Origin of the sequence: Enterobacter cloacae complex sp. P43RS (assembly GCF_014930585.1) — a bacterium.
GTDB classification, from domain to species: Bacteria; Pseudomonadota; Gammaproteobacteria; order Enterobacterales; family Enterobacteriaceae; genus Enterobacter; species Enterobacter bugandensis.
Map to the genome: position 1 here is coordinate 1 of NZ_JADBRJ010000016.1, position 53723 is coordinate 53723.

Consider the following 53723-nt stretch of genomic DNA (forward strand, 5'->3'; position numbering starts at 1 on the left):
GGTAGTGTGGGGTCTCCCCATGTGAGAGTAGGGAACTGCCAGGCATCAATTAAGAAGAACCCCGTACCGTAAGGTGCGGGGTTTTTTGCTTTTGTTTTTCTCCCTCTCCCTGAAACTTTCTCACCTTCGACTTGCAGGCTCGACATTCATACCATTTCTGGGTATCGTTAGCTGTCTGGATGTCTAAACGTTTATACGTATATTGTGAGGAAGTAAGGTTATGCCGATTCGGGTGCAGGACGAGCTACCAGCCGTCAATTTCTTACGTGAAGAGAACGTCTTCGTGATGACGGCTTCACGCGCGACAGGTCAGGAAATTCGCCCGCTGAAGGTTCTCATCCTCAACCTGATGCCGAAAAAGATTGAGACGGAGAATCAGTTTCTGCGTCTGCTGTCGAACTCCCCGCTGCAGGTCGATATTCAACTGCTACGTATTGATGCCCGCGAGTCACGTAACACGCCCTCTGAGCATCTAAATAACTTCTACTGTAACTTCGAAGATATTCGGGGGGAAAACTTCGACGGACTGATTGTGACAGGCGCGCCGCTCGGTCTGGTTGAATTTAACGATGTTGCTTACTGGCCGCAGATCAAACAGGTGCTGGAGTGGGCAAAAGATCACGTCACGTCAACGCTGTTTGTCTGCTGGGCGGTACAGGCTGCACTCAACATTCTCTACGGTATTCCCAAGCAAACCCGCACTCAAAAGCTCTCCGGCGTATACGAACACCACATTCTTCATCCACACGCGCTGCTGACGCGTGGTTTTGATGACACCTTCCTGGCCCCGCATTCTCGCTACGCCGATTTTCCGGCCCAGCTGATTCGTGATTACACCGATCTGGAGATCCTGGCCGAAACGGAAGACGGGGATGCCTACCTGTTTGCCAGTAAAGACAAACGTATCGCGTTCGTTACCGGCCATCCTGAGTATGATCCCGATACTCTCGCATCAGAGTATTTCCGTGATGTCGAAGCGGGTCTTAATCCGGATATCCCGTACAACTATTTCCCGAAAAACGATCCGCAGAACAAGCCGAGGGCAACCTGGCGCAGCCACGGAAACCTGTTGTTCACTAACTGGCTCAACTATTACGTCTACCAGATTACGCCGTACGATCTTCGCCACATGAATCCGACGCTGGAGTAATCGTCTGCATTAAACGATCCTAAAGCGTTTCAGCTATTCAGATCAGGCACCTTCGGGTGCCTTTTTTATTTCCGAAATCCTGTTCAACATACCAGGAAACTTTAACTCCATATTAATCATTATGTTGCGTTGTAATTAAAATTAAAATGGAAATTGTTTTTGATTTTGGAAAAATTATAGATAGTCTTAATTCTGCTGAGCGAAAACTACACAACGATCTTTCGTTCGCATTGGGGGCGTGATTTTGGATCTTTGATGAGGAGCAGAACGATGACTCAACAGGCAACCACGGTCGATGAATTGACCTTTACCCAGCCGAATGGTGAGCAAGAACAGCAGGTTTTGACGGCCGAAGCGGTAGAGTTTCTGACTGAGCTGGTGACCCGCTTTACGCCGCAGCGCAATAAGCTGCTGGCGGCACGCATTCACCAACAGCAGGAAATCGATAACGGCAAGTTGCCAGGATTTATTTCGGAAACTGCTTCCATTCGTCGTGGTGAGTGGAAAATCCGCGGCATTCCTGAAGATTTACAGGATCGTCGCGTTGAGATCACTGGTCCGGTAGAGCGCAAAATGGTGATCAACGCCATGAACGCCAACGTTAAAGTCTTTATGGCCGATTTTGAAGATTCGCTGGCCCCGGACTGGAACAAAGTTATCGACGGGCAGATCAACCTGCGCGATGCCGTCAACGGCACCATCAGCTACACCAACGAAGCCGGGAAAATCTACCAGCTCAAACCGAATCCGGCGGTGCTGATCTGTCGCGTACGAGGTCTGCACCTCCCTGAAAAACATGTCACATGGCGTGGAGAAGCCATTCCGGGCAGCCTGTTTGATTTCGCACTTTATTTCTTCCATAACTACAAAAACCTGCTGGCAAAAGGTAGCGGTCCCTATTTCTATCTGCCAAAAACGCAGGCCTGGCAGGAAGCCGCCTGGTGGAGCGAAGTATTTAGCTACGCGGAAGATCGATTCAACCTGCCGCGCGGCACGATCAAGGCCACGCTGCTGATTGAAACGCTGCCCGCCGTGTTCCAGATGAATGAAATTCTGCATGCCCTGCGCGACCACATTGTCGGCCTGAACTGCGGACGCTGGGACTATATTTTCAGCTACATCAAGACGCTGAAAAACTATCCCGATCGCGTACTGCCGGACCGCCAGGTCGTGACCATGGATAAACCCTTCCTGAGCGCCTATTCGCGTCTGCTGATTAAAACCTGCCACAAGCGCGGTGCCTTTGCGATGGGCGGCATGGCGGCCTTTATTCCGAGCAAAGACGCGGAGCGCAATAATCAGGTGCTCAACAAGGTGAAAGCCGATAAAGAGCTGGAAGCCCGTAACGGTCACGACGGCACGTGGATTGCCCATCCGGGCCTGGCCGATACGGCGATGGAGGTCTTCAATCGCGTACTCGGCGATAACAAAAATCAGCTGTTTGTCACGCGCGAAGAAGATGCCCCAACGGCTGAAGAACAGCTGCTGGCACCGTGCGCGGGCGAGCGAACGGAAGAGGGGATGCGTGCCAATATTCGCGTCGCGGTCCAGTACATCGAAGCGTGGATCTCCGGCAACGGCTGCGTGCCTATCTACGGCCTGATGGAAGATGCTGCCACGGCGGAAATTTCGCGCACCTCTATCTGGCAGTGGATCCACCATCAAAAAACGCTCAGCAACGGCAAGCCGGTCACCAAAGCCCTGTTCCGTCAGATGCTGGCCGAAGAGATGCGGGTCATCCAGGACGAGCTGGGCGAACACCGCTTCAGCAGCGGACGCTTTGACGACGCAGCGCGGCTGATGGAGCAAATCACCACATCAGATGACTTAATCGACTTCCTGACCCTGCCAGGCTACCGCTTCCTGGCGTAACTCACCACATAACAATATGGAGCATCTGCACATGAAAACCCGTACCCAACAAATCGAAGAATTAAAGAAAGAGTGGACTCAACCGCGCTGGGAAGGCATCCGCCGTCCTTACAGCGCGGAGGACGTGGTGAAATTACGCGGCTCGGTCAACCCGGAATGCACGCTGGCACAGAACGGTGCGGCGAAAATGTGGAAGCTGCTGCACGGTGGCTCCAAAAAGGGTTATATCAACAGCCTCGGTGCGCTGACCGGCGGTCAGGCTTTGCAGCAGGCGAAGGCCGGCATAGAAGCCATTTACCTTTCCGGCTGGCAGGTCGCGGCGGACGCTAACCTGGCCTCCAGCATGTATCCGGATCAATCTCTTTATCCAGCCAACTCGGTACCGTCGGTGGTGGATCGGATCAACAATACCTTCCGCCGCGCGGATCAGATCCAGTGGGCCGCAGGCATTGAGCCCAACGATCCGCGTTTTATTGATTACTTCCTGCCGATCGTGGCGGATGCGGAAGCGGGCTTCGGCGGCGTGCTGAACGCCTTCGAACTGATGAAATCGATGATTGAGGCCGGTGCAGCGGCCGTTCACTTCGAAGACCAGCTGGCGTCGGTGAAGAAGTGCGGGCATATGGGCGGAAAAGTTCTCGTCCCGACCCAGGAAGCGATTCAGAAGCTGGTTGCCGCGCGTCTCGCTGCTGACGTGCTCGGCGTGCCGACGCTGGTGATTGCCCGTACCGATGCGGATGCTGCGGACCTGATTACCTCTGACTGCGATCCGTACGATAGCGAATTTATTACCGGCGAGCGCACCAGCGAGGGGTTCTATCGCACGCATGCCGGTATCGAACAGGCCATCAGCCGCGGCCTGGCCTATGCCCCTTACGCCGACCTGGTCTGGTGTGAAACGTCCACGCCGGATCTGACGCTGGCGAAGCGCTTTGCCGATGCGATTCATGCGAAATACCCGGGCAAACTGCTGGCCTACAACTGTTCGCCGTCCTTCAACTGGCAGAAAAAGCTGGATGACAAAACCATCGCCAGCTTCCAGCAGCAGCTGTCGGATATGGGCTACAAGTACCAGTTCATCACCCTGGCAGGCATCCACAGCATGTGGTTCAACATGTTCGACCTGGCGCACGCTTACGCGCAGGGGGAGGGCATGAAGCACTACGTTGAGAAGGTGCAGCAGCCGGAGTTTGCCGCTGGTAAAGACGGCTATACCTTTGTTTCTCACCAGCAGGAAGTGGGTACGGGCTACTTTGATAACGTGACGACCATCATCCAGGGAGGCACCTCATCCGTTACCGCCTTAACGGGGTCAACCGAAGAAGCACAGTTCTAAACTTTTCCCCCTCTCCCCTCCGGGGAGAGGGACGGGGTGAGGGGGAATATATGTCGCGTGGCCTGGAATTGCTGATTGCCCAAACCATTCTGCAGGGCTTTGATGCCCAGTATGGCCGTTTTCTGGAAGTGACCTCCGGCGCGCAGCAGCGCTTCGAACATGCAGACTGGCATGCGGTTCAGCAGGCCATGAAGCAGCGTATTCATCTCTATGACCATCATGTGGGTCTGGTGGTGGAGCAGCTGCGCTGTATTACCGACGGTAAAAGCCCGGACGCGGCATTTTTACTGCGCGTGAAAGAGCATTACACCCATCTGTTACCCGACTACCCTCGCTTCGAGATTGCGGAGAGCTTTTTCAACTCCGTCTATTGCCGGTTATTTGACCACCGCTCATTATCTCCTGAGCGGTTATTTATCTTCAGCTCCCAGCCTGAGCGCCGCTTCCGTACCATTCCGCGTCCGCTGGCGAAAGATTTTTTCCCCGATCGCGGGTGGGAAAAGCTCCTGCATCGCATCTTAACGGATTTGCCGCTGCGCCTGCCGTGGGAGAACAAGCTCCGGGATATCGGCTATATCCATGCGCATCTTCGTGAAACCTACGGCGAGGAGGTGCTCAGCCGCAGCCATTTGCAGGTGGCCAACGAGCTGTTCTACCGGAATAAGGCCGCCTGGCTGGTGGGCAAACTGGTTACGCCGACGGCCATTGTGCCGTTTCTGTTGCCCATTCACCGTACCGACGACGGCGAACTGTTTGTCGATACCTGCCTGACCACCAGCGCCGAGGCCAGCATCGTGTTTGGCTTTGCCCGCTCCTATTTCATGGTGTACGCCCCGCTGCCTGCCGCCCTGGTGGAGTGGCTGCGCGAGATCCTGCCGGGCAAAACCACCGCCGAGTTGTATATGGCGATTGGCTGTCAGAAGCATGCCAAAACGGAAAGTTATCGGGAGTATCTGCGCTATGTCACCGCGGCGGATGAGCAGTTTATCGAAGCGCCAGGTATCCGCGGCATGGTGATGCTGGTTTTCACGCTGCCGGGATTCGACCGGGTCTTTAAGGTGATAAAAGACAGATTCGCCCCGCAGAAAGAGATGACCGCAGCCCACGTCCGCGCCTGCTATCAGCTGGTAAAAGAGCACGATCGCGTCGGGCGAATGGCCGATACCCAGGAGTTTGAAAACTTTGTGCTGGATAAGCAGCAGATCGATCCGGCGCTCATGTCGCTGTTAATGCAGGAAGCGCCGACGAAAATCACCGATCTGGGCGATAAAATAGCGATTAGCCATCTCTACATTGAGCGCCGTATGGTGCCGCTCAATATCTGGCTGGAACAGTCAGAGGGCCAGGCATTACGTGATGCCATTGAAGAGTACGGCAACGCCATCCGCCAGCTCGCCGCCGCCAATATCTTCCCTGGCGATATGCTGTTTAAAAACTTCGGCGTCACCCGTCACGGGCGAGTGGTGTTCTACGATTACGATGAAATTTGCTACATGACCGAGGTGAACTTTCGCGATATCCCGCCGCCCCGTTACCCGGAGGATGAGCTCTCCAGCGAGCCGTGGTACAGCGTTTCGCCGGGCGATGTGTTTCCCGAGGAGTTTCGCCACTGGCTGTGTGCGGACCCACGCATCGGGCCGTTATTTGAAGAAATGCATGAAGATCTGTTCCACGCCAGCTACTGGCGCGGGCTACAAACGCGGATCAAAAAGGGGCATGTGGAAGATGTGTACGCTTACCGCCGCAAGCAGCGGTTTTGTGTGCGGTTTAACGAATCCCACCGTACGCCAGCGTCACCTCTTTCGCGGCCTTAATCACCAGCGCGCCCAGCTCGGTCACCCGGTCGTCGGTCATACGTGAGATGGGGCCAGAGATGGAGATCGCAGCAAACGGCTCGCGATGTTCGTCGAAAATACAGGCCGCGAGGCAGCGCAGCCCAAGGGCATGTTCTTCGTCATCAAACGAATAGCCGCGCTTGCGGGTCAACGCCAGATCTTCTTTCAGATGCACCGGCGACACCAGCGTGGCGTGGGTATAGGCGTGCAGCCCTTTTCGGTGCAGCAGCCCGGTCACCTGCTCTTCGCTCAGCTGCGAGAGAAACGCTTTCCCCGCCCCGGATGCGTGCATCGGCAGCTTGCCGCCAATCGGCGCGGACATGCGCATCAACTGCGTGCACTGCACCTGGTCGATGATAATCGCCTGGTGGTCGCTCTGGTCGAGCACCGCAAGGTTCACCGTCTCGCCGGACTCCTCCATCAGCTTGCGCAGGATCGGGTGCACAATCGCCAGCAGGTTACGGCTCTGCAGGAAGCTGCTGCCCACGATAAACGCATGCGCGCCCACCGCCCAGTGCCCCAGCTCGCCGACCTGGCGGACAAAGCCCAGCTGCTGCATGGTGGTCAGCAGGCGGTGCGTGGTGGAGTTCGGCAGACCAGCCTGCTGGGCCAGCTCCGTCAGGGCCACGCTGCCGTGCGATTCGGCTATCCACTCCAGCAGCTTCAGACCGCGCGTCAGGGATTGAACCTGTCCGCCGGGTTGTGCAGCGGCGGTGGCGGCAGGTTTTCTGCCGCGTTTGGCGGGAACGGTCGCGACCATGACGATCTCCTTTTTCTGTATCGTGGAAATCATTTTCGTTTTATTTGGTGAATTTGCAACCGCTTTCCTGACTGATCGGAGGAGTGATGGTGAACATGTCTCATGTTACCGCGGCGTGACTTTTCCACCCTGCGAGATTGTGCCAGTATGGAACGCAGCCTTTTGGCCTTGTTGAGCGTTGTCGGGAGCAAGTGTGAGCAGCAAAGTAGAGCAACTGCGTGCGCAGTTAAATGAACGAATTCTGGTGCTGGACGGCGGCATGGGCACCATGATCCAGAGCTATCGTCTGAGCGAAGACGATTTCCGCGGCGAGCGCTTCGCCGACTGGCCCTGCGACCTGAAAGGAAACAACGACCTGCTGGTGCTCAGCAAGCCGTCCGTGATTAAGGATATCCACAATGCCTACTTTGAAGCGGGTGCGGATATCGTTGAAACTAACACCTTCAACTCGACAACCATCGCCATGGCGGATTACCAGATGGAATCCCTGTCGGCGGAGATCAACTATGAGGCGGCCAGGCTCGCCCGCGCCTGTGCCGACGAGTGGACGGCCCGCACGCCGGACAAGCCGCGCTACGTTGCCGGGGTGCTTGGCCCGACCAACCGCACCGCGTCGATTTCACCGGACGTCAACGACCCGGCGTTTCGTAATATCACCTTTGACCAGCTGGTTACGGCGTATCGTGAATCGACCAAAGCGCTGGTGGAAGGTGGCTCCGACCTGATCCTGATTGAAACGGTGTTCGATACCCTCAACGCCAAAGCCGCGATATACGCGGTGAAAGAGGAGTTTGAGGCGCTGGGCGTTGACCTGCCGATCATGATCTCCGGCACCATCACCGACGCCTCCGGCCGCACCCTGTCCGGCCAGACAACCGAAGCGTTTTATAACTCCCTGCGCCACGCCGACGCGCTCTCCTTCGGCCTGAACTGCGCGCTGGGACCAGACGAACTGCGTCAGTACGTGCAGGAGCTTTCGCGCATCGCCGAATGCTACGTTACCGCGCATCCGAACGCCGGTCTGCCGAACGCGTTTGGCGAGTACGATCTGGATGCTGACACCATGGCGGCGCAAATCCGCGAGTGGGCCGAGTCAGGCTTCCTGAACATCGTCGGCGGCTGCTGCGGCACCACGCCGGAGCACATCGCCGCCATGAGCCGCGCCGTGGACGGGCTGCCGCCGCGCAAGCTGCCCGAGCTGCCGGTTGCCTGTCGCCTTTCCGGCCTGGAGCCGTTGACCATCGGCGACGACAGCCTGTTTGTGAACGTGGGTGAACGTACCAACGTTACCGGTTCCGCTAAATTCAAGCGCCTGATCAAAGAAGAGAAGTACAGCGAAGCGCTGGACGTCGCCCGCCAGCAGGTGGAAAGCGGGGCGCAGATTATCGATATCAACATGGACGAGGGGATGCTTGACGCCGAAGCGGCGATGGTGCGTTTCCTCAACCTGATTGCCGGTGAGCCGGATATCGCCCGCGTGCCGATCATGATTGACTCCTCCAAGTGGGAGGTCATCGAAAAAGGGCTGAAGTGCATTCAGGGCAAAGGCATCGTTAACTCCATCTCGATGAAAGAGGGCGTGGATATCTTTATCCACCACGCGAAGATGGTGCGCCGCTACGGTGCGGCCGTGGTGGTGATGGCCTTCGATGAGGTGGGCCAGGCCGACACCCGCGAGCGCAAAATTGAGATATGCCGCCGCGCGTACAAAATTCTGACCGAAGAGGTGGGCTTCCCGCCGGAAGACATTATTTTCGACCCGAACATCTTTGCCGTCGCGACCGGCATCGAAGAGCACAACAACTACGCCCAGGACTTTATCGGCGCGTGTGAAGACATCAAGCGCGAGCTGCCGCATGCGCTGATCTCCGGCGGCGTGTCGAACGTCTCGTTCTCGTTCCGCGGCAACGACCCGGTGCGTGAGGCGATCCACGCCGTGTTCCTCTACTACGCCATCCGCAATGGGATGGACATGGGTATCGTCAACGCCGGACAGCTGGCGATTTACGACGATCTGCCTGCTGAACTGCGCGATGCCGTAGAGGACGTGATCCTCAACCGTCGCGACGACGCCACCGAGCGCATGCTCGACCTGGCGGAAAAATACCGCGGCAGTAAATCGGATGAATCGTCCAATGTTCAGCAGGCCGAGTGGCGTTCCTGGGACGTGAAAAAGCGTCTGGAATACTCGCTGGTGAAAGGGATTACCGAGTTCATCGAGCAGGACACCGAGGAAGCGCGTCAGCAGGCAGCCCGCCCGATTGAGGTGATCGAAGGGCCGCTGATGGACGGCATGAACGTGGTCGGCGATCTGTTCGGCGAGGGCAAGATGTTCCTGCCGCAGGTGGTGAAATCCGCTCGCGTCATGAAGCAGGCAGTGGCTTATCTTGAACCCTTCATCGAAGCCAGCAAAGAGAAGGGCTCCAGCAACGGTAAAATGGTTATCGCCACCGTGAAGGGCGACGTGCACGACATCGGCAAAAACATTGTTGGCGTGGTGTTGCAGTGTAATAACTACGAAATTATCGACCTTGGCGTGATGGTTCCGGCGGATAAAATCCTCAAGACTGCGCGCGAAGTGAACGCCGATCTGATTGGCCTCTCCGGCCTGATTACGCCGTCGCTCGACGAAATGGTCAACGTGGCAAAAGAGATGGAGCGTCAGGGCTTCACCATTCCGCTGCTGATTGGCGGGGCGACCACCTCGAAAGCGCACACGGCAGTGAAGATCGAGCAGAACTACAGCGGACCGACGGTTTACGTGCAGAACGCCTCGCGCACGGTGGGCGTGGTTTCCGCACTGCTCTCCGAGACTCAGCGCGACGATTTTGTGGCGCGCACCCGCCAGGAGTACGAAACCGTTCGCGTGCAGCACGGGCGCAAAAAACCGCGCACGCCGCCGGTGACGCTCGCTGCCGCACGCGATAACGACCTGGCCTTTGACTGGGCAAGCTATACGCCGCCGGTCGCGCATCGTCTGGGCGTGCAGGACGTGACGGCCAGCATCGAGACGCTGCGCAACTACATTGACTGGACGCCGTTCTTTATGACCTGGTCGCTGGCGGGCAAATATCCGCGCATCCTCGAAGATGAAGTCGTAGGCGAAGAGGCGAAGCGTCTGTTTAAAGACGCCAACGATATGCTGGACACGCTGAGCGCAGAGAAAACCCTCAACCCGCGCGGCGTAGTGGGGCTGTTCCCGGCGAACCGCGTGGGTGACGACGTAGAAATCTATCGCGATGAAACCCGCACCCACGTGCTGGCCGTGAGCCATCACCTGCGGCAGCAAACCGAAAAAGTGGGCTTTGCCAACTACTGCCTGGCGGATTTCGTTGCGCCGAAGCTGAGCGGGAAAGCTGACTATATCGGCGCCTTTGCGGTAACCGGCGGTCTGGAAGAAGACGCCCTGGCGGACGCGTTTGAAGCGCAACACGATGATTACAATAAGATCATGGTGAAAGCGATTGCTGACCGCCTGGCGGAAGCCTTTGCTGAATACCTGCACGAACGCGTACGTAAGGTGTACTGGGGTTACGCGGCGAATGAGAATCTCAGCAACGAGGAGTTGATCCGCGAAAACTACCAGGGGATTCGTCCGGCGCCGGGCTATCCGGCCTGTCCGGAACACACCGAAAAAGGCACTATCTGGAAACTGCTGGACGTGGAAGCGCATACCGGCATGAAGCTCACCGAGTCGTTCGCCATGTGGCCGGGCGCGTCCGTGTCGGGCTGGTACTTCAGTCATCCGGACAGCAAGTACTTCGCCGTGGCGCAGCTGCAGCGCGATCAGATCGAAGATTACGCCCTGCGCAAAGGCATGAGCGTGTCTGAGGTAGAGCGCTGGCTGGCGCCGAATTTAGGCTACGACGCGGACTAACGTCACTTTTCCTTACAACAAACAGGGCACCTCAACGGTGCCCTGTCTCTTTCTTACGTTTAAACCCTTATACTTAATCATAAAATCTATAACGATAAGGAGAACCCACTTCCGTGCTGACGTTGTTACATCTGCTTTCGGCAGTCGCACTGCTCATATGGGGCACCCATATTGTCCGCACCGGCGTGATGCGCGTGTTCGGCGCGCGCTTACGTACCGTCCTCAGCGGCAGCGTTGAGAAGAAGCCGCTCGCCTTCTGCGCGGGGATTGGCGTCACGGCGCTGGTGCAAAGCAGCAATGCCACCACCATGCTCGTCACCTCCTTCGTGGCGCAGGATCTGGTCGCGCTCGCCCCGGCGCTGGTGATCGTGCTGGGTGCTGACGTCGGTACCGCGCTGATGGCGCGTATCCTGACGTTCGATCTCTCCTGGCTGTCGCCGCTGCTGATTTTCATCGGTGTGATCTTTTTCCTTGGCCGCAAGCAGACCCGGGCCGGGCAGCTTGGCCGCGTGGGTATTGGCCTCGGGCTGATTCTGCTGGCGCTGGAGCTGATTGTGCAGGCGGTGACGCCTATCACCCAGGCGAACGGCGTGCAGGTCATCTTCGCCTCGCTGACCGGTGACATCATGCTGGATGCGCTGATCGGGGCAGTGTTTGCCATCATCAGCTACTCCAGCCTGGCCGCCGTGCTGCTGACGGCCACGCTCACCGCCGCGGGCGCGATCTCCTTCCCGGTGGCGCTGTGTCTGGTGATCGGCGCTAACCTCGGCTCTGGCCTGCTGGCGATGCTTAACAACAGCGCGGCCAATGCTGCCGCCCGCCGCGTGGCGCTGGGGAGTTTGCTGTTTAAGCTGGTGGGCAGCCTGATTATTCTGCCGTTTGTCCATCCGCTGGCAAACCTGATGGACAACCTCCCGCTGCCGAAAGCGGAGCTGGTGATCTACTTCCACGTCTTCTATAACCTGGTGCGCTGCCTGGCGATGGTGCCGTTTGCCGCGCCGATGGCCCGCTTCTGCGAGCGTCTTATCCGTGATGAACCGGAGCTGGACGCGCGCCTTAAGCCGAAGCATCTGGATACCTCCGTGCTGGACACCCCCGCGCTGGCCATCGCCAACGCCGCCCGCGAAACGCTGCGCATGGGCGACGCGATGGAAACCATGCTCGAAGGGCTGAAAAAGGTGATGCACGGCGAGCCGCGCGAGGAAAAAGAGCTGCGCAGGCTGGCGGACGACATCAACGTGCTGTATACCGCCATCAAGCTCTATCTGGCGCGTATCCCGCAGGACGAGCTGGCGGAAGAGGAGTCGCGCCGCTGGGCTGAAATCATTGAGATGTCGCTTAACCTTGAGCAGGCCTCGGACATCGTTGAGCGTATGGGCAGCGAAATCGCGGACAAATCCCTGGCCGCGCGTCGGGCGTTCTCCGTGGAAGGGCTGAAGGAGCTCGAAGCGCTGCACGAAAAGCTGGTGAGCAACCTGAAGCTGGCGATGTCGGTGTTCTTCTCCAGCGACGTACCGAGCGCACGCCGCCTGCGCCGCAACAAGCATCGTTTCCGCATCCTCAACCGCCGCTACTCGCACGCCCACGTTGAACGTCTGCACCAGCAGAACGTGCAGAGCATCGAGACCAGCTCCCTGCACCTGGGGCTGCTGGGGGATATGAAGCGTCTTAACTCGCTGTTCTGCGCGGTGGCCTACAGCGTGATGGAACAGCCGGATGAAGATGACGAGCGGGATGAGTATTAATCTCTGAAAGCGCCTCGCAGATCCTCTCCATGAGGCGTGACCAAACTCCACTGAAAACGTAACGTCACTCCTCAGGTCATAAGCAGACCTGTGGAGTGAGACAATGTAATCTTTTATGTATAAAATTTTATACAGGGATGTGGTATGCTTTCAGAAAAACCAGCAATGAGACCCATTGCATGGATGGGGAGTGCCTTCGATGATTTGCTCGGCTTCCCGGAGGAAATCCGGCGGGATGCAGGGTATCAGCTACATCGATTACAGGCTGGATTAGAGGCGGCAGACTGGAAGCCGATCTCAGAGATTGGCAAAGGCGTTGCAGAGATACGGCTACGCGGTGACACGGGCGCATACCGAATCATCTATTTGGCTCGTTATGAGGATGCTGTTTACGTACTGCATTGCTTTAAGAAGAAAACGCAGCGGACATCAGGCCATGATAAATACATAGCAAAGGCACGTTTTCAGGCGGTGCTTGATGCTCGGAGAGGATGAAAATGGGAAGACGCGTTGATACAAAAATTCGGCATGTGACAGCTTCAGAAACGAACATTTTTGCTGAGCTGGGTTTTGAAAAAAGTGAAGCTAAACAGTTGCACGAAAGTGCCGAAAAAGAGGTTGAGCAGTTGCTTGCCATCAAGCGGCAACTGATGCAGGAAATTTCCTCGTGGATTGCGGAGAATAAACTGCGTCAGACTGACGCTGCCGTCAGGCTAAACGTCTCTCGTCCCCGCGTGTCTGATGTCGTGAACCTCAAAACCAGTAAGTTCACCCTTGATACGCTGATCATGATGTTATGTAAACTTGGAAAACCCGTCTCAGTTACCGTCGGCTAATCTTTTTTTCCAGTCCATACCTAAGGTATATTTCGCCCTTCACAGGAGAAACTATGCTGCCAACTCAATCAACCCGATTAAACAAGTACATTAGCGAGAGCGGGATCTGCTCACGTCGCGAGGCGGACCGTTACATTGAACAAGGTAACGTGTTCCTCAACGGCAAACGCGCCACTATCGGTGACCAGGTGGTCCCTGGCGATGTGGTTAAAGTAAATGGTCAGGTCATCGAACCGCGTGATGCAGAAGACCTGGTGTTTATCGCGTTGAACAAACCGGTTGGGATTGTCAGCACCACGGAAGACGGCGAGCGGGACAACATTGTTGATTTCGTGAACCACAGTAGCCGTATTTTCCCGATTGGCCGTCTGGATAAAGACTCTCAGGGGCTGATTTTCCTCACCAACCACGGCGACCTGGTGAACAAAATTCTGCGTGCCGGTAACGACCACGAGAAAGAGTACATCGTGACGGTGAACAAGCCGGTGACGGACGAATTTATCCGCGGCATGGGCGCAGGCGTGCCGATTCTGGGCACCGTGACGAAGAAGTGCAAGGTCAAAAAAGAAGCGCCCTTTGCGTTCCGTATCACGCTGGTGCAGGGCCTGAATCGCCAGATCCGTCGCATGTGCGAGTATTTTGGTTATGAAGTGACGAAGCTGGAACGTACGCGCATCATGAACGTCAGCCTGTCCGGGATCCCGCTGGGCGAGTGGCGTGACTTAACGGACGACGAGCTGATCGAGCTGTTCAAGCTTATCGAAAACTCCTCGTCCGAAGCGAAGCCGAAAGCCAAAGCCAAACCGAAAACGCAGGCGATTAAACGTCCGGTGGTGAAGGCACCGCAGGCGGAAGAGAAAGGGCGGGGCAAGCCGGGTAACGGAAAACGCTTTACCCAGCCGGGTCGCAAAAAGAAAGGGCGCTGATTAGCGCCTTCCACGGGTTGATGTATTGGCGGACCAGGAAAAGGTCGCCTCTGCATCCGGCTTATAAGCCTGCTCTTTTTTCAGCTTGCGGGCTTTTTTCGCCGCAGCCTCACGTTGCGCCATCAGCTTATCGATATACTCTTTTTTCACCTGATTGGTTTCGGCGTTCGTCAGCGTGCGGCCATGGGCGATGCGGGCGCGGTCGAGAAGCGTTTTCAGTTCGCGCTGCTCGGCTTCCGTCATGTCTTTCTGGGTCAATCGTGGTGTAGCCATTGCTGAAGCCTCCTGATGGGGAGGCTCCAGTGTAAAGCAAGCCGCGTCAATTAACCCTGCTTCAGCGCATCTTTTTTCGGTTGCTCATCAATCGGCTTACCGGACCAGTAGCCCGCCAGCAGCGAGCCGGACAGGTTATGCCAGACGGAGAACAGCGCGCCCGGCAGGGCCGCCAGCGGTGAGAAGTAAATTTTACCCAGCGCCGCCGCCAGGCCGGAGTTCTGCATGCCTACCTCGATTGCCAGCGTGCGGCAGGTGGACTCGTCAAAGCCAAACAGCTTCCCGCCCCAGTAGCCGCCCAGCAGGCCGATGGTGTTGTGCAGCACCACCGCGACGATCACCACAAAGCCCACCGAGGCAATGTGCGACGCGGAACCAGCCACCACGGCGCTGATGATCGCCAGAATGCAGACCATCGAAAACGCGGGCAGGTACGGCTCAACCGCTTTCACCACGCGCGGGAACAGATGGTGAATGACCAGCCCCAGCGCAATCGGGATCACCACAATCTGCAGAATGCTGAGCAGCATGCCCATCACGTCCACCTGAATATGCGCGTCCACGTACAGGCGGGTTAACAGCGGTGTGGCAATCACGCCCACCAGCGTGGATACCGAAGAGATGGTCACGGAGAGCGCCACGTCACCTTTCGCGAGATAGATCATCACGTTAGATGCCGTACCGCTGGCGACGCTGCCCACCAGCACCATCCCGGCGGAGAGATCGGGCGGCATCTTAAAGGCCATCGCCAGCAGCCAGGCCGCGAGCGGCATCACCAGGTAGTGCAGGAAGATCCCTGCAGCCACCGGCGCCGGGCGCGACAGCACGCGTTTAAAATCGTCGATTTTCAGGTGCACGCCCATGCCGAACATAATCAGCATCAGCAGCGTGGTGACCCACGGACCAATGCCCGTGAACGTGTTAGGGGTGTAATACGCGAGTACGGAGAGCAGCAGCGCCCATAGCGGGAACAGCCGGGTGATAGCGGATAACATAGTGAATTCCTTGCAGTATTGTCGTGTTGTTTAGTTATGAAAAAGCCGGGTCTGTGCCCGGCTTATAGGTATTGTTTATCGTGCTAACGAATTTTATTCAAACAAATTCTGATGAAGTTTCTGCACCACCTGCTCGGCCTGATCGGCAGGGACCAGGAAGCAAAGGTTATAGCTGGAGGCACCGTAGCAGATCATGCGGATGTTGAACGGGTCAAGCACGCCGAACACCTCTTTGCCCACGCCGCAGGCGCGAGACAGCTTGTTACCGATGATGGCCACCAGCGCCAGGTCTTCTTCGACCTCCACGCGGCACAGCTCAGACAGCTCAATCAGCAGCGACTGCGTCAGCAGGGTGTCGCCGGTGGAGGTAGAGCCGGTGGTGTCCAACGTCAGCGCAATGCTCACCTCGGAGGTGGTAATCAAATCTACAGAGATGTTATGGCGCGCGAGGATGCCAAACACTTCCGCCAGGAAGCCGCGGGAGTGGAGCATATTGTGGCTGTGCAGCGTGACCAGCGTCTGGCGGCGGCGCAGGGCCAGCGCGCGGAACAGTGGCGGGTTCTCGGTTTTCTTGCAGACCAGCGTCCCGCCCGCTTTTGGATCTTTACTGGAGCCAACGAAGACCGGAATATCGCTGCGCACGGCAGGCAGCAGCGTTGCCGGATGCAGCACTTTTGCACCGAAGGTGGCCATTTCAGCCGCTTCTTCAAAGGCAATCACATCAATACGTTTTGCCGCGGAAACGACGCGCGGATCGGTGGTGTAAATACCCGGCACGTCAGTCCAGATATCCACGCGCGTTGCGTGCAGGGCTTCGCCCAGCAGCGCGGCGGTGTAATCGCTGCCGCCACGGCCAAGCGTGGTCGTGCGTCCTTTCGCTTCGCTGCCGATAAAGCCCTGGGTGATCACCATGCCTTCTGCCAGGCGCGGCGCCAGCTGCTGGTTGGTGAGCTCGGCCAGCATCTCAACGTCCGGTTCGGCGCGCCCAAAACGATCGCTGGTGCGCATCACTTTACGCACGTCAAACCACTGCGCCTGAACGTTACGCTCGCGCATAATTTCAACGAACAGCAGGGTAGACATCAATTCACCGTGGCTGACCAGTTCATCGGTCAGGGCGGTAGAGGTGGCCAGTGATGCCGCTTCTGCCAGGGTGGTGATATTTTCCAGCAGGCGCTCCACTTCTTCGCGGATCACGTTCGGGTTTTGCAGACGTTCAAGAATGTCGAACTGAATTTTGCGCAGTGCATCCAGCTTCACGAAACGTTCTGTCGCTTCCAGTCCTTCAGACAGAGAAACCAGCAGGTTCGTCACGCCGGCGGATGCAGAGAGCACCACCAGGCGGGTATTCGGATCGGCCAGCACCACATCGGCGCTGCGGTTCATGGCATCGTAATCGGCCACACTGGTGCCGCCAAACTTGGCGACCACAAAACTCGTCATAACAACCTCGTGTCAGGGAATTAATAAGCGACCTTGGCACAAGAATGAAACGAAAACAGGTGCAGGCGCAAAATACGGCCCTATAAATAAAATGCGGGGGAGGTCCTGTCAATGCTGGGATTATGCGGATTTTTTATGGGGGGGTACCCCTGAGAAACAGGACTTATAACAGGCCCATATTTTATGCTCCTTTTTACCCCCTTTTGACCGACATTTCGCCACGCCGGAAGGGCTCGACAGCAGCTATACTTTTCGGGTCTTTTCACCTGCGTTTGATGCAGACCAGGGCAATGGCATAAAAACCATCACAATTTTTATTTGCAGGCGCTACAATCGACCGCAGTCACAATTCTCAAATCAGAAGAGTATTGCTAATGAAAAACATCAACCCAACGCAGACCGCTGCCTGGCAGGCACTCCAGAAACATTATGATGAAATGAAAGACGTCACCATCGCGGATCTGTTCGCGAAAGATGCCGATCGTTTCACTAAGTTCTCCGCGACCTTCGATGACCTCATGCTGGTGGATTTCTCCAAGAACCGCATTACCGAAGAGACGCTGGCAAAACTGCAGGATCTGGCGAAAGAGACCGAGCTGGCCGACGCCATCAAATCCATGTTCTCCGGCGAGAAGATCAACCGCACCGAAGACCGTGCCGTGCTGCACGTGGCGCTGCGCAACCGTAGCAATACGCCAATCATCGTTGACGGCAAAGATGTGATGCCGGAAGTAAACGCGGTGCTGGAAAAGATGAAAACGTTCTCCGAAGCGATCATCTCCGGCAACTGGAAAGGCTACACCGGCAAAGCGATCACCGACGTGGTTAACATCGGTATCGGCGGCTCTGACCTCGGCCCGTTCATGGTGACCGAAGCGCTGCGCCCGTACAAAAACCACCTCAACATGCACTTTGTCTCTAACGTCGATGGTACCCACATCGCCGAAGTGCTGAAAAACGTGAACCCGGAAACTACCCTGTTCCTGGTGGCGTCTAAAACCTTTACCACCCAGGAAACCATGACCAACGCCCACAGCGCGCGTGACTGGTTCCTGAAAACCGCGGGCGACGAAAAGCACGTGGCGAAACACTTTGCGGCGCTCTCCACCAACGGTAAAGCGGTAGGCGAGTTTGGCATCGATACGGCGAACATGTTCGAGTTCTGGGACTGGGTTGGCGGCCGCTACTCCCTGTGGTCTGCAATCGGTCTGTCCATCATCCTGTCCGTAGGCTTTGACAACTTCGTTGAGCTGCTCTCCGGCGCGCATGCGATGGACAAACACTTCTCCACCACCGCGCCTGAGAAAAACCTGCCGGTGCTGCTGGCGCTGATCGGTATCTGGTACAACAACTTCTTCGGCGCTGAAACCGAAGCGATCCTGCCGTACGACCAGTACATGCACCGTTTTGCGGCCTACTTCCAGCAGGGCAACATGGAATCCAACGGTAAGTACGTTGACCGTAACGGCAACGCGGTGGATTACCAGACTGGCCCGATCATCTGGGGCGAGCCGGGCACCAACGGCCAGCATGCGTTCTATCAGCTGATTCACCAGGGTACCAAAATGGTACCGTGCGATTTCATCGCCCCGGCGATCACGCACAACCCGCTGTCCGACCACCATCCGAAGCTGTTGTCTAACTTCTTCGCACAGACCGAAGCGCTGGCGTTCGGTAAATCCCGCGAAGTGGTTGAGCAGGAATACCGTGACCAGGGTAAAGATCCGGCCACGCTGGACCACGTTGTGCCGTTCAAAGTGTTCGAAGGCAACCGTCCAACCAACTCCATCCTGCTGCGCGAAATCACCCCGTTCAGCCTGGGCGCGCTGATTGCGCTGTACGAGCACAAGATCTTCACCCAGGGCGCGATCCTGAACATCTTCACCTTTGACCAGTGGGGCGTTGAGCTGGGCAAACAGCTGGCAAACCGCATTCTGCCAGAGCTGGGTGACGATAAAGCCATCGACAGCCACGACAGCTCCACCAATGGTTTGATTAACCGTTATAAAGCATGGCGTGCGTAATTAATATGTCATGAAAAATGCCGGCGATATGCCGGCATTTTTTTATCGGATAATTCCTGATGTCTGTTAGTTAACTCAAATTCTGACTCTGAGTTTAATCTGAAAAAGGCGGTTAACCTGCTAATTGCTGCGGTTTATTTTAAGAAAATACGCAGAGCTAAGATAATAAGGATATATTATAATTTATTGATTTTTATCGATTATTTATTTCAAATATTTGTTTTTCGTTTCTGTTTTATCCATTAGTCCGAAAACCGTCCCCCTATTTCCCCCCACGGTAAACCCTCTGCTGTAGTTGTGTATACTCGATTCCGCCTGAATTTCTTTTCGGGCAAATCTCCATTCATTCATTGAAGGGAAATTGTTATGAAGAAAGTACTGTATGGCATTTTTGCCATATCTGCACTTGCGGCGACGTCTGTCTATGCAGCTCCGGTCCAGGTCGGGGAAGCAGCAGGGTCGGCAGCGACGTCTGCGTCTGCGGGAAGTTCTACCGCAGCCAGCACCAGCACCGTAAGTTCAGCCGTGGGTGTCGCGCTGGCGGCAACCGGTGGCGGTGATGGCTCCAATACCGGAACCACGACCACTACGACAACCAGCACCCAGTAATACCGGGTGTTTTAATCATAACCACACTTCGGTGTGGTTATTTCGCCCCTTCGGAGAAGAGTCGTGAAGCGACCTGCAATCATTCTGATTTGCCTGCTGTTGCAGGCGTGCTCAGCCACCACCAAAGGGCTGGGACATTCACTGTGGGAAAGCCTGTTCGGCACGCCGGGCGTTCATCTGACCGATGACGAACTTCAGAACATGCCGTACGCCAGCCAGTACATGCAGCTAAACGATGGCCCGCAGCTGTTTGTGGTGCTCGCTTTCGATGAAAACGGGCAGCAGAAATGGGTGACGCAGGATCAGGCCACCATCGTCACGCAGCATGCCCGAATCGTGAAAACGCTGCTCGGCGGCGACAACTTGCTCGAGGTGAATAATCTCGCCGAAGACCCGCTCATCAAGCCAAATCAGATCGTCGACGGCGCAAGCTGGACGCGCACGATGGGCTGGACCGAGCACAAGCAGGTGCGCTACGCCACGGCCCGCTCCACCTTCCGCTGGGACGGTACGGACAGCGTGAAAGTCGGCAGCGACGAAACTCAGGTGCGCGTATTGGATGAGAAGGTGACAACCGACCAGGCCACCTGGCATAACCGCTTCTGGATCGACGAGGATGGGCAGATCCGTCAGTCCTTGCAGTATCTCGGTGCCGGTTTCTTCCCGGTGAAAACCACCCTGATCAAGGCGGCGAAATCATGAAAACGCTCATCCACGCTGCGCTTCTCGTCAGCCTTGCCGCGCCGCTGGCGTGGTCCGCAGGAACGGTAAAGGTCTACACGCCGGACAGTGAAAAACCCAAAACCTTAACCAACGCCGAGCATCTGCACGATCTCGTCGGGCAGCCAAGGCTTGCCAACAGCTGGTGGCCGGGAGCGGTGATCGGCGAGCGTCAGGCGACGGTTAAGGCGGAGCAGGAACACCGTGCCCTGCTGGCCCGCCTGACGAGCCTAGCGGAGCAGGAAGACGGCGACGATGCCGCGGCCATTAACAGCGTTCGCCAGCAGCTTCAGGCGCTGAAAGTGACAGGCCGCCAGAAAGTCAATCTTGATCCAGATGAAGTGCGCGTCACGGAAAAGGGCAACCCCACGCTTGAAGGGGAATACACCCTCTGGCTTCCGGTGAAGCCGACGACGGTGACCGTGATGGGGCTTATCAGCAGCCCCGGTAAAAAGCTCTTTACGCCCGGTCGCGACGTGGCGAGCTATCTCGACGAACAAAGCCTGCTGAGCGGCGCGGATAACAGCTACGCATGGATTATTTTTCCAGACGGGCATACGCAAAAAGCGCCGGTGGCGTACTGGAATAAACGCCATATCGAACCCATGCCGGGCAGCATCATTTTTGTCGGTTTTGCCGACCATTTCTGGACGAAGGCATATGACGGGCTTAACGCCGATATCCTTCACTCCCTGACACAGCGGATACCGGAAGAATGAAAAGAACCTATCTCTACAGCATGCTGGCGCTCTGCGTAAGCGCCGCCTGCCATGCAGAAACGTATCCGGCACCTGTTGGCCCGTCTCAGTCAGACTTCGGCGGCGTCGGTTTACTGCAAACGCCTACCGCGCGCATGGCGCGTGAAGGGGAAATTAGCCTTAACTACCGCGATAACGACCAGTATCGCTACTATTCTGCCTCCGTACAGCTTTTCCCGTGGCTTGAAACCACGCTGCGCTACACCGACGTGCGTACGAAACAGTACAGCAGCGTCGACGCCTTCTCCGGCGATCAGACCTACAAAGATAAAGCCTTCGACGTCAAGCTGCGCCTGTGGGAAGAGAGCTACTGGATGCCGCAGGTCTCCGTGGGTGCAAAAGATATCGGCGGTACCGGCCTGTTCGACGCGGAATACATCGTGGCCAGCAAGGCCTGGGGACCGTTTGATTTTTCTCTCGGTCTTGGCTGGGGCTATCTCGGCACCAGCGGCAACGTTAAAAACCCGTTCTGTACCTACAGCGATAAATACTGCTACCGCGATAACAGCTACAAGAAAGCCGGTTCCATCAACGGCGACCAGATGTTCCACGGCCCGGCCTCGCTGTTCGGTGGCGTGGAATACCAGACGCCGTGGCAGCCGCTGCGCCTGAAGCTGGAGTACGAAGGGAACGACTACTCGCAGGACTTCGCCGGGAAGATTGAGCAGAAGAGCAAGTTTAACGTCGGCGCCATTTATCGCGTCACCGACTGGGCCGACGTTAACCTCAGCTACGAGCGTGGCAACACGGTGATGTTTGGCTTCACGCTGCGCACCAACTTCAACGACATGCGGCCGCACTACAACGATAACGCGCGGCCTGCCTACCGGCCGGAGCCGCAGGATGCGATTCTGCAGCACTCCGTGGTGGCAAACCAGCTGACGCTGCTGAAATACAACGCCGGTCTGGCCGATCCGAAAATTCAGGTGAAAGGTGATACGCTGTACGTCACCGGCGAGCAAGTGAAATACCGCGACTCGCGTGAAGGGATCGAACGCGCCAACCGGATCGTGATGAACGATCTCCCGGACGGGATCCGCACGATCCGCGTGACGGAGAACCGCCTGAATCTGCCGCAGGTCACCACCGAAACCGATGTCGCCAGCCTCAAGCGCCATCTTGAAGGCGAACCGCTCGGGCATGAAACCGAGCTGGTGCAAAAACGCGTAGAGCCGATCGTGCCGGAAACCACCGAGCAGGGCTGGTATATCGATAAATCGCGCTTTGATTTCCATATCGATCCGGTACTGAACCAGTCCGTCGGCGGGCCGGAAAACTTCTACATGTATCAGCTGGGTGCGATGGCGACGGCGGATCTGTGGGTCACCGACCACCTGCTGACCACCGGCAGCCTGTTCGGCAACATTGCGAACAACTACGACAAGTTTAACTACACGAACCCGCCGAACGACTCGAAGCTGCCGCGCGTGCGTACCCGCGTGCGTGAATACGTGCAGAACGATGTCTACGTGAATAACCTGCAGGCCAACTACTTCCAGTACTTCGGCAACGGCTTCTACGGCCAGGTTTACGGAGGCTACCTGGAGACTATGTTCGGCGGCGCGGGGGCGGAGGTGCTGTATCGTCCCGTCGACAGCAACTGGGCGTTCGGGATTGATGCCAACTACGTTAAGCAGCGTGACTGGCGCAGCGCGCAGGACATGATGAAGTTCACCGACTACAGCGTCAAAACCGGCCACCTGACCGCCTACTGGACGCCTTCGTTCGCGCAGGACGTGCTGGTGAAAGCCAGCGTCGGCCAGTATCTGGCGGGCGACAAGGGCGGCACGCTGGATATCTCCAAACACTTCGACAGCGGCGTCGTGGTGGGCGGCTACGCCACCATCACCAACGTCTCGCCGGACGAGTACGGGGAAGGGGACTTCACCAAAGGGGTTTACGTGTCGATTCCGCTGGATCTGTTCTCATCCGGTCCGACCCGCAGCCGTGCGGCAGTGGGCTGGACACCGCTGACGCGTGACGGTGGTCAGCAGCTTGGGCGTAAGTTCCAGCTGTACGACATGACCAGCGATAAGAACATTAACTTCCGCTGATGCTTCACGCCGGGCGGCAATGCGTTTGCCCGGCCTACGGTTTTTGTAGGCCCGGTAAGCGCAGCGCCAGCGGGCGAATGCGCCAAACATAAACAAAAAATATAGATCCCCGTCACATTTTTGCGTTATACAGGAATCTCGTCCTGGAGAATGAGGTGCTGTATGACATCCCTGACTCGCCCGCGCGTTGAGTTTATCTCAACGATACTCCAGACCGTGCTGAACCTCGGTCTGCTGAGCCTTGGCCTGATCCTGGTCGTCTTTCTCGGCAAAGAGACGGTGCATCTGGCGGATGTGCTGTTCGCCCCTGAGCAAACCAGCAAATATGCACTGGTGGAAGGTCTGGTGGTCTACTTTCTCTACTTTGAATTTATCGCCCTGATTGTGAAGTACTTCCAGTCCGGCTTTCACTTCCCGCTGCGCTATTTTGTCTACATTGGCATCACCGCCATTGTGCGACTGATCATTGTCGATCATAAATCCCCGCTCGACGTGCTGATCTACTCGGCGGCGATCCTGCTGCTGGTGATCACCCTCTGGCTGTGTAATTCGAAGCGGCTGAAACGCGAATAAAAAAATGGCGGCCCGGAGGCCGCCTAACAACAGTCACAAGTTGGGTCAATACAATACGTCTAAAGTTGAGGGTTGCAGTGGCATAACAGATGAAACTTAACCTTTCACGCCGCCCGCCGTCAGGCCATTCACCAGCCAGCGCTGGGCCAGCAGGAACACCACGGTAATCGGGATGGCAGACAGTACGGCCGCCGCGGCAAAGTCGCCCCACAGGTAGTTTTGCGGGTTGAGGTATTGCTGCATACCTACGGCCAGGGTGTAGCTGTTCACATCGCGCAGTAACAGTGAGGCGACCGGTACTTCGGTGATCGCCGCGATAAACGACAGGATAAACACCACCGCCAGAATCGGCACTGACAGCGGCAACAGCACCAGACGGAACGCCTGCCACGGGGTAGCGCCATCCAGCGACGCCGCCTCTTCCAGCGAGCCGTCGATGGTTTCGAAATAGCCTTTGATGGTCCACACATGCAGGGCAATACCGCCGAGATAGGCAAAGATCACGCCGCCGTGGGTATTCAGGCCAATAAACGGCACGTACTGGCCCAGACGGTCAAACAGGGCATACAGCGCCACCAGCGACAGCACCGCCGGGAACATCTGGAAAATCAGCATGCCTTTCAGCAGCGTTGCTTTGCCCGGGAAACGCATGCGGGCGAAGGCATAAGCACAGGTGGTGGAGAGCGTCACGATGCCGATCGCGGTGATGGTTGCTACCTTCACCGAGTTCCACAGCCACAGCAGCACCGGGAACGGCGGCGGGGTGACGCGGCCATCGGCGTGCTCCACGCTGAAGCCCAGCGCGAGCTTCCAGTGCTCCCCTGAGATTTCATCCGGGATCAGGCTCCCGGTCGCAAAGTTACCCGAACGCAGGGAGATGGCGATAACCATCAGCAGCGGGAACATGATGGCCGCGATGAAAATCAGCAGGCCTAAGTGCGTCGCGAGGAGGCGCAGCTTCTGAGATTTGGGTTGTACCATTGCCATGTTCAGTGCCCTCCTTAATCAAATTTCATACGTGTGGCTTTCAGGTTCACAATCGCCAGAGCGCCAACCAGCAGGAAGATCAGGGTGGCAATCGCCGCCGCCAGACCAAAGTCCTGGCCGCCGCCGCCTTCAAAGGCGATACGGTAGGTGTAGCTCACGAGCAGGTCGGTATAGCCTGCCGGCGTGGTGGTGCCGAGACGGTCCGGGCCGCCGTTGGTCAACAGCTGAATCAGCACGAAGTTGTTAAAGTTAAAGGCGAAGCTGGCAATCATCAGCGGCGTCAGCGGCTTAATAAGCAGCGGCAGCGTAATTTTAAAGAAGTTCTGGAACGGACCCGCGCCGTCCATCGCCGAGGCTTCATACAGATCGTCCGGAATCGCCTTCAGCAGCCCCATGCACAGGATCATCATGTACGGATAGCCCAGCCAGGTGTTGACGATGATAATCATCGAGCGGGCGGTGGTCGGGTCGCTGAACCAGGCCGGTTTGATACCGAACAGCGCGCTCAGCATCATGTTGATTTCACCGAAGCTCTGGTTAAACAGCCCTTTGAAAATCAGAATCGAGATAAACGACGGTACGGCGTAAGGCAGAATCAGCAGCACGCGGTAAATCGCTTTGCCTTTCAGGGACTCCCACTGCACGAGGCAGGCCAGCACCATGCCTACGGCAACGGTCAGGATCACCGTCAGCACCGAGAAGACCACCGTCCAGACGAAGATGGCGAAGAACGGTTTCTGGATACCTTCGTCGGTAAACACGCGGGTAAAGTTGTCCCAGCCGATGGTGACGGTATAGCCAGGGCTGAGCTTGTCATCACCCCATTTGCCATCGGCATTTACAGATTGATAAAAACCAATGTCGTTATTCGGACGGTACTTCACGCCGCTCTGGTTGTTGGTCAGCGTGCCGTCGTCCGCCAGGGTATATAGCGGCTGCGTGCCGGAAAACTGGCGCAGCGAGCTCATGGTCACTTTGCTTTCATCGGGCAGCACGGCGGTGAGCTGGGTCAGCGCCTGGCGATTCTGGGTAATGATACGCAGGTTCGCACGTTCACCCTCCGGCAGGGCCGCGGCCTCTTTTAAGATCAGCTTTTGCTCGCCGCCAAATTTGAACGCGTCGGAAAGATAGTTTTTGCCGCTCTCACCGTCAGTGAGTGCTAACTTCCACTCGTCACCTGCAGGATACAGGCCGAAGTTAAAGGTTTTACCCGCCTGATAAGAGCGATCCAGAAGCACCTGTGTGGCGCGCTCCTGCGCGAGCTGGTTGGTGCTGCTGTAGTTGGTGAACGCAATGGCGATGGTGCAGATCAGCGGGAACAGGACAAACAGCCCCATCCCGGCCACGCCCGGGTAGACATAGCGCCAGGCATAGGCTTTACGGTTGGCGAAAATATACAGGCCAGCAGAGCTTAAGATCAGCGTCATGATGGCGAACAGATATTCCCCTTGTACGTACATTAAAACAACAAGGTAACCCACCAGCAGACACAGCAGACCGATCGCTGACCACTTCAGCGCGTCGCTTTGCCACCAGTGCTTCTTTTTAATGACATCCATGGGGTTCTTCCTCTACAACGGTGGAAACTTTTCGTCAGGTGGCGCTGCGCTTACCTGACCTACGGATCGTGCCGTAGTCGTAGGGCGGGTAAGCGCACGCGCCACCCGCCGTTTTCTTCTTACTTAGTAATACGACCCTGAGCATCCTTCAGCGCGGCATCGACAGTCTGGCGACCGCTTGCAGCGTTGATGACGGCGGTACGGGTGGCGTACCAGAACGCGGCCATCTGTGGGATGTTTGGCATGATTTCGCCTTTCTGAGCGTTATCCATGGTTGCCGCGATGCGTGGATCTTTTGCCAGCTGATCCTGGAAGGATTTCAGCGCCACGGCGCCCAGCGGTTTGTCCTTGTTCACTTCACCCAGACCCTGATCGGTCAGCAGGTAGTTTTCCAGGAACTCTTTCGCCAGCTCTTTGTTCGGGCTGGCGGCGTTGATGCCCGCGCTCAGCACGCCCACGAACGGTTTAGACGGCTTGCCGTTGAAGGTTGGCAGCAGGGTCACGCCGTAGTTGATTTTGCTCTTGTCGATATTGGTCCAGGCCCACGGACCGTTGATGGTCATCGCGGTTTCGCCTTTGTTGAACGCCGCTTCCGCGATGGAGTAGTCGGTATCCGCGTTCATGTGTTTGTTCTTAATCAGGTCAACCAGGAAGGTCAGGCCTTTTTTCGCGCCCGCGTTGTCCACGCCCACGTCTTTCACGTCATATTTGCCGTTTTCAAACTTGAACGCGTAGCCGCCGTCGGCAGCAATCAGCGGCCAGGTGAAGTACGGCTCTTGCAGGTTGAACATCAGGGCGGATTTACCTTTCGCCTTCAGCTCTTTATCCAGTTTCGGGATCTCTTCCCAGGTTTTCGGTGGGTTTGGCACCAGGTCTTTGTTGTAAATCAGTGACAGGGCTTCAACCGCGATTGGGTAGGCGATCAGCTTGCCGTTATAGCGAACGGCGTCCCAGGTGAACGGGAACAGTTTGTCCTGGAAAGCTTTGTCTGGCGTGACTTCAGCCAGCAGGCCAGACTGCGCGTAACCGCCGAAACGGTCGTGTGCCCAGAAGATGATGTCCGGGCCGTCGCCGGTTGCTGCAACCTGTGGGAATTTCTCTTCCAGTTTGTCCGGGTGCTCTACGGTGACTTTGATACCGGTGTCTTTCTCGAATTTTTTGCCCACTTCGGCCAGGCCGTTATAGCCCTTGTCGCCGTTAATCCAGATAACCAGCTTGCCTTCTTCAATTTTGGCGAGCGCTGGGGCGGAAACCATCATTGCTGCAAGGGCGGACAATGCGAAAACGCGTGCGCCAGTCTTGATATTCATATCTGCCATCCTTTTTGGTGATGTGCTCGTGGATACATAAGGTGGTTCAACGTGACTCAGTCTCCTTATTTGACATCCTCTTTCCATCCTCCCAACCCCTACGCCCCACCCCCCGTTTGTGTGATCTCCGTCGCATAAATTTAAGTTATGAGTGCTGGCGCACATAAAAACCCACCGAATTTTGCAGGCGGCTTCACGAATTTCGCCTCAGCCCCCCGGCTGCGGTCGCAGAGCCTGCTCTCTCATCCTCCCGCCTCCTCCCCCATAAAAAAGGCGGGGGGTGGAGGATTCACGAAAGTAATGGATACCCCATAGTGAACTTATCTTGAATGTTTCTGTCGGTGACAGGTTGTAACGAAGGGAGAAGGGCATGGCGAGCGTACAGCTGCGTAATGTAACGAAAGCCTGGGGCGACGTAGTGGTGTCGAAAGACATCAATCTGGACATCACTGAAGGCGAGTTTGTGGTGTTTGTCGGCCCATCAGGCTGTGGTAAATCAACTCTGCTGCGTATGATTGCCGGTCTTGAAACTATCACCAGTGGCGACCTGCTAATCGGTGATACCCGAATGAACGACATCCCGCCAGCCGAACGCGGCGTAGGCATGGTGTTCCAGTCTTATGCGCTTTATCCCCATCTTTCCGTTGCCGAGAACATGTCCTTTGGCCTGAAGCTGGCCGGGGCGAAAAAAGAGGTCATTAACCAGCGCGTCACGCAGGTGGCTGAAGTGTTGCAGCTGGCGCACCTGCTGGAGCGTAAACCGAAAGCGCTTTCCGGCGGTCAGCGTCAGCGCGTGGCGATTGGCCGTACGCTGGTGGCCGAGCCGCGCGTGTTCCTGCTTGATGAACCTCTCTCTAACCTGGATGCCGCCCTGCGCGTCCAGATGCGTATTGAAATCTCCCGTCTGCACAAGCGTCTTGGCCGCACGATGATTTACGTCACCCACGATCAGGTCGAAGCGATGACCCTCGCCGACAAAATCGTGGTGCTGGACGCCGGTCGCGTGGCGCAGGTGGGCAAACCGCTGGAGCTGTATCACTACCCGGCAGACCGCTTTGTTGCGGGCTTCATTGGCTCGCCAAAGATGAACTTCCTGCCCGTTAAAGTGACGGCGACAGCCATTGAACAGGTACAGGTGGAGCTGCCAAACCGCCAGCAGGTCTGGCTGCCGGTCGACAGCGCCAACGTACAGGTTGGGGCAAATATGTCCCTCGGTATCCGTCCTGAGCATCTACTGCCAAGCCACATTGCGGATGTGACGCTGGAAGGTGAAGTTCAGGTCGTCGAACAGCTTGGTCACGAAACACAGATTCATATCCAGATCCCCGCCATCCGTCAGAACCTGGTCTACCGCCAGAATGACGTGGTGTTGGTAGAAGAGGGTGCCACATTCGCTATCGGCTTGCCGCCAGAGCGTTGCCATCTGTTCCGTGAGGATGGCACCGCATGTCGTCGGCTGCACAAAGAGCCAGGCGTTTAAGCAATCCCAAAAGAAGACACGAAACCGACAGGTGAAGTGTTCAAAGAAAAGCAATGATCTCAGGAGATAGAATGATGATTACTCTGCGCAAACAAGTCCCTCTGGCGGTCGCCATTGCGGCAGGCATCCTGTCTGCCCAGGCTGGCGCCGTGGACTTTAAAGGTTATGCTCGTTCCGGCATTGGCTGGACCGGGAGTGGCGGTGCCCAGCAGTGCTTCCAGGCAACGGGTGCTCAAAGTAAATACCGTCTGGGTAACGAATGTGAAACCTATGCGGAATTGAAGCTGGGCCAGGAAGTGTGGAAAGAGGGCGATAAGAGCTTCTATTTCGACACTAACGTCGCGTATTCCGTTGCGCAGCAGAATGACTGGGAAGCCACTGATCCGGCCTTCCGTGAAGCCAACGTGCAGGGTAAAAACCTGATCGAGTGGCTGCCTGGCTCCACCATCTGGGCCGGTAAGCGCTTCTATCAGCGTCATGACGTCCACATGATCGACTTCTACTACTGGGACATTTCCGGTCCAGGTGCGGGTATTGAAAACATCGACCTGGGCTTCGGTAAACTCTCTCTGGCAGCCAGCCGCTCCACTGAAGCAGGCGGTTCTTCTACCTTCGCCAGCAACAACATCCGTGACTACACCACCGACACCGCGAACGACGTGTTTGACGTGCGTTTAGCGCAGATGGAAGTCAACCCGGGCGGTACGCTGGAGCTGGGCGTTGACTACGGTCACACCAACGTTAACGATGATTACTACCTGCAGCCAAAAGCTTCGAAAGATGGCTGGATGTTCACCGCAGAACATACCCAGAGCATGCTGAAGGGCTTCAACAAGTTCGTTGTTCAGTACGCAACGGACTCTATGACCTCCCAGGGTAAAGGTCTGAACCAGGGCGCGGGCATTGGTCTTGGCAATGACGATTCCGATGGCAAACTGTACGGATACGGCATCAACAACAACGGTAGCCTGCTGCGTATCCTTGACCACGGTGCAATCTCCCTGGGCGACAGCTGGGACCTGATGTACGTCGGTATGTATCAGGATATCGACTGGGATAACAACAACGGCACCAAGTGGTGGACCGTCGGCGTGCGTCCTATGTACAAATGGACGCCAATCATGAGCACCCTGCTGGAAGTAGGCTACGACAACGTCAAATCTCAGAAAACTGACGAAACCAACAACCAGTACAAAATCACCCTGGCACAACAGTGGCAGGCTGGCGACAGCATCTGGTCTCGTCCTGCAATCCGTGTCTTCGCAACCTACGCCAAGTGGGATGAGAAGTGGGGTTATGACACTTCCGGTAGCCCGATCTCTACGAGTTCCAACTATAACTCCAACTTCGGTATGCAGACTGCAGGCCTTGGCCGCGGCGACACTGACGAGTGGAGCTTCGGTGCCCAGATGGAAATCTGGTGGTAATTCGCAAGACCTGACGTAATGACCTGAAAGAGGGGCGTAAGCCCCTCTCTCCTTAGGGCCCTGCGCGCTATTGCCTGGCCACCGCAGAGCTGATGCTATCAGAGGTAATAACAATGAAAATGAAGAAAAGTCTCGTCGCGCTGTACCTCTCTGCGGGGCTGCTGGCCAGCGTGCCGGCGCTAACGTTCGCAGAAGTGAATTTTGTTCCTCAGAATACGTCCACGGCGCCTTCTGTTCCTACGGCAGCGCTGCAGCAGCTGACCTGGACACCGGTTGATCAATCCAAAACGCAGTCCACACAGCTTTCCACGGGCGGGCAACAGCTGAATGTGCCCGGCATTTCCGGCCCGGTTGCTGCCTACAGCGTTCCGGCCAATATTGGCGAGCTGACCCTGACGCTGACCAGTGAAGTGAATAAACAGACCAGCGTATTTGCGCCGAACGTGCTGATCCTCGACCAGAACATGACGCCATCTGCCTTCTTCCCGAGCGAGTATTTTACCTATCAGGAGCCCGGCGTGATGAGCGCGGACCGGCTTCAGGGCGTGATGCGTCTGACGCCAGCGCTGGGTCAGCAAAAAATCTACGTGCTGGTATTCACCACCGATAAAGATTTGCAGCAAACCACCAGGTTAGTGGATCCGGCAAAAGCGTATGCAAAAGGTACCGGCAATGCGGTGCCGGATATTCCCGACCCGATTGCCCGCCACGCAACGGACGGTCTGGTGAAGTTAAAAGTCTCCACCAATAGCGCTTCCAGCGTGCTGGTTGGCCCGCTGTTTGGTTCGTCTGGTCCGGGGCCGGTCACCGTCGGTAATACCGCCGCTCCAGCCTATGCCGCGCCAGTTGCCGCAGCGCCAGCCGCAGCGCCAGCCCCGGCGAAGAAAGCCGAGCCCGTACTGAACGACACCGAAGAGTACTTCAACAACGCCATTAAGCAGGCGGTGAAGCGCGGCGATGTCGATAAAGCGCTGAAACTGCTTGATGAAGCCGAACGTTTAGGTTCAACCACTGCCCGTTCCACCTTTATCAGCAGTGTAAAAGGCAAGGGGTAACTGTTCCCCACAGTGCTGATTTGTTAGTAGTTTAGTGCGCCTGAGTGGGCGCACTTTTTTTCGTATTCGCCAGGCTGTTGCGCCCATGTTGCGATAGTGATCGTTAAATAACGTTTGGCCCCCCCTCATTGCCCGTTTCTGCGATACAATGCCATTACGTTATGTATCGGAGAGTCTGGCATGTCACACCCCGCGCTAACGCAACTGCGTGCGCTGCGCTATTTCGACCAAATACCTGCGCTTGATCCGCAGCAGCTGGACTGGTTGCTGCTGGAAGATTCTATGACAAAACGTTTTGAGCAACAGGGTAAAACGGTCACGGTAACCCTGATACAGGAAGGGTTTGTCTCCGGCGATGAGATCGCCAGCGAGCTGCCGCTGTTGCCGCAAGAGGAACGCTACTGGCTGCGTGAAATTTTGCTCTGTGCCGATGGCGAACCCTGGCTTGCCGGGCGGACGGTGGTGCCCGAATCTACCCTATCCGGGCCTGAGCTGGCGCTGCAGCGGCTGGGGAAAACGCCGCTGGGACGTTATCTTTTCACCTCATCTGAGCTGACCAGGGATTTCATTGAAATTGGGCGTGATGCCGAACTGTGGGGGCGCCGTTCCCGCCTTCGCCTGAGCGGTAAGCCGTTAATCCTGACGGAGCTATTTTTACCGGCATCACCGTTGTACTAAGAGGAAGAAAAAATGGAGTGGACCCTGACGCAGAATAAGCTGTTGGCGTATCACCGCTTAATGCGTACCGATAAACCCATTGGCGCGTTGCTGCTGCTGTGGCCGACCTTATGGGCGCTGTGGGTGGCCACGCCGGGCATGCCGCCGCTGTGGATCCTGGGCGTATTCGTTGCCGGCGTCTGGCTGATGCGCGCGGCAGGCTGCGTGGTGAATGACTATGCCGATCGTAAATTTGACGGCCACGTAAAGCGCACTGCCAACCGCCCGCTACCCAGCGGCCAGGTGACCGGGAAAGAAGCGCGCGTACTGTTCATCGTTCTGGTGCTGCTCTCTTTCCTGCTGGTATTAACCCTGAACACCATGACGATTCTGCTGTCCGTCGCGGCGCTCGCACTGGCCTGGGTTTATCCCTTTATGAAGCGCTACACCCATCTGCCTCAGGTGGTGCTGGGGGCGGCGTTTGGCTGGTCGATTCCGATGGCGTTTGCGGCGGTTAGTGAGTCCTTACCGCTTAGCTGCTGGCTGATGTTCCTGGCGAACATCCTCTGGGCCGTAGCGTATGACACGCAATATGCGATGGTTGACCGCGACGATGACCTGAAAATTGGCATTAAATCCACCGCCATTCTCTTTGGACGCCAGGACAAACTTATCATTGGCATTCTGCAGGTTGCGGTACTGGCGCTGATGGTCGCGATTGCGCGCCTGAACGGACTGAACTGGGAATTTTACTGGTCGATACTGGTAGCAGGGCTGCTGTTTGCCTACCAGCAAAAGCTGATTGCAAAACGCGAACGCGAAGCCTGCTTTAAAGCGTTTATGAACAATAACTATGTCGGTCTGGTGCTGTTTTTAGGCCTGGTCATGAGCTATTTTTCCTGATTGACGCGCGGTCATGCCCCGCCGGGTATGGCCGCATCGTTACCCTGCATTACCGCCCTCACAAATTTAAACCATCGTTTCATAAATTCGCGCTTTTGTGAGGCGCTTCACCTACGCTTCTCCCGGGCTAGTCTATTTTCTAAGCGTAAAAAAATAAAACACTGTTTTAACGCTGACATCGCTACCCTGGAGCTGACTCAATGAATACGACCCTCAAGCCGTTACTGGCCGCGCTGTGCCTGTCTGCTTTTGCCTGCACCGTTTCTGCCCAAACCATCAAAGCCGCCGATGTGCATCCTGAAGGCTACCCGAACGTGGTCGCGGTACAGCACATGGGTGAAAAACTCAAACAACAAACCGACGGCAAGCTGGAGATTAAGGTCTTTCCCGGCGGCGTGCTGGGGGATGAAAAGCAGATGATTGAGCAGGCGCAGATGGGGGCGATTGACATGATCCGCGTCTCCATGGCGCCGGTTGCCGCCATCCTGCCGGATATCGAAGTCTTCACCCTGCCGTACGTTTTCCGGGATGAGGATCATATGCATAAAGTGATCGACGGGGATATCGGCAAGCAGATCGGCGACAAGCTGACCGCGAACCCAAAATCCCGCCTGGTGTTCCTCGGCTGGATGGATTCCGGCACCCGCAACCTGATCACCAAAGAGCCGATCGTCAAACCTGAAGATCTGAAAGGGAAGAAAATCCGCGTGCAGGGCAGCCCGGTGGCACTCGCCACGCTGAAGGACATGGGGGCGAACTCGGTGGCGATGGGCGTTAGCGAGGTTTACAGCGGCATGCAGACCGGCGTGATCGACGGCGCGGAGAATAACCCACCCACCTTTATCGCCCACAACTACATGCCGGTTGCTAAAAACTACACCCTCAGCGGCCACTTTATCACCCCGGAAATGCTGCTCTACTCAAAAGTGAAATGGGACAAGCTGAGCGCTGATGAACAGCAAAAAATCCTGACCCTGGCCCGTGAAGCGCAGTTCGAACAGCGCAAGCTGTGGAATGCGTATAACGACCAGGCGCTGGCGAAAATGAAGGCGGGCGGCGTGCAGTTCCACGATATCGATAAGACGGTATTCATCAAGGCCACAGAGCCGGTGCGCGCCCAGTATGGCGACAAGCATCAGGATCTGATGAAAGCCATCGCTGACGTCCAGTAATACGGAGCACGTATGTCCGAACTCTACCTGAAGTGGATGGACCGTCTGTACCTGCTCGCCATGGCGGTGGCGGGTGTCTCGCTGCTGGTGATGACGATTGTCATCCCCATCGGCATCTTTTCACGCTACGTGCTCAACCGCGGCGAATCCTGGCCGGAGCCCGTCGCCATTATCTGCATGGTGACGTTCACCTTCATCGGCGCGGCGGTGAGCTACCGCGCCGGATCGCATATTGCGGTCAATATGCTCACCGACCGTCTGCCCGCGTCGCTGCAAAAGCTGTGTTCACGTGTGGTTGATCTGCTGATGCTGCTGATTTCCGGTCTGATGTTCTGGTACAGCTACTGGCTGTGCGTCGAGCTGTGGGAGCAGCCGGTGGCGGAGTTCCCGATCCTGACTTCCGGCGAAAGCTACCTGCCGCTGCCGATCGGGTCGGCGATTTTGATTCTGTTCGTGCTTGAACGCCTGCTGTTTGGCGCGCAGGAAAACCGTCCGGTCGTGCTGATCGGCAATCACAGTTAAGGGGTGAACAATGGATGCTTTTGTTTTGTTATTCACCCTCGCCATTTTGCTGGCGCTGGGGATGCCTGTGGCCTTCGCCGTGGGGCTGAGCGCCGTGGCAGGTGCGCTGTGGATTGATTTACCGCTGGAGGCGCTGATGATCCAGATCACCAGTGGGGTGAACAAATTTACTCTGCTGGCGATCCCGTTCTTCATCCTTGCCGGAGCGATCATGGCGGAAGGGGGCATTGCCCGACGGCTGGTTAACTTCGCCTATGTGTTTGTCGGCTTTATCCGCGGTGGGCTGTCGCTGGTGAACATCGTCGCCTCGACGTTCTTCGGCGCGATTTCTGGCTCGTCGGTGGCGGATACAGCGTCCATCGGCAGCGTGATGATCCCGGAGATGGAGAAGAAGGGCTACCCGCGTGAATACGCGGCGGCGGTCACGGCGAGCGGGTCGGTGCAGGCGATTCTGATCCCGCCCAGCCACAACTCGGTGATTTATTCCCTGGCGGCGGGGGGAACGGTCTCTATCGCCACGCTGTTTATCGCGGGCGTATTGCCGGGCCTGCTGCTGGGCGTGAGCCTGATGGTGCTCTGCCTGTGCTTCGCCCGCAAACGCGGCTACCCGAAGGGGGATAAAATCCCGTTCAGACAGGCGCTGAAAATCATGCTCGATGCCCTGTGGGGGCTGATGACGGTGGTGATTATCCTCGGCGGGATCTTGTCCGGGATTTTTACCGCCACCGAATCTGCCGCCGTGGCCTGCCTGTGGGCGTTTTTCGTCACCATGTTTATCTACCGCGACTACAAATGGAGCGAACTGCCGAAGCTGATGTGCCGCACGGTGAAAACCGTCACCATCGTGATGATTTTAATCGGCTTTGCCGCGGCGTTTGGCGCGGTGATGACCTACATGCAGCTGCCGATGCGCATCACCGAGTTCTTCACGTCGCTCTCTGATAATAAGTACGTGATCCTGATGTATCTCAACATCATGCTGCTGCTGATCGGCACGCTGATGGACATGGCGCCGATCATCCTGATCCTGACGCCGGTGCTGCTGCCGGTGACCAACGCGCTGGGGATCGACCCGGTGCACTTCGGGATGATCATGATGGTTAACCTGGGGATCGGGCTGATCACCCCGCCGGTCGGATCGGTGCTGTTTGTGGCGAGCGCGGTGAGTAAGCAGAAGATTGAAACCGTGGTGCGGGCGATGCTGCCATTTTACGGCATCCTGCTGGTAGTGCTGGGGATGGTGACGTATATCCCGGCGATATCATTGTGGCTGCCGAGGATGTTAGGGATGCAGTAACGCCGTTTTTTGCCGGGTGGCGGCTGCGCCTTACCCGGCCTACGGTTCAGAGTTGTTATTGGCCCGGTAAGGCGCAGCCGCTACCGGGCGTTTTTATTTCCGCCGTAATAATCTCAACGCGTTAGCCGTGACCAGCACCGTCGCCCCGGTATCCGCCAGCACCGCCAGCCACAGGCCAGTCATGCCGAGCAGCGTGGTGACGAGAAATATCCCCTTCAGACCCAGCGCAATGCCGATGTTCTGGCGAATATTGGCGCGCGTCGCCCGCGCCAGGCTAATCATCTGCGCCAGCCCGGTCAGACGGTTATGCGTCAGCGCCGCATCCGCCGTCTCCAGCGCCACGTCGGTGCCGCTGCCCATGGCAATGCCAATGGTTGAGGCCTTCATCGCCGGGGCATCGTTAATTCCGTCACCGACCATCGCCAGCGGCGCGCGGCTGTTCAGTTCGGTTACCGCGCTGACCTTGTCCGCAGGCAGTAATCCGGCCTTAAACGCCAGCCCCAGCTCGTCGGCAATCGCGGCCGCCGCGCGCGGGTTATCGCCGGTGAGGATCACGCCCTGTACGCCCAACTGATGCAGCGCCGCCACGGCGTCTTTGGCGTCATCGCGCAGAGTGTCGCGTAGTGCCAGCATGCCCTTCGACACGCCGTCCTGCATCACGGCAACGACCGTCTGCCCGGCCTGCTCTAACGCCTCAACCTGTGGATGAGAGAACGCGCCCGCCGCAACAATCAGCACTTTTTTGCCGTCGACGACGGCCTCAATCCCTGACCCGACCAGCGCCCGTTGGGCGGTTGCCGAAGGGATAGCCAGCCCGCGTCTCTGCGCTTCACGCACTATCGCCTGCGCCAGCGGGTGAGTGGAGCCCTGCTCAACGGCGGCGGCCATGATCAGCAGTTCGTCTTCGCTGATGTCCTGCGGATAGATGCCGGTGACCTGCGGCTTACCAACCGTCAGCGTGCCGGTTTTATCGAAGGCGATGTGCTGAACCTGGCTCAGCTGTTCCAGCGCCGCGCCGCCCTTAATCAGCGCCCCGCGACGTGCCGCCGCCGCCAGCCCCGAGGTAATCGCCGCGGGCGTAGAGATCACCAGCGCGCACGGGCAGCCAATCAGCAGCAGGGTCAGCCCTTTATAAATCCAGCCCTCCCACGGCGCGCCGAAGAACAGCGGTGGAATCACGGTAACCATCAGGGCGACCAGCATGATGGCGGGGGTGTAAATCCGGCTGAAGCGGTCAATAAAGCGTTCGACCGGCGCGCGGCGCTCCTCGGCTTCTTCAATCAGCTTCAGGATACGGTCGATGGCGCTGTCGCCCGGCTCGGACAGGACTTTGAGCTGCACCAGGCGGTCGACGCTGGTGGCACCGGCAGGGACTTTTTCGCCTGCCGCACGCTCCACCGGAATGGATTCACCGGTCAGGGCGCTTTCGTCAAAGCTCGCGGTGGCGGTAACGAGAGCCCCATCGGCAGGCAGACGCCCACCCGCGGCGACTTCAATCACGTCGCCCGGTCGCAGCGTGTTGATGGCGACCGTTTCACGTTTGCCTTCATTAACCCGCGTGGCGGTTTCTGGCTTCAGCGCCATCAGCGCGCTCACCCCTTTGCGCGCCCGGCTCGCTGCCCAGCCCTCAAGCCGTTCGCCGATCAGGAACAGCAGCAGCACCATCGCCGCTTCCGCCGTCGCGCCAATGAACAGCGCGCCAATGGCCGCCACGCTCATCAACGTTTCAATGGCAAACCAGCTGCCGCTTCTCATCAGGCGCAGTGCCTGACGGGCAATCGGGAACAGCCCGACCAGGGTAGTGGCAATAAACGCCAGGTTACCGAACGGGTGGTTAATCTGCTCCAGACCCCAGCTCAGGGCCATCATGATGATGAGCGTGATAAGGGGCAGGTTTTCTTTCAGGGGAGAGGTTTTTTCGGCAGGCGCCGTTTCGCTGCGCAGGGTATAGCCCGCCTTGCTGACGGCGGCTTCAACCTGTTTGCTGACGTCGTTATCGGCACTAACCAGCAGCTTTTCGGTGGCGAACAGGACCTGAGCGTGGTTCACGCCCGGTACCTGCCTCACCGCGTTTTCCACTTTGCGGGCGCAGGCCGCGCAGTCCATGCCGTTGACGACCCAGCTGTAGCGGTTGCCGTTTTCAGGCAGCGCGTCGACCTGTGTTTCGCACGCGCCCTCGCAGCAGCAGTCGTCTTTCGGCGGAACCGGGCTGAGCTTAAGCGCCGAGAATTGTGGGACTTTTTTTGGAATTTCTGGAGTCGACATGGCAGTCTCCGGTAATGATAATTTTCTCATTAACCGCAGCATACACTCTGGAGTCGACTCCAGAGTCAAGCGTTATTTAGATATACAATGAACGCACGATCAGGAAGTGCCCGGCAAAGTAGCAGGCGGACGAAATCGCATTATCCGCGCGGAAGCGGCGGCGATAGTGGCTGCCCAGCCAGACGATATTGCCGATTAACAGCAGCGCCGCGCCGAAGAATGCAGACATCGCCTGAGATGTCGGGCGGAAGAACCACAGTTCACCGGCCAGCCACACCATCACCAGCGTCATGGCGATAAACGTGCATACCGGCAGACGCATCTCTTCCAGACGCGACCAGATCACCGCAATCAGCAGCGCGCCAATCACCAGCAGCACCAGCGGTAGCGGCCAGAAGAAGGAGAGCGTCATCTGGCTGGCAAAGTAGATGGTATACAGCAGATGGGAGAGGAAAAATGCCCCCACGGCATACAGCAGGCGCTGACGCGGCAGCAGGGTTAAGGCATCACCAATCAGGGAGGCACACAGCCCGGCGAGCACCAGATAGCTGATGGCGTTAAACATCGGAGCCTGCCAGGCGAGCAGCAGAAGCAACAGCAGCGTGACGGGTTTAAACAACCAGCGCTGCCAGGCTGGACCGCGATAGGACGCATCGACATAAAGCCATGCGGAAAAACAGACAGCGATAAATGACCAAAGCATATTAACTCCCTGTAACTGTTGAGGCTGAATAATCAGTTTCTGATCCAGTGTAGTGACGCGAGCGGGCGTTTGGCAATGCCGGGGCAGGCGAGGTATCCTGAATTCCGCATAATCTGATGGGATTTTTCAATGAGCAAGATGCCGCTGTTTTTCATTATCGTGGTGGCGATTATCGTCATTGCCGCCTCGTTTCGCTTCGTGCAGCAGCGCCGCGAAAAGGCGGACAACGACGCCGCGCCGCTGATGCAAAAGCGCGTAGTGGTGGCGAACAAACGCGAAAAACCGCTTAACGACCGCCGCTCTCGCCAGCAGCAGGTGACGCCTGCGGGCACCGGCATGCGCTATGAAGCCAGCTTTAAGCCGGAAACCGGCGGTCTGGAGATGACCTTCCGCCTGGAGGCGCAGCAGTACCATCAGCTGACGGTGGGAGAGAAAGGCACGCTGAGCTATAAAGGGTCGCGTTTTGTAGATTTTAGGGCTGAATAATGCGCGATCGGTCCCCTCTCCCAGTGGGAGAGGGTTAGGGTGAGGGCATCGCACCTTACTTCTTCACCTGCGCCTTAAACTTCTTCATCCACACCAGCAGTTCAAACACGCCGAAAATAAACACCCGCAGCTGCTGCCAGCCGGTCATCGGCGGGCCATCTTTCGGCAGGCCGTTTTTCAGCATCACCATCTGCAGGGCGTGCATGAACGAGGTGAAAATCAGCGCCACGTTAACAAAGATGTTCAACGGGCGCGGGAACGGGTGCACCAGATTCAAAATCAAAAATGCCCAGACGCCCAGCATCAGCAAGCGTCCCAGGTTAATCAGTACCGGCATCGGATCCTCCTTGTGCCTGACGGTGATACAGACGATAAGCCACCTGGCCTGCGACCTTTTCGCGGTGCAGATCCCAGTGAACGGGAACGGGTGGCAGGCCGTTTTCCACTTCGCTTTCTACATAAATCAGCGCGTCATCCGCCAGCCAGCCATTGTGCTCCAGCAGGGATAACGTCTCTTCCAGCAACCCCTTGCGGAACGGCGGGTCGACAAAGACCACGTTATGCGGCGTACCCTGCTGCGCGAGGAAACTCAGCGTATTGGTGTTGACCACTTTCGCATTCGTCGCCTTCAGCGTCGCCAGATTTTGCTGCAGCGTCTGCGCAACGCCGCGCTCCATCTCCAGCAGCGTGGCGCTGGCGGCGTAGCGCGACAGCGCTTCCAGCCCTAAGGCACCGCTTCCGGCGAAGCAGTCCAGGCAGTGGGCGTCTACCATTGATGGGGCAAGCCAGTTAAACAGCGTCTCGCGAACGCGGTCGGTTGTAGGGCGTAAACCGGGGCTGTCCGGCACCGGTAATTTCCGGCCTCGCCACTGGCCGCCGATAATGCGAATTTGACCGGCCGGGGCGCGGGTGGGTTTCTTCATCTCTGGAAAGCTCTGTTAACCATAGCCCTGCGATTGCGGGCGGTGATGTCAATTAAGTAAAGTGTTAGACTATTTCATCATTTTTTTAGCTTCCCTGTATATAGCGCCGCGAGGAGTGTAGTCGCAGATGGCAAAACAAAAAAAACGTGGCTTCTTTTCCTGGTTGGGTTTCGGTGAAAAAGAGCAAGAAACAGAACAGAAAACCGAAGAGCAACAGGTTGTAGAAGAGCAGTCACAGCCTGAAACGCCTGTCGAAACCGCTGCGATTGTCGAAGCGGAAGAACCAGCGCACAGCAAAGAAGAGATTGAATCCTTTGCTGAAGAGGTGGTTGAGGTCACTGAGCAGGTTCAGGAGAGCGAGAAGCCAGAGCCGGTTATCGTAGAAACCCTTACCGAAGTGCCGCAGGCCGCTATCGAACACGAAACGCTGCCGCTGCCCGAAGAGGTTAAAGCTGAAGAGGTTTCTGCCGAAGAGTGGCAGGCCGAAGCGGAAACCGTTGAAATCGTTGAGGCGGTGGAAGAAGAGGCGGCACTTGAGCCAGAGCTGACCGACGAAGAGCTGGAAGCTCAGGCGCTGGCGGCGGAAGCGGCTGAAGAAGCGGTAATCGTCGTGCCGGTGGAAGAGCAGGCCGAAGAAGAGATCGTTCAGGAGCAGGAAAAACCGACCAAAGAAGGTTTCTTCGCGCGCCTGAAGCGCAGCCTGCTCAAAACCAAAGAAAACTTAGGTTCCGGATTTATCAGTCTTTTCCGCGGCAAGAAGATCGACGACGATCTGTTTGAAGAGCTGGAAGAGCAGCTGCTGATTGCGGACGTGGGCGTGGAAACTACCCGTAAGATCATCGCCAACCTGACCGAAGGGGCGAGCCGCAAACAGCTGCGCGACGCGGAGGCGCTGTACGGCCTGCTGAAAGACGAGATGGGTGAAATTCTCGCAAAAGTTGACGAACCGCTTAATATTGAAGGCAAAACGCCATTTGTTATTCTGATGGTTGGCGTTAACGGCGTGGGTAAAACCACCACCATCGGCAAGCTGGCGCGCCAGTTTGAGCAGCAGGGCAAATCGGTGATGCTGGCGGCGGGCGATACCTTCCGTGCGGCAGCGGTTGAGCAGCTCCAGGTGTGGGGCCAGCGCAACAACATTCCGGTGATTGCCCAGCACACCGGCGCAGATTCCGCATCCGTGATTTTCGATGCCATCCAGGCGGCGAAGTCGCGCAACGTGGACGTGCTGATTGCCGACACCGCAGGGCGTTTGCAAAACAAATCGCACCTGATGGAAGAGCTGAAGAAAATCGTTCGCGTCATGAAGAAGCTGGACGAAGATGCACCGCATGAAATTATGCTGACTATCGACGCCAGCACCGGGCAGAACGCCATTAGCCAGGCGAAGCTGTTCCATGAAGCGGTAGGGCTGACGGGGATCACGCTGACCAAACTGGACGGCACCGCGAAAGGCGGGGTGATCTTCTCCGTGGCCGACCAGTTCGGCATTCCTATCCGCTACATCGGTGTGGGCGAGCGTATTGAGGATTTGCGTCCGTTTAAGGCGGACGACTTTATTGAGGCATTATTTGCCCGAGAGGACTAACAATGATTCGCTTTGAACACGTCAGCAAGGCCTATCTCGGTGGGAGACAAGCGCTGCAGGGGGTGACGTTCCACCTGCAGCCAGGCGAGATGGCATTCCTGACCGGCCATTCCGGCGCGGGGAAAAGTACCCTGCTCAAGCTTATCTGTGGGATCGAACGGCCAAGCGCCGGGAAAATCTGGTTCAGCGGCCACGAAATTAGCCGTCTGAAAAACCGTGAAGTGCCGTTTCTGCGTCGTCAGATCGGCATGATTTTCCAGGATCACCACCTGCTGATGGATCGCACCGTTTTCGATAACGTGGCGATCCCGCTGATTATTGCCGGCGCCAGCTATGACGATATCCGCCGTCGCGTCTCTGCGGCGCTGGACAAGGTCGGGCTGCTGGACAAAGCGAAGAACTTCCCGATCCAGCTTTCCGGCGGTGAACAGCAGCGCGTGGGCATCGCCCGCGCGGTGGTGAACAAGCCTGCCGTACTGCTGGCGGATGAACCGACCGGTAACCTGGACGATGCCCTGTCCGAAGGGATTTTGCGTCTGTTTGAGGAATTCAACCGCGTAGGGGTAACGGTACTGATGGCGACGCACGATATGGGGCTGATTTCCCGTCGTTCGTACCGCATGCTGACCCTGAGCGACGGGCATTTGCACGGAGGCCACGGTGAACAAGCGTGATGCAATAAACCAGATTCGGCAGTTCGGGAACCGGTTCGACCGTTTCCGTAAGCCGCAGGGCGGCGGTGACGGCAATCGTAATGCGCCTAAGCGCCAGAAAGCGGCGCCGAAACCGGCCTCCCGCAAGACCAACGTGTTTAACGAACAGGTGCGCTACGCCTTCCACGGCGCGCTGCAGGACCTGAAAAGCAAACCGCTGGCGACGTTCCTGACGGTGATGGTGATCGCCATCTCCCTGACGCTGCCAAGCGTTTGCTACATGGTCTATAAGAACGTCAACCAGGCGGCGTCGCAGTATTACCCGTCACCGCAGATCACCGTTTATCTGGATAAAGCGCTCGACGATAACGCGGCGGCGCAGGTGGTCGGGCAAATCCAGGCCGAGCAGGGCGTGGAGAAGGTGAATTATCTCTCCCGTGAAGAAGCGTTGGGCGAGTTCCGTAACTGGTCAGGCTTTGGCGGCGCGCTGGACATGCTGGAAGAGAACCCGCTGCCCGCCGTGGCGGTGGTGATCCCGAAGCTGGATTTCCAGGGTACCGATTCGCTCAACACCCTGCGCGACCGCATCACACGCATCAACGGGATTGATGAAGTGCGCATGGACGACAGCTGGTTTGCCCGTCTTGCGGCGCTGACCGGGCTGGTGGGGCGCGTGTCGGCGATGATCGGCGTGCTGATGGTGGCGGCGGTGTTCCTCGTCATCGGTAACAGCGTGCGTCTGAGCATCTTTGCGCGTCGCGATACCATCAACGTGCAAAAACTGATTGGCGCAACAGATGGTTTCATCCTGCGTCCGTTCCTCTACGGTGGCGCACTGCTCGGTTTCTCCGGCGCATTTCTTTCACTGATATTGTCAGAAATATTGGTGATGCGGCTTTCGTCTGCCGTCACCGAAGTGGCGCAGGTTTTCGGAACTAAGTTTGAGATCAGTGGCTTAGGCTTCGATGAATGTCTGCTGTTGCTGCTGGTGTGCTCCATGATCGGCTGGATTGCCGCATGGCTGGCAACGGTTCAACATTTACGCCACTTTACTCCCGACTAATAAAAGCGTGATATAATCTTTCCCTGCACCGAGATGTTCGCTCTGCAGGGAAAGCGTCCCTGTTGTCTCTTCCCCTGTTATCATCTCCATGTCACATTTTGTGCGTAATTTATTCACCGTTGCACCTGGAACTTGTGGATAAAATCACTGTCTGATAAAAGAGTGAATGCTAATCTCGTTGCTCAAACGCTTTGGCATGGTTGTTGCCTGACGGGGACAGCCTGGACCAGAAGAAACATTGAGAGGAATGAATGACCAAAGAAATGCAAACTTTAGCTTTAGCCCCTGTTGGTAACCTGGAATCTTACATCCGGGCTGCGAACACCTGGCCGATGTTAACGGCCGAGGAAGAAAAGGAGCTTGCTGAAAAGCTGCATTACCAGGGCGATCTGGAAGCAGCGAAAAAGCTGATCCTGTCTCACCTGCGCTTTGTTGTTCACATTGCTCGTAACTATGCGGGCTATGGCCTGCCGCAGGCGGACTTGATTCAGGAAGGTAACATCGGCCTGATGAAGGCTGTACGTCGCTTTAACCCGGAAGTGGGCGTGCGACTGGTCTCCTTCGCCGTACACTGGATCAAAGCAGAAATTCATGAATACGTGCTGCGCAACTGGCGTATCGTGAAAGTCGCCACGACAAAAGCGCAACGTAAGCTGTTCTTCAACCTGCGTAAAACCAAGCAGCGTCTGGGCTGGTTCAATCAGGATGAAGTGGAAATGGTGGCGCGCGAGCTGGGTGTATCCAGCAAAGACGTCCGTGAGATGGAATCCCGTATGGCCGCGCAGGACATGACCTTTGATATGTCCTCCGACGACGACGCATCTGACAGCCAGCCGATGGCACCGGTTCTGTATCTGCAGGATAAAACCTCTAACTTTGCCGACGGCATTGAAGAGGACAACTGGGAAGATCAGGCCGCGAACAAGCTGACCCATGCGATGGAAGGCCTCGACGAGCGTAGCCAGGACATTATCCGCGCCCGCTGGCTGGACGAAGACAACAAGTCCACGCTGCAGGAGCTGGCTGACCGCTACGGCGTTTCTGCGGAACGTGTCCGTCAGCTTGAAAAGAACGCCATGAAAAAACTTCGCGCTGCTATCGAAGCGTAATTACCGCGAAGTACACCTTTAGCCGAAATAGTTCAGGCTGCGGGAAGGCGGCAAACGAGTGAATCCCGATGAGCTTACATCAGTAAGTGATTCGGGTGAACGAGAGCAGCCAACGCACCTGCGGCTTGAAATATGAAGGATAAAAACCCTCGAATGCAAATTCGGGGGTTCTGTTTTTTTAGCGCCCGCTCTGGCGAATTTCTCCCCCCTGGCAAACACTTACTGATGCGCTAAGCAGGCGATTTTCTCAGGGGGTCAGGGTGAAAAATAACGAACTGAATGACCGGCGTTTACAGGCGACGCCGCGCGGCATCGGCGTGATGTGTAACTTCTATGCGGATAAAGCCGAAAACGCCACGGTGTGGGACGTGGAAGGCAATGAGTACATCGATTTCGCCGCCGGGATCGCGGTGCTGAATACCGGCCATCGCCATCCCAAAGTTATCTCCGCTATCGAAAAACAACTCCACGCTTTTACCCACACGGCCTACCAGATTGTGCCGTATGAGGGCTATGTGGCGCTTGCCGAGCGCATCAACCAGCGCGTGCCGATTGACGGCCCGGCCAAAACCGCCTTCTTCTCGACGGGTGCTGAAGCGGTCGAAAACGCGGTCAAAATTGCCCGCGCGTATACCAGACGCCCCGGCCTTATCACCTTCGGCGGCGCGTTCCACGGGCGCACCTTTATGACCATGGCGCTGACCGGTAAGGTCGCGCCGTACAAGCTGGGTTTCGGCCCGTTCCCCGGTTCGGTATACCACGCTCAATTCCCTGACGATCTGCACGGCATCAGCACGGCGGAAGCATTAAAAAGCCTGGAGCGCATCTTTAAGGCGGATATCGCCCCAGACCAGGTGGCGGCCATTATTCTCGAACCGGTTCAGGGAGAGGGCGGGTTCAACATTGCGCCCGCTGATTTTATGCAGGCGCTGCGCGCCCTGTGCGATACCCACGGAATTTTGCTGATTGCCGACGAGGTGCAAAGCGGCTTCGCCCGCACCGGCAAGCTGTTCTCGATGGAACACCACTGCGTGAAGCCGGACCTGATCACCATGGCAAAAAGCCTCGCGGGCGGGATGCCGCTCTCAGCAGTATCGGGCCGCGCCGAGGTGATGGACGCGCCTGCACCTGGCGGTCTGGGCGGTACCTACGCAGGTAACCCGCTGGCGATTGCCGCGGCGCACGCGGTGCTGGACGTGATTGACGAGGAAGATCTCTGCACGCGCTCGGCGCACCTCGGCCATCATCTGGTAGAAGTGCTCAACAAAGCGAAGGAAAACTGCCCGTTCATCGCCGACATCCGTGCCCAGGGTTCGATGGTCGCGGTAGAGTTTAACGATCCGCAATCCGGGCAACCGTCGCCGGAATTTACCCGTCAGGTGCAGGAGCGCGCGTTGAACGAAGGGCTGCTGCTCCTGAGCTGCGGCGTTTACGGCAACGTGATCCGCTTCCTTTATCCGCTTACCATCCCCGAAGCGCAGTTCCGTAAAGCGCTGGACATTATCTCCGCGTCGCTGACACGTTAAAGCCACCAGCCCGGCGGTAAATCCTGTCGGGCTTATCATATATTCATTTCAAATTAGCTATTCCAAAATCATAAAAATGGGGTATGTTTTAGCAGAGTATGCTGAAAAAGCGCGAACAGCACACCAATAACTGAAATAAAGCGCTGCACAACAACATCACAACAATCGTAATAACCATAATAATGGGGAATCTCAGGATGAACATGAAGGGTAAAGCGTTACTGGCAGGATGTATCGCGTTGGCATTCAGCACCATGGCGCAGGCAGATATTAAAGTGGCCGTGGTGGGCGCAATGTCCGGTCCGGTAGCACAGTACGGCGACCAGGAATTTACGGGCGCAGAACAGGCGGTTGCAGACATTAATGCTAAGGGCGGCATCAAGGGCGAAAAACTGCAGATCGTAAAATACGACGATGCCTGTGACCCGAAGCAAGCGGTCGCGGTGGCGAACAAAGTGGTCAACGACGGCATCAAATACGTTATCGGTCACCTGTGCTCCTCTTCTACTCAGCCCGCGTCTGACATCTACGAAGACGAAGGTATTCTGATGATCACCCCAGCTGCGACCGCACCGGAGCTGACCGCGCGCGGCTACAAGCTGACCCTGCGTACCACCGGTCTGGACTCCGATCAGGGCCCAACGGCGGCTAAGTACATTCTGGAAAAAGTGAAGCCGCAGCGTATCGCGATTGTTCACGACAAACAGCAGTATGGTGAAGGTCTGGCCCGTGCGGTGCAGGACGGTCTGAAAAAAGGCAATGCCAACGTGGTCTTCTTTGACGGAATCACCGCCGGCGAGAAAGACTTCTCCACCCTGGTGGCGCGTCTGAAGAAAGAGAATATCGATTTCGTTTACTACGGCGGCTACCACCCGGAAATGGGCCAGATCCTGCGTCAGGCGCGCGCGGCGGGTCTGAAAACCCAGTTCATGGGCCCGGAAGGCGTGGCGAACGTTTCCCTGTCTAACATCGCGGGTGAATCTGCCGAAGGTCTGCTGGTGACCAAGCCGAAGAACTACGACCAGGTGCCAGCGAACAAACCTATCGTAGATGCCATCAAGGCGAAGAAGCAGGATCCAAGCGGCGCGTTCGTCTGGACCACCTACGCAGCGCTGCAGTCTCTGCAGGCAGGTCTGAATCAGTCAGCCGATCCGGCTGAGATTGCTACCTGGCTGAAAGCCAACACGGTGGAAACCGTGATGGGGCCGCTCTCCTGGGACGCAAAGGGCGATCTGAAGGGCTTTGAGTTCGGCGTGTTTGACTGGCATGCGAACGGAACGGCAACTGACGCCAAATAATTTTCCCGTCGCCTTTCGCGCCGCAGGTGCGTTGGCTGCGTTATTCAACCCCGGTCACTTACTTATGTAAGCTCCCGGGGATTTCATAACTTGCCGCCTTCCTGCAACACGAAATGCTTGGGAAAATGCGGTAGAAATTGTAGGCCGGGTAAGGCGCAGCCGCCACCCGGCTTTCTTTTAGCGCTTCTCCCACCCGCTCTCCTGCGCCGTAAACCCTAACGCCTGCATAAACGCTGCCATCACGCCGCGGTCTTCCACGCCCACGTCGGCCATCCACCATGAGTTTACGTTCGGGTTTTCGCGGATCACTTCTTCAATTAAATACTGTCCCACACCGCGACGACGGGTCACGTCACGCACGCGCAGCGAGTCCAGCGCTCCCTCCGTGCCGCTCAGGGTCACGCGAACCGCGGCCAGCAGGCGCTCGTTGAAGCGCGCGGCATAAATGCGATGGTTCTCGTCGACATGCAGCGACGAAGGGGAATATTCCGGCCAGATCTTGCCCAGGTCGATATGATCCTGGTCGCTAAAGGTCACCAGACGCACGATAGTCAGTTTCATTAGCAGCTTGTCCAAATCAAATTGAGTAGAGGCAGTGTACTCAATTTATTCACTCAGCGGCTTCCTCTTTTTATTCTCATTAACCAGGTGATTAGTTTTTTAGCAATGCAATGGGCAGTGTGAAAACACATGGATCGAAAAATAAGCAGAATTTTAACCTGAATGGCAGCGATTTGTTCGGCGCTTTGTACCGTTATTTTATGCTGCAAACTGCACTTTTATTTGTTTATCTCTGCCTGATTTCAGAATATTATCTTTCCTTAATCGCCTGAAAAATAGAGATTTTAGTCTGGTTTTTGACAAAAAACTGCGCTAAACCATTAAAGGCACTGGTAAAAATAGCGTTGTTCATTAAAAGTACAGAATGCTTTTTAACCATAATAAAACAAAATATAAACACGACATCACGAATGGGGATTCTGAGATGAAAAGGAACGCGAAGACATTTATCGCGGGAATGGTTGCACTGGCGATCTCGCATGCGGCCATGGCGGAAGAGATTAAAGTTGCGGTAGTCGGTGCGATGTCCGGCCCTGTAGCCCAGTGGGGTGACATGGAGTTTAACGGCGCGCGTCAGGCCATCAAAGACATCAACGCCAAAGGCGGCATCAAGGGCGACAAGCTGGTAGGCGTGGAGTATGACGACGCCTGCGATCCGAAACAGGCCGTTGCAGTCGCCAACAAAATCGTCAACGACGGGATTCAGTACGTCATCGGCCACCTGTGCTCATCCTCCACCCAGCCCGCGTCCGACATCTACGAGGACGAAGGTATTCTGATGATCACTCCGGGCGCCACCAACCCTGAGCTGACGCAGCGCGGCTACCAGCACATCATGCGTACCGCCGGGCTGGACTCCTCCCAGGGGCCAACCGCGGCCAAATACATCCTCGAGACCGTTAAGCCACAGCGTATCGCCATCATTCATGACAAGCAGCAGTACGGCGAAGGTCTGGCGCGCTCCGTGCAGGACGGCCTGAAAAAAGGCGGCGCGAACATCGTCTTCTTCGACGGCATTACCGCAGGCGAAAAAGACTTCTCCGCGCTGATCGCCCGTCTGCAAAAAGAGAACATCGACTTCGTCTACTACGGTGGCTACTACCCGGAAATGGGCCAGATGCTGCGCCAGGCGCGCGCCACCGGTCTGAAAACCCAGTTTATGGGGCCAGAGGGCGTGGGCAACGCCTCTCTGTCAAACATCGCAGGGGATTCTGCCGAAGGCATGCTGGTGACGATGCCAAAACGATATGACCAGGATCCGGCCAACAAGGCTATCGTGGATGCGCTCAAGGCGCAGAAGAAAGATCCGAGTGGTCCATACGTCTGGATCACTTACGCGGCTGTGCAGTCTCTGGCAACCGCGCTGGAGCGTACCGGCAGCAAAGAGCCGCTGGATCTGGTGAAAGATTTAAAAGCACACGGGGCGAACACCGTGATTGGGCCGCTGAACTGGGATGAGAAAGGCGATCTGAAGGGATTTGAGTTTGGTGTCTTTAAGTGGCACGCCGACGGTTCGTCCTCGGTCGCCAAATAATTATCCCACCGCCCGGCTCACCGGGCGGGTATAAAAAGGTTTGCATATGTCCGAGCAGTTTCTCTACTTTTTGCAGCAGATGTTTAACGGCGTCACGCTGGGAAGCACCTACGCGCTGATCGCCATCGGCTATACGATGGTTTACGGCATTATCGGCATGATCAACTTCGCCCACGGCGAGGTGTACATGATCGGTAGCTACGTCTCCTTTATGATTATCGCCGCGCTGATGATGATGGGCATCGACAGCAGCTGGCTGCTGGTCGCCGCCGGGTTTGTTGGCGCGATCGTGATCGCCAGCGCCTACGGCTGGAGCATCGAACGCGTGGCCTACCGGCCGGTGCGCAGCTCCAAGCGTCTTATTGCGCTGATTTCCGCGATTGGGATGTCGATCTTCCTGCAAAACTACGTCAGCCTGACCGAAGGTTCGCGCGACGTGGCGCTGCCAAGCCTGTTTAACGGCCAGTGGATTGTGGGGGCCAGCGAAAACTTCTCAGCCTCTATTACCACGATGCAGCTGGTGATCTGGGTCGTGACCTTTGTCGCCATGCTCGCCCTGACCCTGTTCATCCGCTACTCCCGCATGGGACGCGCCTGCCGCGCGTGCGCGGAAGACCTGAAGATGGCGAGCCTGCTCGGCATCAACACCGACCGCGTGATCGCCCTGACCTTCGTGATTGGCGCGGCGATGGCGGCGGTGGCTGGCGTGCTGCTCGGCCAGTTCTACGGCGTAATTAACCCGTACATCGGCTTTATGGCCGGGATGAAAGCCTTCACCGCGGCGGTACTGGGCGGCATCGGCAGTATTCCTGGCGCGATGATTGGCGGCCTGATCCTGGGCGTGGCGGAAGCGCTCTCCTCGGCGTACCTGAGCACCGAATATAAAGACGTGGTGTCGTTTGCCCTGCTGATTCTGGTTCTGCTGGTGATGCCTACCGGTATTCTGGGCCGTCCGGAGGTAGAGAAAGTATGAAACCGATGCATTTTGCAATGGCGCTGCTGTCTGCCGCCATGTTCTTCGTGCTGGCCAGCGTCTTTATGGGCGTCCAGCTTGAGCTGAATGGCACCAAACTCGTTGTCGATACTGCAGCTGATATTCGCTGGCAGTGGGTCTTTATCGGCACCGCCGTGGTGTTCCTGTTCCAGCTGCTGCGCCCGCTGTTCCAGAAAACGCTGAAAAATGTCTCCGGACCGAAATTCGTTCTGCCGGCGATCGACGGTACAACGGTAAAACAGAAGCTGTTCCTCGTGGCGCTGCTGGTCGCCGCCGTGGCGTGGCCGTTTATGGTGTCGCGCGGCACGGTGGACATCGCCACCCTGACCATGATTTACGTGATCCTCGGCCTCGGTCTGAACGTGGTGGTCGGTCTCTCTGGCCTGCTGGTGCTGGGCTACGGCGGTTTCTACGCTATCGGCGCGTATACCTTCGCGCTGCTGAACCACTATTACGGCCTGGGCTTCTGGACCTGCCTGCCGCTGGCGGGGCTGGTCTCTGCCGCGGCGGGCTTCCTGCTCGGCTTCCCGGTGCTGCGCCTGCGCGGTGACTACCTGGCGATTGTGACCTTAGGCTTCGGTGAAATTGTCCGTATCCTGCTGCTCAACAACACCGAAGTGACCGGTGGCCCGAACGGCATCAGCCAGATCCCAAAACCGACCTTCTTTGGCCTGGAGTTCAGCCGTACCGCCCGCGAAGGCGGCTGGGATACCTTCAGCAACTTCTTCGGCATCAAATATGACCCATCTGACCGCGTGATCTGGCTCTACCTGGTGGCGCTGCTGCTGGTGGTCATCACCCTGTTCGTGATCAACCGCCTGCTGCGCATGCCGCTGGGCCGCGCGTGGGAAGCGCTGCGCGAAGATGAGATCGCCTGCCGCTCTCTGGGCCTGAACCCGACCCGCATCAAGCTGACCGCGTTCACCATCAGCGCCGCGTTTGCCGGTTTCGCCGGCACGCTGTTCGCCGCGCGTCAGGGCTTCGTCAGCCCCGAGTCGTTCACCTTTGCCGAATCGGCCTTTGTGCTGGCGATTGTGGTACTCGGCGGGATGGGCTCGCAGTTCGCCGTTATCCTCGCGGCTATCCTGCTGGTGGTCTCCCGCGAGCTAATGCGCGACTTTAACGAATACAGCATGCTGATGCTGGGTGGTTTGATGGTGCTGATGATGATTTGGCGTCCGCAGGGTCTGCTGCCGATGACGCGTCCACAGCTGAAGCTTAAGAATGTGGAAGCGAAAGGAGAGCAGGCATGAGTCAGCCATTATTATCCGTAAACGGTCTGATGATGCGTTTTGGCGGCCTGCTGGCGGTCAACAACGTGAACCTGGACCTGCATAAAAAAGAGATCGTCTCCCTGATTGGCCCGAACGGCGCGGGGAAAACCACGGTCTTTAACTGCCTGACCGGTTTCTACAAGCCGACGGGCGGCACCATCATGCTGCGCGACCAGCACCTGGAAGGGCTGCCGGGCCAGCAGATTGCCCGCATGGGCGTGGTACGTACCTTCCAGCACGTGCGTTTGTTCCGCGAGATGACGGTGATTGAGAACCTGCTGGTGGCACAGCATCAGCAGCTGAAAACCGGCCTGTTCTCCGGCCTGCTGAAAACCCCGGCCTTCCGCCGTGCGCAGGAGGAGGCGCTCGATCGCGCCGCCACCTGGCTCGACCGTATCGGCCTGCTCCAGCACGCCAACCGTCAGGCGAGCAACCTGGCCTATGGCGACCAGCGTCGACTGGAGATCGTGCGCTGCATGGTGACCCAGCCGGAGATCCTGATGCTCGACGAACCGGCGGCGGGCCTCAACCCGAAAGAGACCAAAGAGCTGGACGAGCTGATTGCCGAGCTGCGCGATCATCACGACACCACCATCCTGCTGATTGAGCACGACATGAAGCTGGTGATGGGCATTTCGGACCGTATCTACGTGGTAAACCAGGGCACGCCGCTGGCAAACGGCACGCCGGAAGAGATCCGCAACAACCCGGACGTGATCCGCGCATACCTTGGTGAGGCATAAGATGGAAAAAGCGATGTTAACGTTCGACAAGGTCAATGCGCACTACGGCAAGATCCAGGCGCTGCACGACGTCAGCCTGCACATCAATCAGGGTGAAATCGTCACCCTGATTGGCGCCAACGGCGCGGGCAAAACCACGCTGCTCGGCACCCTGTGCGGCGACCCGCGCGCCACCAGCGGGCGGATTGTGTTCGATGGTAAAGACATTACCGACTGGCAGACCGCCAGAATCATGCGTGAGGCGGTGGCGATTGTCCCGGAAGGGCGTCGCGTCTTCTCCCGCATGACGGTGGAAGAGAACCTGGCGATGGGCGGGTTCTTCGCTCACCGCGATGAATACCAGACCCGCATCAAGTGGGTGTACGAACTCTTCCCGCGCCTGTGGGAGCGCCGCATCCAGCGTGCGGGCACCATGTCCGGCGGTGAACAGCAGATGCTGGCGATTGGCCGCGCGCTGATGAGCCAGCCGCGCCTGCTGCTTCTGGATGAACCGTCGCTCGGCCTGGCACCGATCATCATCCAGCAGATCTTCGACACCATCGAGCAGCTGCGTAAAGAGGGGATGACCATCTTCCTCGTCGAGCAGAACGCCAACCAGGCGCTGAAGCTCGCTGACCGTGGCTACGTGCTGGAGAACGGCCGCGTGGTGCTGGAAGACACCGGCGACGCGCTGCTGGCGAACGAAGCGGTGCGGAGCGCGTATTTAGGCGGGTAGATAAAAGCAAAAAAGGCAACGCAAGTTGCCTTTTTTAGTGTTTTCTCCCTCTCCCACAGGGTGTACGGTCCGGGGACATAGTGAACACTTGTTCGGGGACATGGTAGACACTTACAACTGAGGCATAAGAACC

47 protein-coding genes are annotated in these 53723 nt (G+C 57.0%); 35 read left to right on the plus strand and 12 right to left on the minus strand.

The window, feature by feature from the left end; all coding sequences use genetic code 11:
* Positions 1 to 220: 220 nt before the first annotated feature.
* From metA to aceK, 4 genes are all read left to right on the plus strand, one after another.
* Entirely contained in the window at positions 221 to 1150 is a 930-nt protein-coding gene (gene metA / locus IM294_RS20705) for a homoserine O-succinyltransferase (protein WP_045631510.1), read from the plus strand.
* Positions 1151 to 1420: 270 nt separating this feature from the next.
* Positions 1421 to 3022 (plus strand): malate synthase A, encoded by a 1602-nt coding sequence (gene aceB / locus IM294_RS20710; protein ID WP_047362605.1) that lies wholly within the window; start codon positions 1421 to 1423, stop codon positions 3020 to 3022.
* 31 nt (positions 3023 to 3053) lie between these two features.
* Positions 3054 to 4358, plus strand: a complete 1305-nt coding sequence (gene aceA, locus IM294_RS20715) for an isocitrate lyase (protein ID WP_126818797.1) — start codon at positions 3054 to 3056, stop codon at positions 4356 to 4358.
* 50 nt (positions 4359 to 4408) lie between these two features.
* Complete coding sequence (gene aceK / locus IM294_RS20720; protein ID WP_126818796.1) at positions 4409 to 6172, plus strand: bifunctional isocitrate dehydrogenase kinase/phosphatase; 1764 nt, start codon at positions 4409 to 4411, stop codon at positions 6170 to 6172.
* Here the strand turns inward: aceK and iclR are convergent.
* Positions 6126 to 6953, minus strand: coding sequence for a glyoxylate bypass operon transcriptional repressor IclR (gene iclR, locus IM294_RS20725; protein ID WP_074148023.1), 828 nt, complete (start codon positions 6951 to 6953; stop codon positions 6126 to 6128). The genes aceK and iclR overlap by 47 nt on opposite strands.
* 193 nt (positions 6954 to 7146) lie before the next feature.
* Here iclR and metH point away from each other — a divergent pair, with 193 nt between their 5' ends.
* The 5 genes from metH (at position 7147) to rluF (ending at position 14337) form a co-directional block, all read left to right on the plus strand.
* Positions 7147 to 10830: a methionine synthase gene (gene metH, locus IM294_RS20730; protein WP_126818795.1), complete on the plus strand. Its 3684-nt coding sequence runs from the start codon at positions 7147 to 7149 to the stop codon at positions 10828 to 10830.
* A gap of 113 nt (positions 10831 to 10943) precedes the next feature.
* Positions 10944 to 12575, plus strand: coding sequence for a Na/Pi cotransporter family protein (locus tag IM294_RS20735; protein WP_126818794.1), 1632 nt, complete (start codon positions 10944 to 10946; stop codon positions 12573 to 12575).
* A 144-nt stretch (positions 12576 to 12719) separates the two neighbouring features.
* The gene (locus tag IM294_RS20740; RefSeq protein WP_032654612.1) at positions 12720 to 13070 is read left to right on the plus strand and encodes a type II toxin-antitoxin system RelE/ParE family toxin; all 351 of its coding nucleotides are present in this window, start codon (positions 12720 to 12722) and stop codon (positions 13068 to 13070) included.
* Positions 13071 to 13072: 2 nt separating this feature from the next.
* Positions 13073 to 13411: a helix-turn-helix domain-containing protein gene (locus IM294_RS20745; protein ID WP_126818793.1), complete on the plus strand. Its 339-nt coding sequence runs from the start codon at positions 13073 to 13075 to the stop codon at positions 13409 to 13411.
* Positions 13412 to 13464: 53 nt separating this feature from the next.
* Positions 13465 to 14337, plus strand: a complete 873-nt coding sequence (gene rluF / locus IM294_RS20750; RefSeq protein WP_022646725.1) for a 23S rRNA pseudouridine(2604) synthase RluF — start codon at positions 13465 to 13467, stop codon at positions 14335 to 14337.
* Here the strand turns inward: rluF and IM294_RS20755 are convergent, their stop codons facing one another.
* From IM294_RS20755 to lysC, 3 genes are all read right to left on the minus strand, one after another.
* Positions 14338 to 14610, minus strand: a complete 273-nt coding sequence (locus IM294_RS20755) for a DUF3811 domain-containing protein (RefSeq protein ID WP_003860346.1) — start codon at positions 14608 to 14610, stop codon at positions 14338 to 14340. It abuts the gene before it with no gap.
* Positions 14611 to 14660: 50 nt separating this feature from the next.
* Positions 14661 to 15605, minus strand: coding sequence for a ketopantoate/pantoate/pantothenate transporter PanS (panS, locus tag IM294_RS20760; protein WP_028015121.1), 945 nt, complete (start codon positions 15603 to 15605; stop codon positions 14661 to 14663).
* A 93-nt stretch (positions 15606 to 15698) separates the two neighbouring features.
* On the minus strand, positions 15699 to 17048 hold the full coding sequence (gene lysC / locus IM294_RS20765) for a lysine-sensitive aspartokinase 3 (protein ID WP_041911575.1): 1350 nt from the start codon (positions 17046 to 17048) through the stop codon (positions 15699 to 15701).
* A 374-nt stretch (positions 17049 to 17422) separates the two neighbouring features.
* Between lysC and pgi the strand changes: the two genes are divergently transcribed.
* The 6 genes from pgi (at position 17423) to psiE (ending at position 23786) form a co-directional block, all read left to right on the plus strand.
* Positions 17423 to 19072, plus strand: coding sequence for a glucose-6-phosphate isomerase (pgi, locus tag IM294_RS20770; protein WP_126818792.1), 1650 nt, complete (start codon positions 17423 to 17425; stop codon positions 19070 to 19072).
* A gap of 366 nt (positions 19073 to 19438) precedes the next feature.
* The gene (yjbE, locus tag IM294_RS20775; RefSeq protein ID WP_013095034.1) at positions 19439 to 19681 is read left to right on the plus strand and encodes an exopolysaccharide production protein YjbE; all 243 of its coding nucleotides are present in this window, start codon (positions 19439 to 19441) and stop codon (positions 19679 to 19681) included.
* A gap of 63 nt (positions 19682 to 19744) precedes the next feature.
* Positions 19745 to 20383 carry a YjbF family lipoprotein gene (locus IM294_RS20780; protein ID WP_048959331.1) on the plus strand — a complete coding sequence of 213 codons (639 nt, stop codon included), beginning with the start codon at positions 19745 to 19747 and terminating at the stop codon, positions 20381 to 20383.
* The gene (locus IM294_RS20785) at positions 20380 to 21120 is read left to right on the plus strand and encodes a capsule biosynthesis GfcC D2 domain-containing protein (RefSeq protein ID WP_126818791.1); all 741 of its coding nucleotides are present in this window, start codon (positions 20380 to 20382) and stop codon (positions 21118 to 21120) included. Before IM294_RS20780 ends, IM294_RS20785 begins: the two co-directional genes overlap by 4 nt.
* Positions 21117 to 23213: a YjbH domain-containing protein gene (locus IM294_RS20790; RefSeq protein ID WP_028015126.1), complete on the plus strand. Its 2097-nt coding sequence runs from the start codon at positions 21117 to 21119 to the stop codon at positions 23211 to 23213. Before IM294_RS20785 ends, IM294_RS20790 begins: the two co-directional genes overlap by 4 nt.
* A 162-nt stretch (positions 23214 to 23375) precedes the next feature.
* Positions 23376 to 23786, plus strand: a complete 411-nt coding sequence (psiE, locus tag IM294_RS20795; RefSeq protein WP_000202963.1) for a phosphate-starvation-inducible protein PsiE — start codon at positions 23376 to 23378, stop codon at positions 23784 to 23786.
* Between the two features lie 96 nt (positions 23787 to 23882).
* On the opposite strand, the gene malG is transcribed toward psiE, so the two are convergent.
* From malG to malE, 3 genes are all read right to left on the minus strand, one after another.
* Entirely contained in the window at positions 23883 to 24773 is an 891-nt protein-coding gene (gene malG, locus IM294_RS20800) for a maltose ABC transporter permease MalG (RefSeq protein ID WP_126818790.1), read from the minus strand.
* Between the two features lie 14 nt (positions 24774 to 24787).
* On the minus strand, positions 24788 to 26332 hold the full coding sequence (gene malF, locus IM294_RS20805; RefSeq protein ID WP_126818789.1) for a maltose ABC transporter permease MalF: 1545 nt from the start codon (positions 26330 to 26332) through the stop codon (positions 24788 to 24790).
* Positions 26333 to 26451: 119 nt separating this feature from the next.
* A complete protein-coding gene (gene malE / locus IM294_RS20810; RefSeq protein ID WP_032644952.1) occupies positions 26452 to 27642 on the minus strand; it encodes a maltose/maltodextrin ABC transporter substrate-binding protein MalE in 1191 nt (396 codons plus the stop codon).
* A gap of 370 nt (positions 27643 to 28012) precedes the next feature.
* Here malE and malK point away from each other — a divergent pair, with 370 nt between their 5' ends.
* The 8 genes from malK (at position 28013) to IM294_RS20850 (ending at position 36155) form a co-directional block, all read left to right on the plus strand.
* The gene (gene malK, locus IM294_RS20815) at positions 28013 to 29122 is read left to right on the plus strand and encodes a maltose/maltodextrin ABC transporter ATP-binding protein MalK (protein WP_028015130.1); all 1110 of its coding nucleotides are present in this window, start codon (positions 28013 to 28015) and stop codon (positions 29120 to 29122) included.
* 71 nt (positions 29123 to 29193) lie between these two features.
* Entirely contained in the window at positions 29194 to 30549 is a 1356-nt protein-coding gene (locus IM294_RS20820; RefSeq protein WP_047366843.1) for a maltoporin, read from the plus strand.
* Between the two features lie 113 nt (positions 30550 to 30662).
* Positions 30663 to 31604 (plus strand): maltose operon protein MalM, encoded by a 942-nt coding sequence (gene malM / locus IM294_RS20825; protein ID WP_063155640.1) that lies wholly within the window; start codon positions 30663 to 30665, stop codon positions 31602 to 31604.
* 180 nt (positions 31605 to 31784) lie between these two features.
* Positions 31785 to 32282, plus strand: a complete 498-nt coding sequence (gene ubiC, locus IM294_RS20830) for a chorismate lyase (protein WP_014882105.1) — start codon at positions 31785 to 31787, stop codon at positions 32280 to 32282.
* A gap of 12 nt (positions 32283 to 32294) precedes the next feature.
* Positions 32295 to 33164 (plus strand): 4-hydroxybenzoate octaprenyltransferase, encoded by an 870-nt coding sequence (gene ubiA / locus IM294_RS20835; RefSeq protein ID WP_028015133.1) that lies wholly within the window; start codon positions 32295 to 32297, stop codon positions 33162 to 33164.
* Between the two features lie 200 nt (positions 33165 to 33364).
* Positions 33365 to 34336 carry a TRAP transporter substrate-binding protein gene (locus tag IM294_RS20840; protein WP_028015134.1) on the plus strand — a complete coding sequence of 324 codons (972 nt, stop codon included), beginning with the start codon at positions 33365 to 33367 and terminating at the stop codon, positions 34334 to 34336.
* Between the two features lie 12 nt (positions 34337 to 34348).
* Positions 34349 to 34858: a TRAP transporter small permease gene (locus tag IM294_RS20845; RefSeq protein ID WP_069733693.1), complete on the plus strand. Its 510-nt coding sequence runs from the start codon at positions 34349 to 34351 to the stop codon at positions 34856 to 34858.
* Positions 34859 to 34868: 10 nt separating this feature from the next.
* On the plus strand, positions 34869 to 36155 hold the full coding sequence (locus tag IM294_RS20850) for a TRAP transporter large permease (RefSeq protein ID WP_045260960.1): 1287 nt from the start codon (positions 34869 to 34871) through the stop codon (positions 36153 to 36155).
* A 93-nt stretch (positions 36156 to 36248) separates the two neighbouring features.
* On the opposite strand, the gene zntA is transcribed toward IM294_RS20850, so the two are convergent.
* Both zntA and IM294_RS20860 read right to left on the minus strand, forming a co-directional pair.
* Positions 36249 to 38420, minus strand: coding sequence for a Zn(II)/Cd(II)/Pb(II) translocating P-type ATPase ZntA (gene zntA, locus IM294_RS20855; RefSeq protein ID WP_126818788.1), 2172 nt, complete (start codon positions 38418 to 38420; stop codon positions 36249 to 36251).
* Between the two features lie 76 nt (positions 38421 to 38496).
* Complete coding sequence (locus tag IM294_RS20860) at positions 38497 to 39123, minus strand: lysoplasmalogenase (RefSeq protein WP_028015138.1); 627 nt, start codon at positions 39121 to 39123, stop codon at positions 38497 to 38499.
* A 129-nt stretch (positions 39124 to 39252) separates the two neighbouring features.
* Here IM294_RS20860 and IM294_RS20865 point away from each other — a divergent pair, with 129 nt between their 5' ends.
* On the plus strand, positions 39253 to 39609 hold the full coding sequence (locus tag IM294_RS20865; RefSeq protein ID WP_049137671.1) for a DUF2500 domain-containing protein: 357 nt from the start codon (positions 39253 to 39255) through the stop codon (positions 39607 to 39609).
* Positions 39610 to 39664: 55 nt separating this feature from the next.
* Here IM294_RS20865 and IM294_RS20870 read toward each other — a convergent pair whose 3' ends face one another.
* Both IM294_RS20870 and rsmD read right to left on the minus strand, forming a co-directional pair.
* Positions 39665 to 39946 carry a DUF1145 family protein gene (locus tag IM294_RS20870; RefSeq protein WP_014882110.1) on the minus strand — a complete coding sequence of 94 codons (282 nt, stop codon included), beginning with the start codon at positions 39944 to 39946 and terminating at the stop codon, positions 39665 to 39667.
* A complete protein-coding gene (gene rsmD / locus IM294_RS20875) occupies positions 39930 to 40532 on the minus strand; it encodes a 16S rRNA (guanine(966)-N(2))-methyltransferase (protein ID WP_028015140.1) in 603 nt (200 codons plus the stop codon). Before rsmD ends, IM294_RS20870 begins: the two co-directional genes overlap by 17 nt.
* A gap of 127 nt (positions 40533 to 40659) precedes the next feature.
* On the opposite strand from rsmD, the gene ftsY reads away from it, so the two are divergent.
* From ftsY to livJ, 6 genes are all read left to right on the plus strand, one after another.
* The gene (ftsY, locus tag IM294_RS20880) at positions 40660 to 42120 is read left to right on the plus strand and encodes a signal recognition particle-docking protein FtsY (RefSeq protein WP_100171226.1); all 1461 of its coding nucleotides are present in this window, start codon (positions 40660 to 40662) and stop codon (positions 42118 to 42120) included.
* Positions 42121 to 42122: 2 nt separating this feature from the next.
* Positions 42123 to 42794 (plus strand): cell division ATP-binding protein FtsE, encoded by a 672-nt coding sequence (ftsE, locus tag IM294_RS20885; protein WP_003861525.1) that lies wholly within the window; start codon positions 42123 to 42125, stop codon positions 42792 to 42794.
* Positions 42781 to 43836, plus strand: a complete 1056-nt coding sequence (ftsX, locus tag IM294_RS20890) for a permease-like cell division protein FtsX (protein ID WP_126818787.1) — start codon at positions 42781 to 42783, stop codon at positions 43834 to 43836. The genes ftsE and ftsX overlap by 14 nt, the downstream gene beginning before the upstream one ends.
* A gap of 251 nt (positions 43837 to 44087) precedes the next feature.
* On the plus strand, positions 44088 to 44945 hold the full coding sequence (gene rpoH / locus IM294_RS20895) for an RNA polymerase sigma factor RpoH (RefSeq protein WP_028015143.1): 858 nt from the start codon (positions 44088 to 44090) through the stop codon (positions 44943 to 44945).
* A gap of 260 nt (positions 44946 to 45205) precedes the next feature.
* Complete coding sequence (locus IM294_RS20900; protein ID WP_069733688.1) at positions 45206 to 46471, plus strand: 4-aminobutyrate--2-oxoglutarate transaminase; 1266 nt, start codon at positions 45206 to 45208, stop codon at positions 46469 to 46471.
* Between the two features lie 197 nt (positions 46472 to 46668).
* Entirely contained in the window at positions 46669 to 47769 is a 1101-nt protein-coding gene (livJ, locus tag IM294_RS20905; RefSeq protein WP_072201786.1) for a branched chain amino acid ABC transporter substrate-binding protein LivJ, read from the plus strand.
* Between the two features lie 177 nt (positions 47770 to 47946).
* Here livJ and panM read toward each other — a convergent pair whose 3' ends face one another.
* The gene (gene panM / locus IM294_RS20910; RefSeq protein WP_045631384.1) at positions 47947 to 48330 is read right to left on the minus strand and encodes an aspartate 1-decarboxylase autocleavage activator PanM; all 384 of its coding nucleotides are present in this window, start codon (positions 48328 to 48330) and stop codon (positions 47947 to 47949) included.
* 424 nt (positions 48331 to 48754) lie between these two features.
* Here panM and livK point away from each other — a divergent pair, with 424 nt between their 5' ends.
* The 5 genes from livK to livF are packed head-to-tail and all read left to right on the plus strand — an operon-like array spanning position 48755 to position 53590.
* Positions 48755 to 49864 carry a high-affinity branched-chain amino acid ABC transporter substrate-binding protein LivK gene (gene livK / locus IM294_RS20915; protein WP_028015146.1) on the plus strand — a complete coding sequence of 370 codons (1110 nt, stop codon included), beginning with the start codon at positions 48755 to 48757 and terminating at the stop codon, positions 49862 to 49864.
* Positions 49865 to 49910: 46 nt separating this feature from the next.
* The gene (gene livH, locus IM294_RS20920; RefSeq protein WP_028015147.1) at positions 49911 to 50837 is read left to right on the plus strand and encodes a high-affinity branched-chain amino acid ABC transporter permease LivH; all 927 of its coding nucleotides are present in this window, start codon (positions 49911 to 49913) and stop codon (positions 50835 to 50837) included.
* Positions 50834 to 52111 carry a high-affinity branched-chain amino acid ABC transporter permease LivM gene (locus IM294_RS20925; protein ID WP_045631383.1) on the plus strand — a complete coding sequence of 426 codons (1278 nt, stop codon included), beginning with the start codon at positions 50834 to 50836 and terminating at the stop codon, positions 52109 to 52111. The genes livH and IM294_RS20925 overlap by 4 nt, the downstream gene beginning before the upstream one ends.
* A complete protein-coding gene (livG, locus tag IM294_RS20930; RefSeq protein ID WP_028015149.1) occupies positions 52108 to 52875 on the plus strand; it encodes a high-affinity branched-chain amino acid ABC transporter ATP-binding protein LivG in 768 nt (255 codons plus the stop codon). The genes IM294_RS20925 and livG overlap by 4 nt, the downstream gene beginning before the upstream one ends.
* Position 52876: 1 nt before the next feature.
* Positions 52877 to 53590 carry a high-affinity branched-chain amino acid ABC transporter ATP-binding protein LivF gene (gene livF, locus IM294_RS20935; protein ID WP_008500102.1) on the plus strand — a complete coding sequence of 238 codons (714 nt, stop codon included), beginning with the start codon at positions 52877 to 52879 and terminating at the stop codon, positions 53588 to 53590.
* Positions 53591 to 53723: the final 133 nt, after the last annotated feature.

What these genes read in the sequence shown, in the direction of transcription:
- iclR (WP_074148023.1), bottom strand. Translation starts at nt 6,953, where the DNA reads ATGGTCGCGACCGTTCCCGCCAAACGCGGCAGAAAACCTGCCGCCACC.
- ubiA (WP_028015133.1), top strand. Translation starts at nt 32,295, where the DNA reads ATGGAGTGGACCCTGACGCAGAATAAGCTGTTGGCGTATCACCGCTTA.
- IM294_RS20840 (WP_028015134.1), top strand. Translation starts at nt 33,365, where the DNA reads ATGAATACGACCCTCAAGCCGTTACTGGCCGCGCTGTGCCTGTCTGCT.
- aceB (WP_047362605.1), top strand. Translation starts at nt 1,421, where the DNA reads ATGACTCAACAGGCAACCACGGTCGATGAATTGACCTTTACCCAGCCG.
- metA (WP_045631510.1), top strand. Translation starts at nt 221, where the DNA reads ATGCCGATTCGGGTGCAGGACGAGCTACCAGCCGTCAATTTCTTACGT.
- livJ (WP_072201786.1), top strand. Translation starts at nt 46,669, where the DNA reads ATGAACATGAAGGGTAAAGCGTTACTGGCAGGATGTATCGCGTTGGCA.
- aceA (WP_126818797.1), top strand. Translation starts at nt 3,054, where the DNA reads ATGAAAACCCGTACCCAACAAATCGAAGAATTAAAGAAAGAGTGGACT.
- rluF (WP_022646725.1), top strand. Translation starts at nt 13,465, where the DNA reads ATGCTGCCAACTCAATCAACCCGATTAAACAAGTACATTAGCGAGAGC.
- IM294_RS20740 (WP_032654612.1), top strand. Translation starts at nt 12,720, where the DNA reads ATGCTTTCAGAAAAACCAGCAATGAGACCCATTGCATGGATGGGGAGT.
- IM294_RS20845 (WP_069733693.1), top strand. Translation starts at nt 34,349, where the DNA reads ATGTCCGAACTCTACCTGAAGTGGATGGACCGTCTGTACCTGCTCGCC.
- IM294_RS20865 (WP_049137671.1), top strand. Translation starts at nt 39,253, where the DNA reads ATGAGCAAGATGCCGCTGTTTTTCATTATCGTGGTGGCGATTATCGTC.
- malG (WP_126818790.1), bottom strand. Translation starts at nt 24,773, where the DNA reads ATGGCAATGGTACAACCCAAATCTCAGAAGCTGCGCCTCCTCGCGACG.
- panS (WP_028015121.1), bottom strand. Translation starts at nt 15,605, where the DNA reads ATGTTATCCGCTATCACCCGGCTGTTCCCGCTATGGGCGCTGCTGCTC.
- zntA (WP_126818788.1), bottom strand. Translation starts at nt 38,420, where the DNA reads ATGTCGACTCCAGAAATTCCAAAAAAAGTCCCACAATTCTCGGCGCTT.
- rsmD (WP_028015140.1), bottom strand. Translation starts at nt 40,532, where the DNA reads ATGAAGAAACCCACCCGCGCCCCGGCCGGTCAAATTCGCATTATCGGC.
- lysC (WP_041911575.1), bottom strand. Translation starts at nt 17,048, where the DNA reads ATGACGAGTTTTGTGGTCGCCAAGTTTGGCGGCACCAGTGTGGCCGAT.
- yjbE (WP_013095034.1), top strand. Translation starts at nt 19,439, where the DNA reads ATGAAGAAAGTACTGTATGGCATTTTTGCCATATCTGCACTTGCGGCG.
- IM294_RS20850 (WP_045260960.1), top strand. Translation starts at nt 34,869, where the DNA reads ATGGATGCTTTTGTTTTGTTATTCACCCTCGCCATTTTGCTGGCGCTG.
- livG (WP_028015149.1), top strand. Translation starts at nt 52,108, where the DNA reads ATGAGTCAGCCATTATTATCCGTAAACGGTCTGATGATGCGTTTTGGC.
- IM294_RS20925 (WP_045631383.1), top strand. Translation starts at nt 50,834, where the DNA reads ATGAAACCGATGCATTTTGCAATGGCGCTGCTGTCTGCCGCCATGTTC.
- livF (WP_008500102.1), top strand. Translation starts at nt 52,877, where the DNA reads ATGGAAAAAGCGATGTTAACGTTCGACAAGGTCAATGCGCACTACGGC.
- aceK (WP_126818796.1), top strand. Translation starts at nt 4,409, where the DNA reads ATGTCGCGTGGCCTGGAATTGCTGATTGCCCAAACCATTCTGCAGGGC.
- ubiC (WP_014882105.1), top strand. Translation starts at nt 31,785, where the DNA reads ATGTCACACCCCGCGCTAACGCAACTGCGTGCGCTGCGCTATTTCGAC.
- IM294_RS20790 (WP_028015126.1), top strand. Translation starts at nt 21,117, where the DNA reads ATGAAAAGAACCTATCTCTACAGCATGCTGGCGCTCTGCGTAAGCGCC.
- rpoH (WP_028015143.1), top strand. Translation starts at nt 44,088, where the DNA reads ATGACCAAAGAAATGCAAACTTTAGCTTTAGCCCCTGTTGGTAACCTG.
- ftsE (WP_003861525.1), top strand. Translation starts at nt 42,123, where the DNA reads ATGATTCGCTTTGAACACGTCAGCAAGGCCTATCTCGGTGGGAGACAA.
- IM294_RS20870 (WP_014882110.1), bottom strand. Translation starts at nt 39,946, where the DNA reads ATGCCGGTACTGATTAACCTGGGACGCTTGCTGATGCTGGGCGTCTGG.
- IM294_RS20785 (WP_126818791.1), top strand. Translation starts at nt 20,380, where the DNA reads ATGAAAACGCTCATCCACGCTGCGCTTCTCGTCAGCCTTGCCGCGCCG.
- ftsY (WP_100171226.1), top strand. Translation starts at nt 40,660, where the DNA reads ATGGCAAAACAAAAAAAACGTGGCTTCTTTTCCTGGTTGGGTTTCGGT.
- IM294_RS20755 (WP_003860346.1), bottom strand. Translation starts at nt 14,610, where the DNA reads ATGGCTACACCACGATTGACCCAGAAAGACATGACGGAAGCCGAGCAG.
- malF (WP_126818789.1), bottom strand. Translation starts at nt 26,332, where the DNA reads ATGGATGTCATTAAAAAGAAGCACTGGTGGCAAAGCGACGCGCTGAAG.
- malK (WP_028015130.1), top strand. Translation starts at nt 28,013, where the DNA reads ATGGCGAGCGTACAGCTGCGTAATGTAACGAAAGCCTGGGGCGACGTA.
- livH (WP_028015147.1), top strand. Translation starts at nt 49,911, where the DNA reads ATGTCCGAGCAGTTTCTCTACTTTTTGCAGCAGATGTTTAACGGCGTC.
- malM (WP_063155640.1), top strand. Translation starts at nt 30,663, where the DNA reads ATGAAAATGAAGAAAAGTCTCGTCGCGCTGTACCTCTCTGCGGGGCTG.
- IM294_RS20745 (WP_126818793.1), top strand. Translation starts at nt 13,073, where the DNA reads ATGGGAAGACGCGTTGATACAAAAATTCGGCATGTGACAGCTTCAGAA.
- livK (WP_028015146.1), top strand. Translation starts at nt 48,755, where the DNA reads ATGAAAAGGAACGCGAAGACATTTATCGCGGGAATGGTTGCACTGGCG.
- panM (WP_045631384.1), bottom strand. Translation starts at nt 48,330, where the DNA reads ATGAAACTGACTATCGTGCGTCTGGTGACCTTTAGCGACCAGGATCAT.
- malE (WP_032644952.1), bottom strand. Translation starts at nt 27,642, where the DNA reads ATGAATATCAAGACTGGCGCACGCGTTTTCGCATTGTCCGCCCTTGCA.
- IM294_RS20820 (WP_047366843.1), top strand. Translation starts at nt 29,194, where the DNA reads ATGATGATTACTCTGCGCAAACAAGTCCCTCTGGCGGTCGCCATTGCG.
- IM294_RS20860 (WP_028015138.1), bottom strand. Translation starts at nt 39,123, where the DNA reads ATGCTTTGGTCATTTATCGCTGTCTGTTTTTCCGCATGGCTTTATGTC.
- psiE (WP_000202963.1), top strand. Translation starts at nt 23,376, where the DNA reads ATGACATCCCTGACTCGCCCGCGCGTTGAGTTTATCTCAACGATACTC.
- pgi (WP_126818792.1), top strand. Translation starts at nt 17,423, where the DNA reads ATGAAAAACATCAACCCAACGCAGACCGCTGCCTGGCAGGCACTCCAG.